61 protein-coding genes are annotated in these 48,857 nt (G+C 62.8%); 20 read left to right on the top strand and 41 right to left on the bottom strand.

Annotated elements, in window-relative coordinates; translation table 11 throughout:
- The coding region (locus AC1DOM_RS16540; protein ID WP_498965281.1) for a methyl-accepting chemotaxis protein at positions 1–478 on the top strand (478 nt) is incomplete at its 5' end.
- A 76-nt stretch (positions 479–554) separates the two neighbouring features.
- On the opposite strand, the gene AC1DOM_RS16535 is transcribed toward AC1DOM_RS16540, so the two are convergent.
- Entirely contained in the window at positions 555–1,034 is a 480-nt protein-coding gene (locus tag AC1DOM_RS16535; protein ID WP_498965279.1) for a YbbD-related protein, read from the bottom strand.
- Between the two features lie 291 nt (positions 1,035–1,325).
- Here AC1DOM_RS16535 and AC1DOM_RS16530 point away from each other — a divergent pair, with 291 nt between their 5' ends.
- The 3 genes from AC1DOM_RS16530 (at position 1,326) to AC1DOM_RS16520 (ending at position 3,809) form a co-directional block, all read left to right on the top strand.
- Positions 1,326–1,814, top strand: a complete 489-nt coding sequence (locus AC1DOM_RS16530; RefSeq protein ID WP_498965277.1) for a hypothetical protein — start codon at positions 1,326–1,328, stop codon at positions 1,812–1,814.
- A 40-nt stretch (positions 1,815–1,854) separates the two neighbouring features.
- Positions 1,855–2,490, top strand: a complete 636-nt coding sequence (locus AC1DOM_RS16525) for a hypothetical protein (protein ID WP_498965275.1) — start codon at positions 1,855–1,857, stop codon at positions 2,488–2,490.
- A 194-nt stretch (positions 2,491–2,684) separates the two neighbouring features.
- Positions 2,685–3,809: a ScyD/ScyE family protein gene (locus AC1DOM_RS16520; protein ID WP_498965273.1), complete on the top strand. Its 1,125-nt coding sequence runs from the start codon at positions 2,685–2,687 to the stop codon at positions 3,807–3,809.
- A 44-nt stretch (positions 3,810–3,853) separates the two neighbouring features.
- Here the strand turns inward: AC1DOM_RS16520 and AC1DOM_RS16515 are convergent, their stop codons facing one another.
- Positions 3,854–4,450 carry a hypothetical protein gene (locus AC1DOM_RS16515; RefSeq protein WP_498965271.1) on the bottom strand — a complete coding sequence of 199 codons (597 nt, stop codon included), beginning with the start codon at positions 4,448–4,450 and terminating at the stop codon, positions 3,854–3,856.
- Between AC1DOM_RS16515 and AC1DOM_RS16510 the strand changes: the two genes are divergently transcribed.
- Positions 4,425–5,165 (top strand): hypothetical protein, encoded by a 741-nt coding sequence (locus tag AC1DOM_RS16510; RefSeq protein ID WP_498965269.1) that lies wholly within the window; start codon positions 4,425–4,427, stop codon positions 5,163–5,165. The two genes, AC1DOM_RS16515 and AC1DOM_RS16510, sit on opposite strands and share 26 nt — an antisense overlap.
- 128 nt (positions 5,166–5,293) lie before the next feature.
- Here AC1DOM_RS16510 and AC1DOM_RS16505 read toward each other — a convergent pair whose 3' ends face one another.
- From AC1DOM_RS16505 to AC1DOM_RS16485, 5 genes are all read right to left on the bottom strand, one after another.
- Positions 5,294–5,707 carry a hypothetical protein gene (locus AC1DOM_RS16505; RefSeq protein ID WP_498965267.1) on the bottom strand — a complete coding sequence of 138 codons (414 nt, stop codon included), beginning with the start codon at positions 5,705–5,707 and terminating at the stop codon, positions 5,294–5,296.
- 16 nt (positions 5,708–5,723) lie between these two features.
- Positions 5,724–6,077, bottom strand: coding sequence for a hypothetical protein (locus AC1DOM_RS16500; protein ID WP_498965265.1), 354 nt, complete (start codon positions 6,075–6,077; stop codon positions 5,724–5,726).
- Entirely contained in the window at positions 6,071–6,805 is a 735-nt protein-coding gene (locus tag AC1DOM_RS16495) for a hypothetical protein (RefSeq protein WP_498965263.1), read from the bottom strand. Before AC1DOM_RS16495 ends, AC1DOM_RS16500 begins: the two co-directional genes overlap by 7 nt.
- 32 nt (positions 6,806–6,837) lie before the next feature.
- Positions 6,838–8,910 carry an alkaline phosphatase D family protein gene (locus AC1DOM_RS16490; protein WP_498965261.1) on the bottom strand — a complete coding sequence of 691 codons (2,073 nt, stop codon included), beginning with the start codon at positions 8,908–8,910 and terminating at the stop codon, positions 6,838–6,840.
- 317 nt (positions 8,911–9,227) lie between these two features.
- On the bottom strand, positions 9,228–9,779 hold the full coding sequence (locus AC1DOM_RS16485; protein ID WP_498965259.1) for a DUF2058 domain-containing protein: 552 nt from the start codon (positions 9,777–9,779) through the stop codon (positions 9,228–9,230).
- 73 nt (positions 9,780–9,852) lie between these two features.
- Here AC1DOM_RS16485 and AC1DOM_RS16480 point away from each other — a divergent pair, with 73 nt between their 5' ends.
- Both AC1DOM_RS16480 and AC1DOM_RS16475 read left to right on the top strand, forming a co-directional pair.
- On the top strand, positions 9,853–10,350 hold the full coding sequence (locus AC1DOM_RS16480) for a M48 metallopeptidase family protein (protein ID WP_498965287.1): 498 nt from the start codon (positions 9,853–9,855) through the stop codon (positions 10,348–10,350).
- Entirely contained in the window at positions 10,347–10,712 is a 366-nt protein-coding gene (locus AC1DOM_RS16475) for a cupin domain-containing protein (RefSeq protein ID WP_498965258.1), read from the top strand. The genes AC1DOM_RS16480 and AC1DOM_RS16475 overlap by 4 nt, the downstream gene beginning before the upstream one ends.
- A 31-nt stretch (positions 10,713–10,743) precedes the next feature.
- Here the strand turns inward: AC1DOM_RS16475 and AC1DOM_RS16470 are convergent, their stop codons facing one another.
- From AC1DOM_RS16470 to AC1DOM_RS16450, 5 genes are all read right to left on the bottom strand, one after another.
- Positions 10,744–12,525 (bottom strand): S9 family peptidase, encoded by a 1,782-nt coding sequence (locus tag AC1DOM_RS16470; protein ID WP_498965256.1) that lies wholly within the window; start codon positions 12,523–12,525, stop codon positions 10,744–10,746.
- 236 nt (positions 12,526–12,761) lie between these two features.
- The gene (locus AC1DOM_RS16465) at positions 12,762–13,364 is read right to left on the bottom strand and encodes a hypothetical protein (protein ID WP_498965254.1); all 603 of its coding nucleotides are present in this window, start codon (positions 13,362–13,364) and stop codon (positions 12,762–12,764) included.
- Between the two features lie 78 nt (positions 13,365–13,442).
- Positions 13,443–14,453: an aldo/keto reductase gene (locus tag AC1DOM_RS16460; RefSeq protein WP_498965252.1), complete on the bottom strand. Its 1,011-nt coding sequence runs from the start codon at positions 14,451–14,453 to the stop codon at positions 13,443–13,445.
- Positions 14,454–14,542: 89 nt separating this feature from the next.
- The gene (locus AC1DOM_RS16455) at positions 14,543–14,842 is read right to left on the bottom strand and encodes a hypothetical protein (RefSeq protein ID WP_498965250.1); all 300 of its coding nucleotides are present in this window, start codon (positions 14,840–14,842) and stop codon (positions 14,543–14,545) included.
- The gene (locus AC1DOM_RS16450; RefSeq protein WP_498965248.1) at positions 14,839–15,108 is read right to left on the bottom strand and encodes a hypothetical protein; all 270 of its coding nucleotides are present in this window, start codon (positions 15,106–15,108) and stop codon (positions 14,839–14,841) included. Before AC1DOM_RS16450 ends, AC1DOM_RS16455 begins: the two co-directional genes overlap by 4 nt.
- A 135-nt stretch (positions 15,109–15,243) precedes the next feature.
- Here AC1DOM_RS16450 and AC1DOM_RS16445 point away from each other — a divergent pair, with 135 nt between their 5' ends.
- On the top strand, positions 15,244–15,492 hold the full coding sequence (locus AC1DOM_RS16445; protein ID WP_498965246.1) for a hypothetical protein: 249 nt from the start codon (positions 15,244–15,246) through the stop codon (positions 15,490–15,492).
- 171 nt (positions 15,493–15,663) lie between these two features.
- On the top strand, positions 15,664–16,056 hold the full coding sequence (locus AC1DOM_RS16440; protein ID WP_498965244.1) for a hypothetical protein: 393 nt from the start codon (positions 15,664–15,666) through the stop codon (positions 16,054–16,056).
- A gap of 6 nt (positions 16,057–16,062) precedes the next feature.
- On the opposite strand, the gene AC1DOM_RS16435 is transcribed toward AC1DOM_RS16440, so the two are convergent.
- From AC1DOM_RS16435 to AC1DOM_RS16425, 3 genes are read right to left on the bottom strand one after another with little or no spacing between them, the layout of a single operon-like run.
- Positions 16,063–16,608 (bottom strand): hypothetical protein, encoded by a 546-nt coding sequence (locus tag AC1DOM_RS16435; RefSeq protein ID WP_498965242.1) that lies wholly within the window; start codon positions 16,606–16,608, stop codon positions 16,063–16,065.
- On the bottom strand, positions 16,605–18,191 hold the full coding sequence (locus tag AC1DOM_RS16430; protein WP_498965240.1) for a beta propeller repeat protein: 1,587 nt from the start codon (positions 18,189–18,191) through the stop codon (positions 16,605–16,607). The genes AC1DOM_RS16435 and AC1DOM_RS16430 overlap by 4 nt, the downstream gene beginning before the upstream one ends.
- Before the next feature lie 58 nt (positions 18,192–18,249).
- Positions 18,250–18,771 carry a hypothetical protein gene (locus AC1DOM_RS16425; RefSeq protein WP_498965238.1) on the bottom strand — a complete coding sequence of 174 codons (522 nt, stop codon included), beginning with the start codon at positions 18,769–18,771 and terminating at the stop codon, positions 18,250–18,252.
- Positions 18,772–18,997: 226 nt separating this feature from the next.
- On the opposite strand from AC1DOM_RS16425, the gene AC1DOM_RS16420 reads away from it, so the two are divergent.
- Positions 18,998–19,246, top strand: coding sequence for a hypothetical protein (locus AC1DOM_RS16420; RefSeq protein WP_498965235.1), 249 nt, complete (start codon positions 18,998–19,000; stop codon positions 19,244–19,246).
- 127 nt (positions 19,247–19,373) lie between these two features.
- On the opposite strand, the gene AC1DOM_RS16415 is transcribed toward AC1DOM_RS16420, so the two are convergent.
- On the bottom strand, positions 19,374–19,691 hold the full coding sequence (locus tag AC1DOM_RS16415) for a hypothetical protein (RefSeq protein WP_498965233.1): 318 nt from the start codon (positions 19,689–19,691) through the stop codon (positions 19,374–19,376).
- A gap of 120 nt (positions 19,692–19,811) precedes the next feature.
- On the opposite strand from AC1DOM_RS16415, the gene AC1DOM_RS16410 reads away from it, so the two are divergent.
- Both AC1DOM_RS16410 and AC1DOM_RS16405 read left to right on the top strand, forming a co-directional pair.
- On the top strand, positions 19,812–20,147 hold the full coding sequence (locus AC1DOM_RS16410) for a high-potential iron-sulfur protein (RefSeq protein WP_498965231.1): 336 nt from the start codon (positions 19,812–19,814) through the stop codon (positions 20,145–20,147).
- Between the two features lie 329 nt (positions 20,148–20,476).
- On the top strand, positions 20,477–23,341 hold the full coding sequence (locus AC1DOM_RS16405) for an NHL domain-containing protein (RefSeq protein ID WP_498965229.1): 2,865 nt from the start codon (positions 20,477–20,479) through the stop codon (positions 23,339–23,341).
- 82 nt (positions 23,342–23,423) lie between these two features.
- On the opposite strand, the gene AC1DOM_RS16400 is transcribed toward AC1DOM_RS16405, so the two are convergent.
- Positions 23,424–23,789: a hypothetical protein gene (locus AC1DOM_RS16400; RefSeq protein ID WP_498965227.1), complete on the bottom strand. Its 366-nt coding sequence runs from the start codon at positions 23,787–23,789 to the stop codon at positions 23,424–23,426.
- 359 nt (positions 23,790–24,148) lie between these two features.
- Here AC1DOM_RS16400 and AC1DOM_RS16395 point away from each other — a divergent pair, with 359 nt between their 5' ends.
- Positions 24,149–24,379, top strand: a complete 231-nt coding sequence (locus tag AC1DOM_RS16395; RefSeq protein WP_498965226.1) for a hypothetical protein — start codon at positions 24,149–24,151, stop codon at positions 24,377–24,379.
- Positions 24,380–24,491: 112 nt separating this feature from the next.
- The gene (locus AC1DOM_RS16390) at positions 24,492–25,586 is read left to right on the top strand and encodes an extracellular catalytic domain type 1 short-chain-length polyhydroxyalkanoate depolymerase (protein ID WP_498965224.1); all 1,095 of its coding nucleotides are present in this window, start codon (positions 24,492–24,494) and stop codon (positions 25,584–25,586) included.
- Here the strand turns inward: AC1DOM_RS16390 and AC1DOM_RS16385 are convergent.
- Positions 25,579–25,944 carry a VOC family protein gene (locus AC1DOM_RS16385; RefSeq protein WP_498965222.1) on the bottom strand — a complete coding sequence of 122 codons (366 nt, stop codon included), beginning with the start codon at positions 25,942–25,944 and terminating at the stop codon, positions 25,579–25,581. The two genes, AC1DOM_RS16390 and AC1DOM_RS16385, sit on opposite strands and share 8 nt — an antisense overlap.
- Before the next feature lie 171 nt (positions 25,945–26,115).
- On the opposite strand from AC1DOM_RS16385, the gene AC1DOM_RS16380 reads away from it, so the two are divergent.
- Positions 26,116–26,406: a hypothetical protein gene (locus AC1DOM_RS16380; RefSeq protein ID WP_498965220.1), complete on the top strand. Its 291-nt coding sequence runs from the start codon at positions 26,116–26,118 to the stop codon at positions 26,404–26,406.
- Positions 26,407–26,442: 36 nt separating this feature from the next.
- Here AC1DOM_RS16380 and AC1DOM_RS16375 read toward each other — a convergent pair whose 3' ends face one another.
- The 10 genes from AC1DOM_RS16375 to AC1DOM_RS16330 all read right to left on the bottom strand — a co-directional run bounded on the left by AC1DOM_RS16375 (position 26,443) and on the right by AC1DOM_RS16330 (position 32,745).
- Positions 26,443–27,108 (bottom strand): hypothetical protein, encoded by a 666-nt coding sequence (locus AC1DOM_RS16375; RefSeq protein ID WP_498965218.1) that lies wholly within the window; start codon positions 27,106–27,108, stop codon positions 26,443–26,445.
- 150 nt (positions 27,109–27,258) lie between these two features.
- The gene (locus AC1DOM_RS16370; RefSeq protein WP_498965216.1) at positions 27,259–27,528 is read right to left on the bottom strand and encodes a hypothetical protein; all 270 of its coding nucleotides are present in this window, start codon (positions 27,526–27,528) and stop codon (positions 27,259–27,261) included.
- Between the two features lie 147 nt (positions 27,529–27,675).
- The gene (locus AC1DOM_RS16365) at positions 27,676–27,891 is read right to left on the bottom strand and encodes a hypothetical protein (RefSeq protein WP_498965214.1); all 216 of its coding nucleotides are present in this window, start codon (positions 27,889–27,891) and stop codon (positions 27,676–27,678) included.
- Positions 27,892–28,379: 488 nt separating this feature from the next.
- On the bottom strand, positions 28,380–28,832 hold the full coding sequence (locus tag AC1DOM_RS16360) for a hypothetical protein (RefSeq protein ID WP_498965212.1): 453 nt from the start codon (positions 28,830–28,832) through the stop codon (positions 28,380–28,382).
- 889 nt (positions 28,833–29,721) lie between these two features.
- On the bottom strand, positions 29,722–30,228 hold the full coding sequence (locus AC1DOM_RS16355; protein ID WP_498965285.1) for a Cif family virulence factor: 507 nt from the start codon (positions 30,226–30,228) through the stop codon (positions 29,722–29,724).
- A 184-nt stretch (positions 30,229–30,412) separates the two neighbouring features.
- Positions 30,413–31,108 carry an alpha/beta fold hydrolase gene (locus AC1DOM_RS16350; RefSeq protein WP_498965210.1) on the bottom strand — a complete coding sequence of 232 codons (696 nt, stop codon included), beginning with the start codon at positions 31,106–31,108 and terminating at the stop codon, positions 30,413–30,415.
- Entirely contained in the window at positions 31,105–31,410 is a 306-nt protein-coding gene (locus tag AC1DOM_RS16345; protein WP_498965208.1) for a hypothetical protein, read from the bottom strand. Before AC1DOM_RS16345 ends, AC1DOM_RS16350 begins: the two co-directional genes overlap by 4 nt.
- A gap of 16 nt (positions 31,411–31,426) precedes the next feature.
- Positions 31,427–31,615: a hypothetical protein gene (locus tag AC1DOM_RS16340; RefSeq protein ID WP_498965207.1), complete on the bottom strand. Its 189-nt coding sequence runs from the start codon at positions 31,613–31,615 to the stop codon at positions 31,427–31,429.
- A 56-nt stretch (positions 31,616–31,671) separates the two neighbouring features.
- Complete coding sequence (locus tag AC1DOM_RS16335) at positions 31,672–32,052, bottom strand: hypothetical protein (protein ID WP_498965205.1); 381 nt, start codon at positions 32,050–32,052, stop codon at positions 31,672–31,674.
- 255 nt (positions 32,053–32,307) lie between these two features.
- A complete protein-coding gene (locus AC1DOM_RS16330) occupies positions 32,308–32,745 on the bottom strand; it encodes a hypothetical protein (protein ID WP_498965203.1) in 438 nt (145 codons plus the stop codon).
- A 159-nt stretch (positions 32,746–32,904) separates the two neighbouring features.
- On the opposite strand from AC1DOM_RS16330, the gene AC1DOM_RS16325 reads away from it, so the two are divergent.
- Positions 32,905–33,330, top strand: coding sequence for a hypothetical protein (locus AC1DOM_RS16325; protein WP_498965201.1), 426 nt, complete (start codon positions 32,905–32,907; stop codon positions 33,328–33,330).
- Here the strand turns inward: AC1DOM_RS16325 and AC1DOM_RS16320 are convergent.
- On the bottom strand, positions 33,320–33,901 hold the full coding sequence (locus AC1DOM_RS16320; RefSeq protein ID WP_498965199.1) for a hypothetical protein: 582 nt from the start codon (positions 33,899–33,901) through the stop codon (positions 33,320–33,322). The two genes, AC1DOM_RS16325 and AC1DOM_RS16320, sit on opposite strands and share 11 nt — an antisense overlap.
- 68 nt (positions 33,902–33,969) lie before the next feature.
- Between AC1DOM_RS16320 and AC1DOM_RS16315 the strand changes: the two genes are divergently transcribed.
- A complete protein-coding gene (locus AC1DOM_RS16315; RefSeq protein ID WP_498965198.1) occupies positions 33,970–36,978 on the top strand; it encodes an NEW3 domain-containing protein in 3,009 nt (1,002 codons plus the stop codon).
- 49 nt (positions 36,979–37,027) lie between these two features.
- Positions 37,028–37,702, top strand: a complete 675-nt coding sequence (locus AC1DOM_RS16310) for a hypothetical protein (RefSeq protein ID WP_498965197.1) — start codon at positions 37,028–37,030, stop codon at positions 37,700–37,702.
- A gap of 9 nt (positions 37,703–37,711) precedes the next feature.
- Here AC1DOM_RS16310 and AC1DOM_RS16305 read toward each other — a convergent pair whose 3' ends face one another.
- The 7 genes from AC1DOM_RS16305 to AC1DOM_RS16275 form a co-directional block, all read right to left on the bottom strand.
- Complete coding sequence (locus tag AC1DOM_RS16305; protein WP_498965283.1) at positions 37,712–37,987, bottom strand: DUF2628 domain-containing protein; 276 nt, start codon at positions 37,985–37,987, stop codon at positions 37,712–37,714.
- Between the two features lie 297 nt (positions 37,988–38,284).
- Positions 38,285–38,707: a hypothetical protein gene (locus AC1DOM_RS16300; protein ID WP_498965195.1), complete on the bottom strand. Its 423-nt coding sequence runs from the start codon at positions 38,705–38,707 to the stop codon at positions 38,285–38,287.
- A gap of 247 nt (positions 38,708–38,954) precedes the next feature.
- Positions 38,955–39,347: a hypothetical protein gene (locus AC1DOM_RS16295; RefSeq protein WP_498965193.1), complete on the bottom strand. Its 393-nt coding sequence runs from the start codon at positions 39,345–39,347 to the stop codon at positions 38,955–38,957.
- 633 nt (positions 39,348–39,980) lie between these two features.
- Positions 39,981–40,760, bottom strand: a complete 780-nt coding sequence (locus tag AC1DOM_RS16290; protein ID WP_498965191.1) for a hypothetical protein — start codon at positions 40,758–40,760, stop codon at positions 39,981–39,983.
- A 112-nt stretch (positions 40,761–40,872) separates the two neighbouring features.
- Positions 40,873–41,226, bottom strand: a complete 354-nt coding sequence (locus AC1DOM_RS16285) for a hypothetical protein (RefSeq protein ID WP_498965189.1) — start codon at positions 41,224–41,226, stop codon at positions 40,873–40,875.
- Positions 41,227–41,368: 142 nt separating this feature from the next.
- The gene (locus AC1DOM_RS16280) at positions 41,369–42,835 is read right to left on the bottom strand and encodes an amidohydrolase family protein (RefSeq protein ID WP_498965187.1); all 1,467 of its coding nucleotides are present in this window, start codon (positions 42,833–42,835) and stop codon (positions 41,369–41,371) included.
- A gap of 103 nt (positions 42,836–42,938) precedes the next feature.
- Positions 42,939–43,379, bottom strand: a complete 441-nt coding sequence (locus AC1DOM_RS16275; protein ID WP_498965186.1) for a hypothetical protein — start codon at positions 43,377–43,379, stop codon at positions 42,939–42,941.
- Between the two features lie 182 nt (positions 43,380–43,561).
- On the opposite strand from AC1DOM_RS16275, the gene AC1DOM_RS16270 reads away from it, so the two are divergent.
- Positions 43,562–44,047, top strand: coding sequence for a hypothetical protein (locus AC1DOM_RS16270; protein ID WP_498965184.1), 486 nt, complete (start codon positions 43,562–43,564; stop codon positions 44,045–44,047).
- 152 nt (positions 44,048–44,199) lie between these two features.
- Positions 44,200–44,796 (top strand): hypothetical protein, encoded by a 597-nt coding sequence (locus AC1DOM_RS16265; protein ID WP_498965182.1) that lies wholly within the window; start codon positions 44,200–44,202, stop codon positions 44,794–44,796.
- Between the two features lie 88 nt (positions 44,797–44,884).
- Here AC1DOM_RS16265 and AC1DOM_RS16260 read toward each other — a convergent pair whose 3' ends face one another.
- The 5 genes from AC1DOM_RS16260 to AC1DOM_RS16240 all read right to left on the bottom strand — a co-directional run.
- The gene (locus tag AC1DOM_RS16260) at positions 44,885–45,154 is read right to left on the bottom strand and encodes a hypothetical protein (RefSeq protein ID WP_498965180.1); all 270 of its coding nucleotides are present in this window, start codon (positions 45,152–45,154) and stop codon (positions 44,885–44,887) included.
- 72 nt (positions 45,155–45,226) lie between these two features.
- Complete coding sequence (locus AC1DOM_RS16255; protein ID WP_498965178.1) at positions 45,227–45,700, bottom strand: hypothetical protein; 474 nt, start codon at positions 45,698–45,700, stop codon at positions 45,227–45,229.
- Between the two features lie 257 nt (positions 45,701–45,957).
- Complete coding sequence (locus AC1DOM_RS16250; RefSeq protein WP_498965176.1) at positions 45,958–46,398, bottom strand: hypothetical protein; 441 nt, start codon at positions 46,396–46,398, stop codon at positions 45,958–45,960.
- A gap of 1,691 nt (positions 46,399–48,089) precedes the next feature.
- A complete protein-coding gene (locus AC1DOM_RS16245; protein WP_498965174.1) occupies positions 48,090–48,509 on the bottom strand; it encodes a hypothetical protein in 420 nt (139 codons plus the stop codon).
- 49 nt (positions 48,510–48,558) lie between these two features.
- On the bottom strand, positions 48,559–48,857 hold a 299-nt coding region (locus AC1DOM_RS16240), incomplete at its 5' end, for a hypothetical protein (RefSeq protein ID WP_498965173.1).

The raw sequence follows: 48,857 nt of genomic DNA, 5'->3' as shown, positions 1-48,857 counted from the left end.
CGCGGTCGAAGCGGCGCGTGCAGGCGAACAGGGCCGCGGCTTCGCGGTCGTCGCCTCCGAAGTGCGCTCGTTGGCGCAGCGCTCGGCCGGCGCGGCCAAGGAGATCAAGCAGCTCATCGCCGAATCGGTGGGCCAGGTGGGCGAGGGCTCGGCACTGGTCGACCGCGCCGGCCAGACGATGCAGGAAATCGTGACCAGCGTACAGCGCATGACCGACTTCATCGCCGACATCTCGGCCGCCTCGCAGGAGCAGAGCGCCGGCATCGAGCAGGTCAACCAGGCCATCACGCAGATGGACGAAGGCACGCAGCAGAACGCGGCGCTCGTCGAGGAAGCCTCGGCCGCCGCGCGCAGCCTGGAACAGCAGGCCTCGGAGTTGGTGGATACGGTTGCTGCGTTTCGCCTGCAACGGGAAGCCATCGCCGGTCGGGCGGGGAGTTCGGCGCCGGTGAGCCTTCGCAGGGCGGCGAATGACTGACGGGATTACGGCGTAGGCGAACAGCGATCGCGCCCGAAAGGTGCGCGATCCCTGCATCGCAAGACAACTGCTTTGGTTATCGATTCAACCAAGAGTAGTAGTCGCAGTTTCCCTTGCGATCCTGGCAGAAGAATGCCCATCGGCTGTCGCCTTCAGCGTATGACCACGCACTGTAGCCATCGTCTTTGTAGTCGGTGACGGTTTGCGCCCAAGAATTGAATGGTGAGTTCACCGGCACCCCAGCGCTAAGATGCGCAAACAACCTGTGAGAGTCCGTGGGAGAGAACGAGAAATCTCCAACCGAGAAGTTGAGGTCGAGATTGTTTGAAGTGTGGATGTCGACCGCGGATTCGGGAAGGACGTCGGGGAGCCAGCCACGATCGAACAGTCCATCTGCCCTTGCATCGGCCAAGGTGGCGTAGCTGTTGGTGACCGTGTCGGACAGGGCTGCGCATCCGGAAAGCAGCACCGCAACCAGAAATAAGGCAGACGCTCGCCAGCGCGGTCTGTGTGTTTTTGTCAGATCGGCCATTGCGGACGTGTCGCCCAAGGTCATGTGGGGGAAGTCTAAGCGGGACGCGTGGTCGGCCAATGGCGTTCTTGTGAAGTGAGCGCGAAGTCCGAAGCCCTGAGATAACATCGAACGCATCGACATCCACCAGGATGAACCATGGCCCGGGGACGCTGGATCGCAGGGGCGTTGTTGGTCGTTGCAGTTGCAGCCGGCGTGTTCACGCTTTGGCGGGCTCCCAAATCGACGACGTCGATCGTTGCGAGCGGGGTTTCACCTGACGCAGCGCAGGTCGGGACTCCCCAGGGGTCATCCTTTCCGACATCCTCAGCTGCCGTGGCATTGCGATCGCAACAGGCGTCGCCCGATCCGTCGCGCGACGCGAACTCACCTGCGCAGATCGGCCTCAAACCCCTGACGATCGAGCAAGAGCGCCGCCTGGACGACTTCCTTGAATCGGAAGGAAAGGACAATGCCGATGTGCGCGACTACGAAGTCCTCGTGGCCAATGAGGCGCCCGATGACGAGTGGTCGGACACCACCAAAGTCCGGCTTGAAGAGGCGATCGGCCGTCATGGTGCACGCTTTACGGCGCTGCACGCTTCCGCACCCTATTGCACGCGCACGGTGTGCCGGGTGCTCGCGACCGGCGGCTTCGACAGCGACGCCCCTGACGCGGATTGGCAACGGTTGATTGGCGAGGTCCTGCGCGATCCGGCGCTTCGTGGCGCCTTCACGAATGACCAGCACACCATGGTGGGCGGCGACGGGAAGGGCGTGATGTTCGTGACCTACCTGTTTCGACGCAGCGACGACGCGCGCTGACCGCTCCGCTAGACTCGCGCTTTCAACATCGAGCGCGACCGTGAAGCATCTGCTCTGTTTGGTTTTGCTGGTCATCGCACCGCTGGCTTCCGCGCGCGGCATCGACCCGAAGCGCCTGGCGCCCATCGAACATCCGGCCACCTACACCCTTGATGCGCCATATGCCTACGACAAGCGGGTCTGGGGCAACGTTGCGACCTGGTCGGTGCAACCGGGCACCTTTACCGAAGCCTATCGGGCGGGCAACGGGGTCTATCTCGTGTGTCCCGGCCGTTGCGTCCTGATGACGATGGCCAAGCCGAAAACCAAGGACAAGCCGTTCGATAGCCTCACCTTCGAAGGCGGGATCTTCCTTCCCGACGACCCGAACCTCGGCGCGAAGGTGTTCTACCACTACAGCGGCGGGGCACCGCGCATCGAACCCGGCTCTGCGCAAGCCACCACATTGTTGGCGGTCGCGCCCGGGCAAGGAACCACCGCCGGCGCCGTCGGCGGCGCGCTGGGGATTTCCATCGTCAATGCGCTGACGGCGATTGCGGACGGCACCATTCTGTTTCCGAGCGGCGCACCGTTCGAGTTGGAGCTACGCAAGCACCTCGTGAAAGCGACGCCCGATGCGTCGAAGGATTCGTCCACGCAGGACGCGTCCGTGGCACCGCTAGCGTCCTCGAACTAGCGCTGCGAATCGCTGTTGAACGAAAGCGGTCACCACGTGACTGTTTGTCACCCGGTCGTGCGTTCGCCGCACGCGCAAACGGGTTCATTTGCACTGTGAGGTGTGTTGCCTCCATCGGGTGACCACGGGCCGAATTGGATCGCACGGGTCGTTTTCTCCAACGACGGTATTCCGATCCGCCGAGGAGGTCGTCAATGAATGGTCGCAACCTGATCCGTGCGTTCGCCTGCGCGTTCGCACTCGCGTTTGCGTCGGCGCTGCCTGCGCAAACCATCACCACGGCGCCGGGCGTCGTCGTCCGATCGGCCCGTATCCCCGGACTCCTCAATCCGCGCGGCCTGCTCCCCTGGCCGAACACCGAGTACTCGCAACTGCTCATTGCCGAAGGCGGGCCAGGCGGCACGTCTTCCACCGCAGGGCGCTGCCGGCAGGTGATGCCGCCGATCGGCCCCTACACGGGGAGCCCGACCGGGGGCCGCATCTCGATCGGCCGCTTCGGGATGGATTACCCGCGCCCCTTCCGCACCACGCTCACATCGAACCTGCCGTCGAGCCAGACGAGCGCCGAATCCGGATCGCTCGTCAGCGGCGCGGCCGCCGTTGCGTTCGCGGGCGACCAACTGTATGCGTTGGTCAGCGGTGGCGGCTGTTCGCACGGCGTGGCGGCGCGCGACAACGCGATCGTCCGCGTCGCGCTTTTCTCCGGCACGGTTTCGATCGTGGCCAACCTCAGCCAGTGGCTGCGCAATAACCCCGGCCAGGTGCTTGGACCGGACTTCGAACCCGATGGCACGTGGTACAGCATGGTCGCCTACAACGGTGCGCTGTACGTCATCGAACCCAACCACGGTTTGTTCGTGCGGGTGAATCCGACCACGGGTGCAATCACGCGCATCCTGGACGTGTCGGCTGCCCTGCGCACGCACGCGGTTCCCACGGCGCTGGCGCGCCACAAGGGTTACTTCTACATCGCCAACCTCGGCCCCTTCCCGATCGTCGACGGGACCCAGCGCGTATGGCGCGTGCTGCCGAATCCGACGCGATTGCAGGAGGTCGCTCGCGGCACGGCGATCGTGGGGCTCGCATTCGATCCGGTGAACGATGCGATGTACATCCTGCAATTGACGACGGGTGCACCGGGGCCGACCGCGGGGAGGGGAAGCATCGTGCGCGTGCGGCCCGGCGGCGCGCGGCAGACCATCGTCGCCGGTCTGAGCTTTCCGACTGCACTGGCGATCACGCCTGCGGGGTCGCTTTACGTGTCGCACAAGGGCATTGGCGGAACTGGCGAAATTTTGATCGTCAGCGGCTTGCGTTAATCGCCACCGATGCGATCGGGAAGCCCGTTGCTTCCTGATCGCTTTCAGTCAGTCCGGACAGTCGCGAGGACTGCGTTCACCGCGGCGATGTCTTTCGCGCCCGTCTGCGCGGACGTCACGATCACCAGGCTCCGCCATGCACCGGCATCCGAGTGAACGCACTGGAAAATCGCATTGGCGTCCGCAACAGTCGCCGCCGGGATCAGATATTGGCGACACAACCACCCTGCAGGGGCGACGAGGGCATCCACTGGCCGCCCCTTCGGCGCGATTGTCAGCGAACCATAGTGCGCTCGCATGCCATCTTCGAGTTGGGACATCAGGACCCGTTCCATGCGAGCAGGGTTGTAGTCCTCGAACTCGGTCATGCCGATACCGACGCGGCGATTCGCGTCGCGAATTCCGACTCGAAGCGAATCGCCGGGGCCGGGCCCCTGGAATTCAATGGTCCAGGTGGGCGCGTCGAATCGCAGGAAGGTATGGCGCAGCGGCGGCAACGGCTCGAACTTAGCCTGGGAACATCCGGCCAGCGCAAGCGCCACGACAAGAATCCAGCGCGCACTCGGGAGCGCGCTGATTGCATCCCTGGTCGCGGCCTCAACCTTGTGATTTCCATTGGATTCGATCGTCGACGTATTCAAGACAGTCCCCTTTACTGTCCTCCCCAGCCTTGAGTCTACCGATGTCCGCTTTGCCGATGTAACTTGCCTTCTGGATCAGCCGACCACTCCATTCGCCATGCGCCGAGTCACTCTGTTTTCCTTGCTGTTCCTGTCGACCATCGCACTCGCGCAATCCGCACCTCCGCCCCCGGCGCCCCCGCAGCCAGATCCGCCTTACCCGACCGATCCGGACAAGCGACTGGCGGTCGATCTCATGGCGTGCCAATTGCGCTTGTATGGAATCACGAAGGGAAACCCGTGGATCAACCCTTATTTCATCCAGGGTTTCGCGAAGTCCGGGGGGAAGCTGGATGTCGCGGTGATGGTGCATGCCGACAGGGAGGCCAAGTCGTCCGCAATGGTCGACGAGGCTGCAACCACCACGCGTTGCAAACAGTGGCTCGCAGAATCGGGGCCGCTGCCACCGGTGCCCGCTCCGCCGACCGATCCGATCGAAATCGTGTCCCTGGACCTGCTCGCGTGCCATGCACGTCTCGACGGCTGGACGATGCGCGGCCCCTACGTCGATCGCGTCGAGCGGCTCACCGACAACCGGGTCGCCAGCAAGTACAGCCGGATTGCCGATGCCCGCGCGCGGAGCAAAGCGATGAAGGACGATCAGGCCGTGCGTGCGCGATGCGATGCGATGCTCGCGAAATCGTCGACATACCTGCAGACGCCGGATCGCCCGTAGTTCTCAGATCGCATGAATCGAGCAGGCGCCGCGCATGGGCTGACGATCCGTTGGGCGCATTCAGCCTGTTCGCGGGGAGCTACCTCGCGCTGAGCGCCATCAAGCGCCTTCGCGAGTAGCGCGCGCGATTACGATCGCCCGACGTCCGCTCCGCTACGCGCCTTTGCGAATTGCGTGGCATGAAACCGCCTCCGCAGCAGCTCGCAAACCAACGACGCAACGAACCCACACAACGCAAACACTTTCTCGTCCCATTGACCCAGGACATAGGCGGTCACCGCGGAGAGCACCGCGCCCAGCACGCAAACAGCGACTAAGTGGCCTGTCGCTTGCGCGCGCGAGGGATGTAGCGCCCCTGCAATCGCGCCCGTCACTGCCGCCGGGATCAGGCCGACGAAATAAGCGGCGACCGGAAACAGGAACAGTAGAGACCAGTTCCACCCAGGGTCCGTCAGGAATGCTTTAAGCCCGATCACGAATCCACCGGCTGCGGGCCCAACCAGAGCGAATATCAATAGCCCGATCAACGTCCGCTCAAGCATGTTCCCGATCTCCCTTTCACCGACTCCTGTTCGCTGCGGCCACGGTCAAACCCGCGACGAAGGCCATCAGCGAACAAGCGACGAACAGAAAGAAGAGTGCAACTTCGAAGCTGGCCCACTCTCCGGTATCGATCGCACCCGGGGTGTTCGGTTCCAGTCCACCGAATACGGGGAACAAAAGCATGATCGCCATCAGCGAACAAAACAGAAAGGATGCCTTCCAGAAGACCTCCTTGAACCGGAACCAGAATCCGGCGGCGTAGATCAGGGCGAAGATTGCGGCCGAAACGAGATTCTGGTCGAGCACGAGTTTTGTCAGAAGGACCGCGAACGCAACGGTCATCAAGGACTTGGCGAGGGCGATCAGCATGTCCAGTACACCCGCTTCTCGAGGTCGACGACTTCAGGTCCGTCGGAACACCCACCCACTTCGGTCGCCTTCTGGTCGGCCGGCGTGCGGGCGATGATCCATTTGCCGACATAGCCGTTCCACAGCAACTGGCCTTCGGCGACGACACCGAGCGGGAAGGGCGTGCCCGGTGTCGTGTTGGTCACGACGATGCGGCCGGCGCCAAATCGCACGCGCATGTCGGCGCTGGGCATCGACGGGTGTTCGGCGAAGCGATGATGGAACGTGTACTCGCCGTCGGGGATCGGGGGTGGTGCGCCCTTTCGATTGAGCGCAGTTCCCTCCCAGCTCGCCGCATCGCAGGACATGGGTGACAAGGGGGCCTTCCAGAGGATGCCGCCGTTGGGAATGTGCAACGCGACGCGATGCCAACCGCGCTCGACGATCAGGCGCTCTGGCACAGGAGGCTGGCCGTCCACATGGTCGGGCGAGAACACGACCGTGTTGTCTTCCACGCGCCATTGGCCCGTGCCGGACCCCCATAACGTGATGTCGCCCTGGTGTTCGGCGTAGTACGTGTGATCGGGCTTCAGTTGCACTTGCTTTGCGTTGTAGTGCAATCCGTCGCTGGCTCTGTAGCAGCCGGGCAGCACATCCACCAGCGGGCGCACGGGTGTCGCCGCACAAGCGGACAATGCGGCCACGCAGGTCAACGACGCTGCCAACAACAGCGCTTTCGGATTCGGCATCTACCGCGATCTCCCCATCGCAACATCCAGCGTCACACCGCCAATCCGGGATCCCCTTCCAGCACAGTCTGCCGCATCTGCGGGCGTTCGCCCGCCTGCCAGAGCTTCACCTCGTGTCGAACACGATAACGCAACGGTCCGCCGTCGACGCCGGGGCTGCGCTCGATGGGGCGCGGGATGCAGACGAAGTCGGTCGCCATCGTGGTGCCGTCGACGCGGACCGTGCCGTAACCATGCCCACCCATGTCGACGAACGACAGATGCGGCGCCATCTCCGGATTGCTGACGGAATGCGCCTTCGAAAGATCGCCGCTACGTGCGTATTCCAGCGCCGAACGCACGCCATGGTGCAGCAGCAGGTTCACGGTGGGCTGCGGCGGCCCGTCGCCGGGATTGGCGACGAACAGCGGGCGCAATGGATCGTCGTTCTTGAGGTTGTGCTCGTTGGCCTCCGCCATGCCGGGCGCCGAGATCGAGCCGGTGACGAAGGTGACGCCCACCGGTTCGAATTGCGCGGGCGGCAAGGCCTTGGCGGCCAGGCCCGCCCAGAAGCTGTGGCGATCACCCGACAGGATCGCGAAGCCGGTGATGCCGGCATCGCGCACCGCATCGAAGATCTGCGCGCGTTCGTGATACATGCCGCCCCAGTCGCCGTTGGCCAGCACGGCATACCCGTCGGTCCATTTTCCCATCGCGGCCGGCAGCTGTTGCGGATCGATGCGCCAATCGGGCGTGCCCAGCGAATTGCCCCAGATCTTCCATGTGGCTTGCGCGGTCCGGAGGCGCTCGAGGAACCAGGCTTTCTGCTTCGCGCCCAGCATCGATTGCGGCGGCTCTTTGGCGCGGAAATTGGCGATGGACTTGTCGCCGAACACCAGCTTCGCCGGCGGGTGGCCATCGGCGAAGTCGCGGCCACTGTCGATATGCATCGCCAGTGCCTCGGGAAAAAAGCTGAAGGGCGCGTTCTCGAACAGCGGCCCGAGCTCATCGCGATTCGACGGATCAGGCGAGCGGAAGCTGCGCTGGTCGGTGATGATCAGGTCGATGTGCCGGCCCCATCGCAGCGCGCGATACGCGATCAGGCTTTGTATCGCAGCGAGGTTGTTGGGTTCGTGCCCCAGGCCGTCTTCGTCGAAATCGGTCACCGGTGTATCGACCACGTGCGGCGCCTCGAAGCTCGCGAGGGAGCGGCCCGGTTGCACGACACGCGCCGGCTGGTTTTCGAACCAGGCCTGGTTCGCCGCGACCTTGAGTGTCTGCGCCGGCACCGGCCCTTCGCCATGTCCCGCATTCGACTGCCAGCCCTGCCATGAAAATTCGTGGTTGTCCCACATCGCCACGAACGGAAAGCGCGCGCGCGCGTCCTGGATGTCGGGGTCGAGCAGGTAGGCGTGGTAGAGCGCGCGATAGTCGTCCAGCGACCCGGGCACGGTGAAACGGTTGTTGGCGACTTTCTTGCCGTGTTCGAACTTGACCGGGAACTTGATGATGCGGTCGTAGCGTTTGCCATCCCTGACCTGGTCGGGGTATTGCACGACTTCGTAAATGAAGTCGCCCAGGTGCAGCACGAAGCCGAGGCGTTCGTCAGGCGCCGCGCGTTCGTCTTCGAAGATCATCTTGCGCCAGGCGTTCTGCGCACCTTCGCAGATGGTCTGGCAGCTGACGAAGGCGAACTTCGCCGGGCGCGCATCGTCGGGCGTCGGCGCCGTCAACGTGCGGCCGATGCGGCTGCCGTTGCCGTCCTCGTCGATGAAGCGATACCAGTATTCGCCGGCCGGCGGCAGGTTGCCGACAAGTACGCGGCAGGTCCAGTCGGCTGCGGCCAGTATGGGCGCCGAGGTGGTGGCGATGACGCGCGTGAATGCCGGATCTTCCGCGACTTCGACGATCAGCGTGGCGCGTTCGCGGGCGTCGGCATAGGGGCGTCGTGTCCACAGCAGCACGCTGTTGTCGTCGGGGTCGCCCGAGGCGACGCCCTGGGGAAACAGGTCGCGTCGTTCGCGCCAGGCATTCGAGGAGGGGCGCACGGGTGCGCAGCCGAAGGCGACGGTCGCGCCCAGGGCGGCGGCGAGTTTCAGGAACTGTCGACGGTCGAGGGTCGGCATGTGGATCCCGGGTGCTGGTGATCAGCGCAACGCTGATCCGAATATACGGATGGGGAGCGTGCCGGAAGTACTGCGGTGGGGCCGCTTGTCGGCGGTCGGTGTCCGATGAGTTCAAGAGCGCCACTTCATCATTGGCGCGCCGCCCGAACGTGTGAAGTTCCAAATTTTTTTGGGAAAAAAATTTGAAACTCCCCACGCTGGGGCATCACCTTGCGGGTCGCTTCGATCAGGGGGCTTTCGCTGGGGCAGTGGTTGGGGGCTGCAAAGCAAAGCTTTGCAGGAAGCCGATCGTTTTCAGACGAGCCGGTAGCGGCCACTTACCAAATCAAATCGTCGGGCACCTGGAACTGCGCGTAGTACGCATCGTCTTCAGAGGATTCGGCGGAGGGCTCGGCGCCTGCGTCGCCATGATCGAGCACGATCATGCTGGCGTCGCGTTCGCGGACCTTGTCGGCGGCCGCACGCGGCAACAGTTCGTAGCGGTCGCCCAGGCGGGCGATCACCAGCGCGCCGGTGGACAGTTTCTTGCGCAGGTCGTCGTTGACGAGCAGGGTGCGGATGGCGCCGTCGGCGGTGAAGCGGTACTCGCTCTCGCCGGAGCGGGGCACCTTCCTGTCCTCGATGATTTGCCGTGCCTGGGCGCGGAGTTCAGCGATGCGCGCCTGTGCCTTGCGCTCGGCGGCAAGTGCGCGGTCTGCCTCGGCCTTTTGCGCCCGCGCGCGCTCGGCTTCGCGCTGGACCTCGTTGGGCTCGGGCTGGGCCTTGGCATGCCGGGCTTTGTTCTGTTCGCGCGCCACCTCGGCCAGCTTGGACTTCTTGACCAGGCCGGCCTTGAGCAGCTGTTCCTGGAGCGGATTGCCTTTCGCCATATCGCAGTGTCTTGCCGGGGGTTTTCGGACCATGATACTTGCCGTCCCCGTTGCTCGCCGTCGTCGCCTCCTGATGGATCCGCTGAAGTACCTCGCAGGCTATCCGTCGCACGTGCACGAGCGGGTGCGCGCGCTGATCGAGCAAGGCCGGCTGGGCCCGATGCTGGCCGAAAAGTACGGCCAGGCCCACGCCGTGCGTAGCGACAGCCAGCTGTACGACTACGTCCAGGCCCTCAAGGACGAGCACCTGCGTCGGGCGGTGCCGCTGGGCAAAGTGCTCTACGACAGCAAGCTGCAGGTGATGAAGCAGGCGCTCGGCACGCACACCGCCATCTCCCGGGTGCAGGGCGATCGGCTCAAGGCCAGCCGCGAGATTCGCATCGCTACGGTATTCCGCGATGCGCCCGCTGAATTCCTGAAGATGATCGCCGTGCATGAGCTGGCGCACTTGAAGGAAGCCGAGCACAACAAGGCGTTCTACCAGTTGTGCACGCACATGGAACCGGACTACCACCAACTGGAATTCGACTTGCGCCTGTACCTGACGCACCTTGCAGGAATCCCGTCATGAACCGCCAATACGACATCGACACCGACACGATCCTCCACGGCGTCGGCACCGACTTCGACATCACTGCCATCGGTGCCGCGCAGTCACCCTGGTGGAACCGCACGCTCTGCGCGGTCAACGATGCCTGGGTGCGCCTGGGGGTGCTGGACGGCGATTTCCACTGGCACAAGCACGACGACACCGACGAGTTCTTCCTCGTCATGGAAGGCCAGCTCGACATCGAACTCGAAGATCGCATGGTCACGCTGCAACCCGGCCAGGCCTTCACCGTGCCCAAGGGCGTGATGCACTTCCCCCATGCGCGCGGCCGAACCGTGGTGTTGATGATCGAGCGGGCCGGGGTGGCGCCGACGGGGGATTAGGGTCTACCGACTCACCCCAGCAGACGCGCGATCATGGTTTCGGTTTGCTGCCGGCGTCCACCAAGTGTTCCCGGAAAAACGCGATGCGCGCCTGGTCGGCTTCCGGTTGTTCCCACATCGCGTGGGTCGCGCCGTCCAACGCGACGAAGGTATGGGGCTTGCCGGCGCGTTCGAGTGCGCGGACCAGTTGCCTGGATTCTTCGATCGGTACGTCGTCGTCGGCGGTGCCGTGGAGGATCAATAGCGGCGCCTGCAATCGCCCCACCAACGCCAGGTTCGATCCGGCGGCATACGCGTCCGCGCACGTGTCCGGCGCGCAGCCCATGTACGGTTCGGCGGCGACGCGCATCGTCGACAGTTCGAACGCGCCGGCTGCAAACACGCCCGCTTTGTACAGCTCCGGTGCTTGCAGCATGGTGCGCAATCCGAAGTAGCCGCCCCAACTTCCGCCCATGACGCCGACGCGCGACAAGTCCATGTACGGGCGGTCTTTGGCCAGGTTGCGCAACCCCGCCACCTGATCCGCCGGCTCGACTTGTCCGAAACGCCCATACCCGAAATTCTGGAAGTCGCGCCCCCGGCCGGGCGTGCCGCGGCCATCGAGCATCACCACGACGAAGCCCTGTTGTGCGATCCGGCGCATCTGCGCGAGGTTCTGGTTGGTCGGGCTGGGCGGCACGACGCTGGCGTTCGGGCCGCCGTAGATGTTCTGGATGACCGGGTAGCGTTTGCCGGGCTCGCGCGGATAAGGCGCAACCACCATCGCGCGAAGCAGCGTCTTGCCGTCCGCCGCGGGCACCAGCGCGGTTTCCGGCGCCGCGTATCCGTTCGCGAGGGCCTGTGTCCAGTCGGCTTCCCACACCGTCTTGACCGCAGTGCCCGTGCTGGTCATCTCCTCGATGCGACGGGTTTGCGGAAACCCTGCGCGGATCAGCCAGAGCCTGGTCTTGTCCGCCGAAAATTTGATCGCCGGGATGTGATCGGCTTCGGCGATCGTGGTGAGCTTGCCGGTGTCCAACTCGATCCGGATCAGTCGGTCGAAGTAGGGATTGGCGGCGTGTCCATTGGCCTTGGCGTAGACGATCCGGTTCGGCACGTCCACTTCGATGACGCGGTCCACCCAACCTTCCATGCGTCGCTCGGTCAGCGCACTGCGCAGCGTGCCGTCTGCCTTGTAGTGATACAGATGCCGGAATCCGCTGCGGTCGCTGGTCCAGACGAAAGAGTCGTCGGGAAGGAAGGTCACGATCTTCTGGGCGAGCAATTGCTGGGTGTAGCCATCGAGCATGTTCAAACCGATCAGCGAAATCGGTTTGCGTTCCGTCAGCAACACCCGGACCTTTCCGTTGCGGGGATCGGCGACCAGCAGGTCCAGGTGCGTCTGGTAGCGATCCGCCCGCAACAGACGCAACTGGCGCGAATCGCGTCGCCATTCCAGGAGTTGGAGATACGGTTGGGCGGGATCATGCAGGATGGGCGTCGCCCGGCCCGTGCGCACGTCGACCACGTACAGTTGCGTCGTCGGCAACGGCTGGCCAACACGCGAATAGCGCACCTGCCGCGTTTTCGTGGGGCCGAATTGTTCGCCCCTCAGCGTCGTCATCGGAACCTTGGCGTCGTCGATCTTCTTGACGGCCAGCAACGCGCCATCGGGAGACCAGAGCGCGCCCTCGATGTCCCAGTGTCCGGCGGCGTCGGCATGTGCCAGTACCTGGATGTCGTCGGTCGTTTCCGGACGCACGTAGAGATTGCCGTCCTTCGTGCCCGCCACTAGCCGGCGATCGGGAGACGCGACCTCCGTGACTGGCGGCATGTACGAAAACTGGCCGGGGCGTACGACCTTGAGTGGAGTGGATGGAGGCGTCGGTTGCGACCCGGTCGGCAGCGCGTCCCAGATCGCGCGGGTTTGAGCCGCAATCGGCGTAGTCGGGTTTTCGCTCTCCACGTACGTGGGCCTGGCAGGTGGCTCGGCCGCGCGCGACGTCATTGCCAAGGCGAGCAACATCGCCGCCAGGGCGACGGTTCGAGTTCTCATTGCGAGCATCCTCGTCAATCCTGATGCGCGACTGGATGTCGGAACATCACGTGCGACCAATAGGTTCCGCTCGACATGACGTAGGGCGTACCGCGCTGCTGGGCCTCGGGCACGTCGGCTTCGTCGGGGAAGCCGACTTCGGCGGCGGTGCGATAAGGGAAATGGAGCGATTGCCAACATTCGATCCGCGCGTCGGTGGCGTTGCGCGCGGCGTCGTAGCCCGCGATCGGGCCGGAGCAGCGGTATCCCGCGGTGGGTTCCCTTGAAAGCGCCAGCTTTCCCGACTGGAGTTCGACGTTGATTTTCTCGTCGTCGCCCAACTGGAAGCCGCGGTAGACGACTGGAATGAAGCTGTCCCGATAGCACCGCACGTCGAATTCGTCGTCCTTCGGATAATCGGCGATGCAGGTCATGCCGTTGGTTCCGGCACGCAGCATCTCGGGCTCGAAGTCGGCGTTCAGGCGAACGACGGTGGCACCGGCGCGCAACTGCGTCGGCAGCGGAAACACCGCGGCGTCGATGGTCTTGTCCTGGGCACATGCCAGCCCGGGCAAAAGCAGCGTGGCGAGGACGACAGGGCGCCAACCGGCGCGGCGAAGACGGCTGACGACAGGCATGGCGACTTCCTCCCCGGGATTGTCCGGTCCAACGCAAACCGGCGTCTCTCCCGGCCCCGTGGCACCGACTGGCGCTTATCAAGCGATCGGGAGTGGCGCCGCGGGATCCACGAGTTTCGCCTCGCGCAGTTCGCGCCAAAAGTCCTTCGGCACATTCTCCTGCAATGCAGCGCGATCCTCTGCGATGCGGTCCGGTCTGCTGGCGCCGGGAATCACGGCGGCGACCGCCGGATGCGCGAGCGCGAACTGCAACCCGGCGGCCTTCATGCCGATGCCGTAACCATCCGCGATGGATTTGATCCTGGCGACCTTGGCGAGGATCTCCGGCTTGGCCGGTGCGTACTCGAAGTTGGGCCCGCCAACCAGCGCGCCCGAACTGTAGGGTCCGCCCACGACGATGCCCAGGCCGCCCGCGGCAACCTGCGGCATCACGCGTTGCAGCGCGTGCGCGTGGTCGAGCAGCGTGTAGCGCCCGGCGAGCAGGAAGCCGTCGGGACGCGGCCCTTCGAGCGCCATCAGCAATTCGATTGGTTCCACCCGGTTGACACCAAGTCCCCAAGCCTTGATGACGCCTTCGTCGCGCAATCGATCGAGGGCCCAGAACGCGCCCTTGCGCGCAGCCTCGAAAACGCCCAGCCACTCGTCGCCGTAAAAATCCTGCGCAACGTCGTGGACCCAGATGATCTCGATCCTGTCCGTCTTCAGGCGCTTGAGGCTGTCATCGATGGAGCGCAGCGTCGCGTCTTCGGAATAGTCGTTGACGATCTTGTTCGGACGCCCGTACTTGAAGACGTCTCCTTTCTCGCCGAGGTCGCGTGCGCCGACGTCTTCCACCTCGTCGAGGATGAGACGCCCTACCTTGGTGCTGATGACGTAGTCCTGTCGGGGGCGCGCGGCGAGTGCATCGCCCATGCGGATCTCGGCCAGGCCCGCGCCATAGAACGGCGCATTGTCGAAATAGCGGATCCCGTCATTCCACGCGGCCTCGACCGTCGCGCGCGCCTCCGCTTCGGGGATGTCGCGGAACATGTTGCCGAGCGGAGCCGTGCCGAAACCGAGCTTGCCGGGAAGGAGGTCTTTCAGTGCCATGGCAGTGTCCAATTCACGCCGAACGGTTCCCGCAACCTACTGCCTCGTTTCTTCCAAAAAAGTGAAGACCCTGACCGCTCGTGACGATCTCAGCGTCGTGGCCGCCTTGTTCGCATGCCTGCTGCCAGGCAAACGATCGCACCGGCGAGGACGAAACCCAAGGAAACGCCAAGCGAACCGAATCGCACGATGTTTGCCGTAGGGCTAAATCGAAGCACTTCCACGATGCTCTCGTTCGACAGCTTGACTGCGATGAACAAAGCCAGCAGCGAAGCCAATCCGATGAGCACGTAGATCGCGCCCAACTTGAAACGAAATTCTGCTGCGCGAAGCAAGAAGGCCAGCACAACGACGCATGAAGTGATGGTTGAGAAGGTCTGGATGTTCACGGGCTTCGCTTCGTCGATGCCAGGAGCCTGGTCACCACGGCGATGCCGATTTTCTCGAAATCACTCGAGCTCAAGGTCATTGCGCGCAAACCGGCGTTCTCGAACTCGGGAGTGAACGTATGGAACGCATCATGTGACCAGGTGATCGGGTTCGCGTCACGATCCGTAATCACGTCATCGAAGAACAGCCGGCTTGTCCCGTTGCCCATATCGCGGAGGCAGACGACAACGCCCTTCTTGTCCCTGACCTTATCGTCGTATTCCATACTCCTGGATCCTCCGCAAATGGCGAACGGTGCCGGACATTCCCTTCTGATCCGTGAGTACGAAGGTTGGGAAGCACCATAACAGGGCCGATCGCGTCGCCGCGTACGGCACCCCGAGTAGTGCACACTTCGCGCATGCGCAACCCCAGAGAAGCAATGGCTTGGCTGGTCACCGGGGCCGGACTGTTGGTCCTGGCGTTCTCGGGCAGCGTTTTCCTGTTCTCGATCTTCGCGACCGGCGGAGATTCTCCCGATGCCGCTGGCATGCTTGGCGGTATCGCCTTGATCGCCTTCTTGTTGCTTGCGTTGCCGCTCCTGTTCCTCGGCGGTCTGTTGTTCATGTTTTGCGAAACAGACGAGGGTGGGGTCGAACCACCCCCTTGATCCCTTGCGGCGTCGCCCGAACTGCCAGGCTGGCCGACGCAACCAGTGTCCGCTCTCGGCCACGAGTTGCGTGATCGTCCTGCGGGCCGGCTTCCAAACACTGGGCGCGTCTGGTGCATGATTGCCGGGGCCGCCCAACGCCACCGAACTATCCAGACAAAGGAGACCTGCATGCGACGACTGCTTGAATGCCTCGTGCTGGCGGCGATGCTCGCCGCGCCAGCCGCCCGCGCGAACGACCTCGCGGTCCTGAAGCAGGAGGGCGCTCAATACGCACTCACCGACGAACAGGGCTTCTGCGCGAAAGGCGAAAGCGCGATCCGGCAGGTCGCCCAGGGGGTCGAACAGCGCGCGGGCTGCTACACGCTGGACCCGACCACCGTCCACGTGCGCTGGTCCGACAACACGGTCGAGACGATCAACATCAAGCGCTTCAAGCCCACCGAGTATGCGCGGCGCCAGGCCGAGAAGCAGCGCAGGCTCAAGCAGGGCGGCGACCGCTACGACTCTCCATTGATCGACCGCTCGATCCCGATGATGCCGGACCTGCCGCCGCAGGGCTGAAACGCGCTACTTCCGTTTACTGAGCATGCTGTCCGGAAAGGGATCGGAATAGAAGGTCTCTCCCTCGACCGTCGCGACGGCGATTCTCGCGGCAGTTTCATTGGCGAGCACAGGCAATCTGGCTCCCGGGAAGTAGATATAGACGTCCACCGCCTCGCCCGGGGCCACGCGCGTGTATTCAAGAATTGAAACTCCGGTGGAATCCAGTTCGTCCTTCCACTCGCTTCCCGACCCGGTTCTCATGTACTGGAACCAATAGCCGTCAAGAAGCTTTTTCGGCGGAGACGACAGCGGATCGGTGACAAGCGTGAATGCGTTCGAAGTCTTGTTTGTCACCCGCAACGCAAGGCACCAGTATTTCCGAGGCGGGCGCCGCGGGTTGTCTGGGCCGCACGCTCGCTCTGGTGACGCGTACTCAATGCGCACCTCGCCGTCCCCTGGTCCATCTTTGGCGTTCGCCGTCGTCGAGCAGGCAATGCACGCAATCGACAGCACGAGCAACCCAAATGCGGCGAAATCGCGGCTTCGGCGCATTGCCGACAACGCGCTCACGAGCCCGAATCCACCGCACCCGACGTGTCGAACTCGACGACCCACTTGTCTGCGTCCAGGCGCCAGATGCTGGCGTCATTCCGCATGCACAGGACGGGCAGGCTCTTCGACACGCGCAGCGGCTTGCACATGTGCGGCGCACGGCCGGCCAGCTTCCAGTCCTTGATGGACGGCTCGAAGCGATAGACATCCCATGCGGTGGTGTTGCTCGCGTTTTCGAAGTTCAGGCGCAGCGCCCAGCCCGAGTCGGGTGTATCCATCTGCACGTCGGCGATCGCATACGGCGGGCGACCGATCTCGCGCCAGGTCGCCCCGAGATCGGCGGACATCCAGACCTTCGAGAACACGCCCTGCGCGCGGACCGCCGTCATCAGGCCGGTTGCCTCGTCGATGCGGTACTGGTCGACGCGCGTGGGCGGCGAGATCTCCCGCCATTCCATCGTTTTCGTATCCAGGCGATGCAGGCCGTTGGCGGCCAGCGTGTATTCGCCGTCGCGCAGGGAAGGGCGCGCACCGGCCCAGGCGAGGCGTTGTTCCAGTGCCAGGGGGAACTCGCGCACCAGGGCCAGATCCGACAGGTCGGCCTTCGTCGCGCGATAGACGGCGACGATCAGCGGCGCCTTGGCGGGGTTCTTGTGCTCGCCCATGCGGTTGGTTTGCACGAGCCATTGCGTGGCGTCATGGTCGATGTCCACGACATTCTGTTCGGCCAGCACCTTCAGTTCCTTCCACGTCGCGCCGCCATCGTCGCTGCGGCGGAGGATGCCGCGATCGGTGCCGGTCACGAGCGCGCCGTCGTCGTACTCCACGGCCACCACCGCCTGGTAGGTGTCCATGCCGACGCCGGACCAGGTGCCGTCGGGCTTGCGGATGCGCACCTGGCCGAGGTCGGCGCCGAAGTACAGCGTGCCATCGGGCGAGATCGCCGGCTCTTCGGAAAGCGGGGACGTGAGCGTGCGCACCAGCGCCATGAACGCTTCGGTGCCCGGCGTTTGTTCGAGCTGCTTCAGCAGCGAGCCCATGGCCTTCTTGCGCGCGTCCTTCGCCATCAAGTCGGGCAGCAGCCCCATGCCGGTGGAGTCGGCGCCGACGAAGAACGGCGTGGGATGCGTCGCCGGCGACCACGACAGCGGCGCCTGGTTCGTGAGCACACCCGCGAACTCCTGCACCGCCAACGCGACGTCGTTCTTGTTCTCCGGATGATGCGTGGGGACGAACACGAGCCGGTCTCCGCCGATGCCGACGCCTACCAGGCCGCCGAGATCGGTGATGCGCCCGGCCTGCACCTCGATCGGCGGCGAGTCGAAACGACGTCCGCGCCAGTCGACCAATCGATACTGCCCCGCGGGCAGCCACGCACCCTGCGCATCGAACTTTTCGTCGCTGCGCGCGACCAGCTCGATCGGCTTGCCGCCGGATATCGGCGCCACGGACAAGGTCCCGCCGTTGCCCTTGGTGAAGTTGGCATACACGTAGCCGTGCGTCGTCGCGAGTTGGGCGGACGGCGCCACCGGCTTTGCGGCGAAGGCGGGCGCGGAATGGAACGCAAGCACGGCAAGGCCGGCGACGAGCAACGAGCGCATGGAATCCCCTGTGAGCGCGCATCCCCCGATGCGCAGGGCGCATCTTACAAAATTGGCCTCAGAACGAATCGTTCACGATCCATCCGTGCCGCCACTCCAGCTCGATTCGCTTGTCGGGATGGCGTTTGCGCAATTCCGCGGTGCGCCGGTCGATATACGCCCGCTCATCTGGATACGCGTCCTTCGCGGCCGTATAGCGATTGCGAATGCTGTGGATCGCGGCATGTGCCTCCGGCTCCTGGAACGTTTCGAGCGCATCGAACAGGATCGCCAGCGACTTCATGCCCCGCGCCTCCTGCAGTGCGGTCAGGGCCGAGGGCCGATACCCGCCATCGGTCCTGCGCAGGTGTGCGAGCACGAATTGCTCGTACTCCCGGTAGTGCGCGGGGTCGGGGTCCCACGCCATCAGCTCGCCGGCGACGACCAATTGCTCGCGGGTGGCGCGCTCACCCGGGCGCACCGTCAATGTCGGCCGATACTTCTGGATCGCGGCGATCCGATCGGTGTTGAACTCCTCGTGGATTGCGTTGTCGTTCCGGCCGCCCTGGACGACGCACCCCGCCAGCGTGCAAGCAATCACGACGCTCCATAGTGCCCGCATCCCATCCCCCCGGCTCCGTGTCGGCCCAGCATACGCGCTGACGCATTTGCTCAACGACGCACAAGGAACTCGCCCAACAATATCCGGATGATGGGTTCCGGCCATCAACGAAGGCTTGCCCATGGGCGCACGCAGGCAAGTGATTGGCCTGTTTGCGTCGGCCGCGCCGTGCCCTCGGATAGGACTCTCGCTGGATGGCGAACCCATGAGACGCGAACTCGCACCCTCCAGTGCCGTTCCCGCAAAGGCGGTCGGTGCGCAGTCCATGGGCGCTTTGGCGGTGGGTGGGATGACGCTGGGCGCGATCGCACTTGGCGCGGTAGCCATCGGTGCCTTGGTCATCGGCCGCCTGGTCATCGGCCGGGCACGCATCAAGCGACTGGAGATCGACCACCTTGTCGTCCGTCGGCTACAGGTCACGGAACAGCTCGCGAGTCCGCGACGAAATCGGTGATCGCAACCGATGCCGCGTCGAGCACGCGCGTGCCGTGGTCATCGCCGCTGCGCTGATTACTCACGCAGCCTGGCCTGAATGCTGGCGCGATCAAAATGTGGCATCAGCGATGGCTACGCTCTTCGTGTCAGCCATCGGGGATCAGCTCAACCGAAGCAGAGGTGACCGCAATGAGGCCGCGCGTCAATTGGATGTGGGTAACGCCAGGCCGCTCGCCCGAAACCCAACTGCCCACGTTCCCGAACATGGCGTGCTGTTCCAGCAGCTCCAGATCGGCCAACTGATTGAACTGGCTGACCCCGGTGAAGCGCAGCTTGCCGACGACCCGCTCTTTCGACTTTGGACTCGGGTAGTAGGCCAGCCGCACTTCGGCCGTGCGGGAGACGGGATCAACTTCAACTCTGAGCAGATTGGCGTCATGTAGTTCGAGCTGCGAAAGATCCATTGTTGGTGTCTGTGCTTGAAGTAGTAATTCTCAGAGTAATAGGGACTCGGCGCCCCCCGTGTGGGCGACAGCACCCACGGGCCGACGCGGGCGCATAATTCGGCATTCGGAGGTGGAGCCATGCACACGCACGATCCTTCCCGTCGCCGCTTCCTCGCCCAGGCCGTCACGGCAACCGCCTTCGCGACACTGGCGCTGGACGCCACGTCCGGCCAAACGGCGCCCGCTGCTGCCAAGCTACCGAAGCTTCCCCTGGACAATGCCCAGGCCAAAGCCTTGGCCTACACCGAAGATGCCACGAAGGTAAAACACCCCTCGTTCAAGGCAGGCAGCCATTGCGCCAACTGCAACTTCTACAAGGGCGCCAAGGCAGACGCCTACGGTCCTTGCCAGATCTTCCCGCAGAACTCGGTGGCGGCCAAAGGCTGGTGCTCGGCATGGGCGAAAAAGGCATGATCGGGGCGACTCTGCCGGATTCGCCATCAGGGTCCAGAGCCGTCATCCGCTAGCGACGACGCTTGGTCCGGGTTGCCCAGGACAAATGTGTCGCCGTTCGTGGCCGTGATCGTCGCAGTGCCCAGGTTGCGAATCTCCCAGCGCCAAGTGTCGTAGCGTGACTTCAAGGTGCCTTGCGCAGCGCATGGACCATGCACGCTGACGCGATGTCTTCTTGCGTTGTCCTGGTGACGATCGGTGGCGCGCGCGAGTTTGCGTGAAGTCCCGCTCCGACTCCCGTGGCGGCTATAGTCGTCGCCGGGGATGTACTTTCGAACAGGGGATCACAAGTGACGAAGTCTCAAGGCAAGCGCCTGCGCAACCGCGGGCGCCTGGTGGCGTGCGCTGCATTGGTTTTGTTGGGGATCGGAAGCGCGGCCGCGCAGACGTTCAATTTCCAGTTGCTCGCGGGCGGTTGGACCGGTGATGGCGGGCAGGCCAGCGCAGCGGACATGAGCAGTGCCGCCGACCTGGTCTTCGACAAGAACGGCAACCTCTACGTCTCGCAGTACCAGGGCAACCGCATTCGCAAGATCACGCCCGCTGGTGTGATCACCACGGTCGTCGGCGGCAATACGGGCTTCGCCGGCGATGGCGGTCCTGCCTCGCAGGCACTGATCAATCATCCGGCGGGGCTGCGGTTCGACAACGCCGGCAATCTGTATTTCGGCGACACCGGCAATCGCCGCGTGCGCCGCATCGCGACCAACGGAACGATCACCACGATCGCCGGCAACGGCAGCTACATCAACAGCGGCGACGGTGGACCGGCGACGAACGCGGGCATCCCGTTCCCGGAAGCCATCGACGTGGATGCCGCGGGCAATGTGTTCGTGGCCGATTCCACGGCGCACGTCGTCCGCAGGATCACGCCGGCCGGCATCATCAGCACCTATGCGGGCTCGGGCGTCGCCGGCTACACGGGCGACGGTGGTGCGGCGACCGCTGCGCAACTCGACCATCCCACGAGCATCGCGCTGGATGCGACCGGCAATCTTTACATCGTCGATTCATACAACCGGGCGGTGCGCCGGGTCTCGACGACCGGCACGATCACCACGTATGCCGGTGATTTCCTCTACCCCGATTCCATCGAAGTGGACACGGCCGGGACCGTCTACGTCGGCGACGACTGCACGATCAAGGTGTTCACCGGCACGTCGGCCACGACGTTCGGCATGGATTACTGCCAGAGCTCGCCGGAAGGGACGCCCGCGGTTAGCGCCGACTTCGGCTTCGTCGACGGCATCACCGTCAGCGCGGCGGGGGAGATCTATTTCTCCGATCTCGACAACGGCCGCATCAAGAAGATCGCGGGCGTCAGCGCTCTGCTCACGACGTACGCGGGCGCACCGCTGTTGCAGCCCGATGGCACGCCGGCCTTGTCGGGCAGGATGAGCTACGTGACCGGACTGGCGGTCGACGCCGCCGGCAGCGTGTACATCGCCGACCGCTACCCTGCGCATCGCGTGCGCAGGCTCACCGGCGGCAAGCTGTACAACTTCGCCGGCGATGGCGGCGTCGGCTCGTGGTGTGGCACGCCGTGCAATCCGTTGTTCCAATCCTTCCCGGTCCTCGGCGGGATCGCGACGTCGTCCACGGGATATGTGTACATCGCCGACCGCTCGAACCGATTCGTCGCCAGGGTCAAGAACGGGGATCTCGTGATCATCGCGGGCGGCGGCGGGTACGAGGGCGAATACGTGACCGCGACTTCCCTGTTCCTCAACCCGCGCGGCATCGCCACCGACGGTTCGGACAACCTTTACATCGCCGATTACACCGCATCGCGCATCCGCATGGTCGACACCGCGACCAATATCGCGCACACCATCGCCGGCAACGGCACGCTCGGCGGCGCGGGCGACGGCGGCGCGGCGACTAGCGCGAGCGTTCCGAATCCCACGTATCTCGCGGTCGACAGCGACGGCGTCGTGTTCTTCCTCGATTCGCGCAACGTGATCCGCAAGGTCGGCAAAGACGGCATCGTCCGCCGTGTCGCCGGCATCGCTAACGACGAAGGTGCGCCGTGGCCCGGTGGCTTCTCCGGCGAAGGCGGGAACGCACTCGGCGCGCACCTGGGCAACGTCATCGCCCTGGCGGCGCATTCCAGCGGCGTCTACTTCGCATCCGCGGGTTCGGTGCGCCGCGTCACGCCGACGGGGAAGATCGAAACGATCGGCGGCTTCCCGTGCTATGCCTACGGCCTCGCAATCCGTGCCCGCTTCCTCTACGTCTCGTGCGACAACGGCCGCATCCTGCGCGCGCAGCTTCCGCGCATCACGCCCAACGATTTCAACGGCGATGCGAAGTCGGACCTGGTGTGGCGTGACAGCGCAAGCACCAACGCAATGTGGCTGGGCGCGGTGAACACGACGACGCAGGCCATCGCGACCAACCCGAGCGAATGGAAACTCGTGGGGCAGGGCGACTTCGACGCCGATGGCAAGTCGGACCTGGTGTGGCGCAACACGAGCACGGGTGCCAACACCATCTGGCGCGCGGGCAACACGAACACGCGCATCGCGGTGCCGACCTTGACCGACCAGGCCTGGAAGGTCGCGGGCGTGGGCGACTTCGATGGCGACGGCAAGTCCGACCTGTTCTGGCGCAACGCGAGTACCGGTGCGCAGCAGGTGTGGTATTCGGCCAGCGCCGGCACGCGYTTGATCGTCACCACGCAGGCCGACATGCAGTGGGTGTTGGGCGGCGTGGGCGACTTCGATGGCGACGGCAAGTCCGATCTGTTGTGGCGCAACACCGTCACCGGCGCCAATGCGATCTGGCGYRGTGCCAACTCGCAGACGCCGCGCGCSATCGCCGCGACCAATCCGGCCTGGAAGATCGCCGCGGTCGCCGACTTCAACGGCGATGGSGCYTCCGACATCCTGTGGCGCAACTCGGGCACGGGCGCGAACACGATCTGGAAGTCGGCGAACAACACCCGGGTGCAAGCGGTCGTCGGCGTGACCAACCCCAACTGGAAGGTCGTCGCCGCCGGCGATTACGACAACGACGGCATCGCCGACCTGGTCTGGCGCGAAAGCAACACCGGTGCGAATACGTTGTGGCGCAACGCCAACAACGCCACGCAGCGGACGATGCCGGCGGTCGGCATCGGCTGGAGCGTGCAGCCCTACGAAGGGCAGCCGTAATCGACACACGGTCCGCGTCTCTCCTTCGGGAGGGGCGCGGATACGCGGACTCACGCGTCCGCGTTGCCATCTTGGCGAATTGTCAGCCGCCGCCTTGATCCACCGGTTCCGCGCGCTTCGGATGCGCCCCCCACGGCGGGGGCAATTGGAGGCCGCGACCGGTTAGTCCTGTGAAGATCAGGAACGCCACCCCGATGTCGAACAGCACCTCGTTGGTCCAGTAGCCTGCTGGATTGGATTGCTTGGTACCGCGCCACTCGCAGATGTACGTTCCGTGATTTACGGAGAACGCCGGACACCGCGCCGGCAGTGCCTGTCGAGCCTCAGGCGGCGCTTTCGAGATTGGCTCGGTCCCCTCCCACGGTGCCAGGCTGAAGAACGTCAGCATGGTGAATACGAACACGACCACCTGCGCGGCGATCCAGAGAGCGAGTGCTTTTCGCGTCATCGGCAGCCAACACCTGAGTTGCGCCGCGCCGCGAGGTGGCGTCGGCTTGGACGAATTGTCAGGCGTTGGGGCGGGGGGCACAAGCCAAATGGCTGCGACAGGTAAAAGCGTTTGGCGCTGTCTTGAACTCCTTCTCCCAGCGTGAACGTACCTCCGCTCGCGCGTGCGTTTCCGTCAACTGCGCATGGTCATCCTCCGAGTTGCACTCAGGACAGGCGTCGGACTGGCGAAAGTTTCGCCATTACGGTCTGGCGAACCCGTAGTTTTACGGAGGAGCCTTTCCGACGTTTTACCGGTGCACGCCTCGATGCCCCTGTCGACCATACGTCGAGGGGGTGATCCCTGTGGCAAGCGTTCCCGTGCGGCTCAAGCTTGAAGAACTGACGGCCGACCTTCTTGTTCGCGCCAGGACGGTTCGTGTGACCGACGGCGTCATCTCCAGCGTCGTTTGGACGAATAGTGGGGTGGAAACGGGGGAAGTCTTCGTTGTCGTCAAGGAAGTCACCTTCCCCTTCGTCAATCCCGTTCGCGAGCGAATGGCGGACTTGCTGATCCGCTCGGGCGTCGGACTCGATACCCAAGCGCCCTGACCGGACTCCGATGTTGAATCGATAAACATGAAACCGTCATGTGCGGCTCACGCTGTAGACGCCATCGTGGAATTGGTGCAGCGCACCATCCCCCACGGATTGGAATACCGCCTTGCCGTTTCTGACCAAGCTTTTCTCCCGCAGATCGATCACGCTCCCTCGGCCCGACGCCTCCGCCGATGTCGATGCGTTGCAAGCGCAAATCGGGAAGACGATCAACGATGCGTTGGCTGCCGCCGGCCTTTCGGGATTGCCTGCGCCGGGGCCTCTGAAACAGGCGGGGCGCTCTCGTCGACACGCGCCCTCTGCACCGCTGCCCGGCACATTCGTGGAGCGTGCATTCGTCCACCGTGCGGGTAAGCGCGTCTACAAGCTCTACGTGCCGTCGCAACACCGCGTGGATGCGCACATGCCATTGTTGGTGATGCTTCACGGCTGCACGCAGTCGCCTGATGATTTTGCAGCCGGCACGCGAATGAACGTGCTTGCCGAGCAGCATGGATTCCTGGTGGCATACCCAGCGCAACCCGCGAAAGCCAATGGTTCCAGATGCTGGAATTGGTTCCGACCGGGCGATCAGACGCGTGGTGGCGGTGAGCCTGCGCTGCTCGCCGCTCTGGCCGAGGAGATCGCGCGCGAGTACGCCGCCGATTCCAAGCGCGTTTACGTGGCCGGTCTCTCAGCGGGCGCTGCCATGGCGGTGATCCTCGGCGCCACCTATCCGGATGTGTTTGCGGCTGTCGGTTCCCATTCCGGGCTGCCTTATCGCGCGGCGCATGACGTCCCTTCAGCCTTCGCGGCAATGGGCGGCCAGGATGTCGCCTCCGCCCCCATCCACGATGTGCCCGCGCGAAGATCGGCCACGCACACACCATTGATCGTGTTCCAGGGCGACCGCGACACGACCGTGGTCCCGAGCAATGCCGACACACTCGTCAGGCAGGCGATCGGGAACGCCGCGACGCTTGCACCGGAAAAACACGTGAGCGGCGGCGAAGGCACTGGCCGGGCCTATACCCGGTCCACTTACACCACGACACGGGGTGATGTGCTGGTCGAGTTCTGGCGGATCCATGGCGCGGGTCACGCGTGGTCCGGCGGAAGCGTCGATGGCACCTACACCGATCCGCAGGGGCCCGATGCGTCCGCTGAAATGGTGCGGTTCTTCCTGCAGGTCGACCATGAATTGTCAGGCCGCCTCACCTGACACTGGCCGTATCGAAATGTGGGTTCTCGATGATGCCGAACCTATTGCCGAACGGGTCGGTGACAGCGCCAACCTTGATGCCACCACCGACATCGGCGACGGCGTCCAACGATCTTGCACCAAGCGCAATGAGCCTTGCGAAAGCCTGCGATGCGTCCGCCACTCCCCACAGCGGTTGCGGCCCCATCACACCAGGCTCGCCATCCGGTATCAGGCCAAGCTCGAATCCGCCGACGTTGAAGCCGACGTAGAACGGCTCGTCGAAGTAGGGCGGTAACTCGAGGATTTGTGCGTACCACTGCTTTGCAGCTGCCAAATCGTTGACCGGGTAAATGGCAGTTCGTAACCCAAGAATCAATTGCCTTCTCCTGTTCCGTCGATGCACAACCGACTATGGCGGGGATTTTTGGGAGGGTAAAGCACGCGTCCACCGCTACGGCTGCCGACTTCGAACACGGCGACGCTGGCCGCGTTGAATCGGCCAAACCGTTACGTTGGTTTTACGTCCACGCTCGAAAGGAGGTGCGACATGTATGCGACGACTCGGCGGTATGAAGGCGTGACCGATCCTGGCGAGGCGGGGCGGCGGGTCAACGAAAGCTTCGTGCCACTCATCAGCAAGGTGCCGGGGTTCGTTGCCTACTACTGGGCGGACGCCGGGGGCGGCGTGATGATTTCGACGAGCGTCTTCCAGGACCGGGCCGGTGTTGAAGAATCCACCAGGCAGGCTGCGGCCTGGGTGCACGAGAACATGGCGCCATTGCTTCCGAACCCGCCGCAGATCACTGCCGGGGAAGTTGTCGCGCACGCAGCGAAGTAGACGCAGCCGGGACCGAACCTGAGCAACACCGCGCTTTCAGTTCACGGGCAGATCGTTGCCTTGCGCAGTCTCCCGACTGTGCGCGAACTCCGGGAATGTCTCCGCCAGCGGCGCCGTGTCCGGCAAGATGTAGAACACCCCACCGCGCTCGAACATCGGTTGGATGATCTGCTCGTAAAACTCGGGCGAGACGTTGATGCAGCCATGCGTAACGCGGTTGTCGTCCGGCGAAGGCGATGCAAGACGTTCGGCGCGTTTCTCGGCGGGGATGCCAGTCGCCGTGGGGTGCATGGAGATCGCGGAATCGTAGTCCACCCATAGCACGCGCCCGGCGTCGATCGATGGCCCGAAACCGCCCACGAAGCGACCCGCGGGCGTCGTGCGATCCTTGCCAGGAATTTCGCGAAGCGCGAGACCGGCGATGCCGGGCGCCGAATGATCGCCGACCGCCGAGCCAAAGAGCCCCGGTGCCGCACCGCGAAGCCGGCCGTCGCCGCCGAACACCAGGATCTGTGCGGCGGCCTTGTCGATGACCGCGAACGGATAGCCCTGGCTGTCCTTCGTTGCGACAACCCAGCCCGCGAGCGCAATCACGGTGTCGGACACTTTTTGGCCTTCCGGAAGCTGGTCGACGGCGGCCACGGGTTCGGCGGCGGCATCCTGGGCGCGGGCCACGCCGAAGCTTGCGAACGCCAACGTCAATACCAGCGCGCCACAAGCGGCGCGAATCGCAGGGTGTCTGCACATGCGGATGGGACGGTTCCTTGGAACGAAGATCGGGTCAAGAAAACGGACCCGTGGCCAGCAAAGGCCACCGGGTCCTGGGTTCACACCTCGTTACCGCGAGCGTGATTAACCGCGCGGCTTGCGGGGCGGTGCCGTTTCGAGCTTCTGGACGCGGCCTTCCAACGAATCCAGTCGCTGGTTGGCCTGCTGCGCGGCCTGATTGGCGGATTCGGCGCTCTGGGCCGCACCTTGCACCTTCGTGTCGAGTTGATCCAGGCGCGAGTTGATCGTCGCGAACTCGGTGTCGTAGGTTTTGCAGGCGCCAAGACTCAGGGCGGCGACAAGCGCCACGCCGAGCGCACGCGCCGTTGTCAGGGATTGCTTGGTCATCAACATTTCCACACTCCTCGTCGGGGGGGATCCCGAATATAGCGGCCTTTTCGCCGGAGTCATTGCCCGCATTCAGATGACGTTGGAATACGTCGATGGATTGTGAAGATGTGGCAACTCTTCCGCGTTCGGCCAGGAGCGAACACGGAACAGCTAGCACCAGATTCCGATGAAGTAACTCCGGAGCCGCGCCGGACCGAACAGTGCGACGACAAACAGCAGCGCCGATAGCGCCGCGAGAAGCCAGAAGATTGCGTCGGTATGCGGTGAGTAGGCCAAGGCTGCGGCGAAAGCGACGAATGCCGCATTGATCAGCAGCAGGAATCTGGCGAGCCACTGGGCTCGACGCGGCATGTCCTCTTTCCCCATCGCTGAATTCTAACAAGGTCAGTCTGGTGTCAAATGTCCGCTTTCGACCCATAGCGGACACCGCGATACGCGCCGCGGTACCTTTGGCGCGCCGCTGGCCTCGGACGGCGAACTCGACGTCAAAGGAGACAATGTCATGTTGGCGATTGCGAAGTCGATCTGGATTGACGTGGCAGTTCTAGTGGCGATCGCCTGCATCCTGTTCGCTGGAATGCGGGGATTTGCGTGGTACTTCCCTTGCTTCTTCGGACTTGCATGTCTCTATCTTGTTTTTTTCTACGTCCGGGCGTTCCGAAGACGCAAGCGCGGTTAGCACAGTCGAAAGCCAGCCCACAGGCAAGGCGACTCACGCGTGAAAATGTCCGCTTCTGGCCGAAAGCTGCCACTCACCAAGCAGTAATCGGCCAAGGGCCCAGGTTCTCCTTTCCGACTTCAGCTGGCCGAGGACGCCAGTCGCTAAAGGGGTTCTGTGCGTGAGAGCACGGCGACTACCAAAACCTCCACCACGGCTTCGAGCGGATTTCCTTGCCATCGCGGGTGTAGCGCAGGGTCGTTCCGCCGGCCGGCTCGTAACTCACCTCTTCCAAGGTGACGTGCTTCGACTCAGGCGTTGCCGTGACGACCAGCTCGATAAGCACATTGCCGCTACCCCCGTCGACGGGTAGCTTGCATTCAATAACCGCCAACAGGCCGGTATCGTTCGGTTCGAGCCAACTGATTGAAGTCTTCGGCGTTGCGTTCGAAGCCAACTCCCCGCCCGCGGCGCGCAGACTCTCAGCCACGTCTTGCCGAATTGCGTCGGCCGTCGGACGGCCCCGCGCAAGGGCGTAGCGGAACTTATCAGCGAGCGCGTCGTATTCGCGCCCATGCAGCAAGCGCACCGCCTGCTCGCCAACGCTCGTCAGGAACTCTTCGTTGAATTGACCATCGGCAAACTTCATGCGATCGGGTCCTTCAGCTCAGGGACGATGATCAGCGAACATGGACTTTATCAGCGCGCGTCCGCTATCAAGCCGATGCGCCAACGGGGGAAAAAACTCCGGAAGCGCCCAGGGATCGCGTGTTCGCTTTGGGTCGAAAGCGGTCATGGTCGAATGTCTGCTATCGGCCAGAAGCGGACATTTAGAAATGGCTTTAGCCTCGCCGCGAAAGCGGCGTCGGATGGATTGTCAGGGCTCAGGTCCAGGATATGCGCCGCCCGTTGCTTGGCCATTCGAGAGATTGACCCGAAAGGGATGCCAAGAGTCATCATGGTGCCTGGCCTCGCCGAGGATCTCGTGGAGTGTTACTTGGAGGACGCGCAATCCATCCCATGCAAGCCGACGACTCCGCCACACCCGACCGGAACCGTTAACGAGCTGAACGTCCGTCAAGGCTGAAAGAACGAAGCCACTTGCGTCCGGAGTTGGCGTGCAGGATTCAATCTGCCCTCCAAACGACTCGATGATTGACTTCGTCGTAGCGTCCACGACATAAGCTGTGCCACCAGCTATTACGAGAACATGCCTCCTGTCGGAAAGAGCGACTGCCTGCTCAAAAGAACACAAGCCGCAGCTGGAAGTTGCCAACCCACTGTTCCGGCGTACCCGTAAAAAAGCGGATTACGTAGCCCTCCCTGTAAACGGTCGAGCCCGTGACACTAATTAGCTTGGGCAGGTCTCCGTAAGGGGGAAGCCCTGGTAGCACTTCAAACACGAGCAGCTTGCTCCTCTGAGAATCACGGGGGTCACAGCATCAATTCCCGAGTGACCGCTTTCGGCCAGAAGCGGTCATTCGCCGACGCATTTGCCAGGCCGACCCTGAAAGGATCTGCAACTCATGAAGGACTCTTCAGCCTTCCTTGGGTGCTGGTGGTAGCGTGACTGAGTAAGCGACCGTTGTGATCTTCCAGCCCTGCTCGGTTCTGACCATTAGCCAGCATTCCTTACCCCAGTTGGTCGGCCGACCATTCGACAGGAACGCGTAGTCGAACGAAACCGCAGCCACTTCTCCATCCGAATCGATCTTGATGTTGGAGAACGTTTCTTCGCTTGCGTTGCTGCTCTTGACGACCCCATCGATGAATGCAACGGGGTTGTTCTCTTGCTTGAACCTGGCTTTGATGGCTTCGGGGCGCTTGCGCTTTATCTGGGCGAGCGATTCGTCATCGACCACGCTTTGCCATGGAACGTCAGCCTGCACGAAGAGGCCGAGGAAACGCTCCCGATCCTTTTGAATGATCGAAGTGCGGAATGACTCGATCACAGCCTGAATTTCCGAATTGTCCGATGCGGCGTGTACCGGGGCCACAGGCAGGGCGAGCGCCACGGAGATCATGGAGAGCGATCGGATCTTCATCTTGGACACGACTTCCTTTTGCGATTCTGGGGCGTGAGCGAAGGGAGATATGTTACCCGCGCGGCGACGGCGAGCTGGCCCCTGGCGCCAACGCGCCGCATGACGAAGCGCAGTTGGCCGGGCTGACCATAGCCTGCTCGATGACCGCTATGGGTCGAAAGCAGACACGCCAGCTTTATTCAACTTAGCGTGCCTGCCCAACCCAATGATCAGCGATCACTTTTGCGCTGCGCTCCGGTGCGGCCTGGAGCAGCAGATGCGGGCCGGGGATCTCGACCACCGCGAGGTGGGGAATGGCTGCAGTGATCGGGTCGACTGCCGTGGATGGAAGCAGCCGATCCTGGGTGGCTCGAAGGTACAGGACCGGAACGGAGATCGCGCCCAAGCTGGCGGAAACATCCGCTCGCAGTGCGGCGGCGGCTCTGGACCGCAACACGGAAGGTGAAACCGACGCCAATGCAGACGCAAGCAAGGACCGCAATTCGGGCGTCGACCATCGCCCCAACAGGAACCACGAAAGGAGCGCGGTCGGTAAGCGTCGGACCGGAGCGATGGCCGCAAACGATGCGAGCGGGGTGAGGAGCGGAATCGGCGCTTTCGAGAACGTTGTTGAAAGCACCAAACCGACAAGCCCGGCTGGAGGATTGCCGGCGATGGACATTGCGATCGGTCCTGAGAACGACTCGCCGAGAAGGACAAACGCGCCCTCGGTGGGTAGCTGCGCTCGCACGAGTTCTTCAAGGGCGCGATAACCAAGCGGTCTGTGGCGCGGGTAAGCAATCACCTGCACGCTTGAAAAATGCGGCCGCGCCGCATCGGCAAAGACGGGCAGCATCCTGGCGGTGCCGTCCAGGCCGGGCAGCACGACAAGCGCGGTCATCGAATCACTGTCCTTGAGCCAGTCGCCCAGCGACGGGGCCGAAGCCAAACGAAAGCCGTCAACGCAACACCTACGGCCATGACAAACAGCCAGAAAGAAAACAGGTCGTAAACCGGCACGTGGATGTACGGGTGATCGTCCGTGTAGCTACAGCGCCAGGCCTGATAGTCAAAGCTGCCACCGAAATCGAGACAGGCGTCTGGCGCAAACCAATCCCCCAGGAAATTCCAGCCCGCCACAATCGCGAGGACGAGCCCGGTCGCCTTGACCAGCTTTCGAACATGGTTTTTCCAACATCGCATCTCCCGCGCCTCTGAACTACTGCAAACGTGACCAGGCAAAGGCCACGAGGGCGCCGCCAAAACACATACCTGTGCCGATGAGATGCACGAAATCCACCGCCCGAATGTTGGCGAGGCTCGGGCGGGCGAGCATGCTGAAAAGGCTCAGGAGACCAAAGGTGGCGAGAACGAAGACGACTCGAAGAGATTCGCGGCGCGAGCTCATGACTATCACCTCTCAAGCGTTGTGGACGAGGAGTCGGGACGTGGCCTGACCAAGACCTAGCGACCAGATTTGTCGCGACGGTGCTTGCCAAAAATTGCCCCTAGCGCAGCTATGAGCGCATAGACCGCTACGAGCATTGGAAATTGTTGGCTCGGGTACGGAAAGAGATAAACCGTGACGCAAAGGTACACGGCGGTACCAAGCGCCCCCGCAAACGTGCCGTGGAGGATCGGCCTGCTTGAGGCGCGACGGGCCGACACATATCCCGCAACTGCCGGGATGAGGCTAACGCCTGCTTGCATGACCCCCAACGCCACGCGAGCAACCGAAGGGGCCGAATTCGCCGCGACAGTTCCCGCGATCATCAAAGCCAGGACGCCCAGCAGGAACGTTGCGACGCCGTACCCAAGCGCTTTCAAATCGAAATATCGCGTCATCACCCACGTCCTGCGAATGGGATGCGAATCGCCCCTTGACCGCGAGCTTATGCAACGTGGCCTCGGCCAACAAGAGCGGGCGGAATGTCCGCTTTGGCGGACCTGGAACGACCGGCCAGTCGCGGCGAAATGCAAAGCTGTGAACAACGCCAGGGAGAAACTCGCGACAATCGCCCATGCCGAGATCGACGCGACGATCCGCCACGTTAGTAATGGTATTCACCGCCTGTGCCAGGTCAGTTTTACAGCGGCTGGCTACCCGAAAGTGGCGCTATCGGCGGCGAGTGACTTGCCGCGCAACCTCCCGCCGAGCATGGCCCCGATGACACAGCCGAGTACGGGCATGACATGGTCCCCGGCGATACTCACGTACACGGACGTACTCGGTACGAAGATGATGTCTGCGAAGGCGATCCACCGGTAAAGCGAGTATGCGAGCCCGAAGCAGGCGGCCCAAACCACTGGCCGATTTGTCCGCAGGAGCGCCGGAAGGCCAATGCCCACTGCGAAAAAGTAGATGAAGTAATAGGCCCACGACAGCAGCGTGTTGCCCGCGATGAAACCGAGATATTCGGTGAAGGTGCGGTTGGCTACGAAAGCGTCGGACCAGGCGAACCGCATCAGCGATGCGACCGCAGACACGATCGGAAAGGCGAGGGCGCAGACAATCAGGTTGACGATGATCTTCCCCATAGCTCCCCCATGGAGGCTTGCGTGATACGTCATGAAAGCCCTCAGATGCTGTCGCGCGCGCTGCCGGCTTCATGCCGGTGTCGTCGGCGGTGGTCATGTGATCAGGATAGCGGCCGCGAGTAAGATCCTCCATCGCCCAACACAGGTGCACGCCCACCCATGGTCCGCATTTTCCGCAGCGCGATCCTGCTTGCGCTCGCATCCGCCGCCGCCCTCCTGTTCCTGCCGGTGACAGTCAGGATGACGCTGCCGCTCACGCAACTCGGCGAACCAGTCACCGGCGAACAGCTCGCGATGATGGTGGGTTTTTTGGTCGTGCCCCTCGGTGTCCTGGCGCTGCTGCTGATGTCGGTCGCTGCGGTCGGGCTGTACGGCTTTCGCGTGTGGGCGCGTCCGATGGCGTTGTGGACGACGGTCCTCGCCGTTGCTTGCCTGGTGGCTTCGCTCTTTCTCTCGCCTGTCCCCATCGTGCGGGCGATGTCCGACCTGCATGCGGCGCTGCTGGTGGCCTTGGCGGTGGCGTGGGCGTCGGTCTTCGCCTTGCTGCGTTCGGCGCCGATTCGCGCGCGGTTCGTTAGCCGATGAAGTCGCCGACGGCGCTGAACAACGCAGCCTCTTGCTCGAGCACCTGCGACTGATCGCCCGCCTTGAAGCGCATGTACGCCTCATGGAACCGAAACACCCGCGAGCGCCGAAAGGGCCTGAAGACGATCACCGACGGCGTATGCGAAAAATTCCCCAGGAAGTTCTCGAAGGCGAGCCTTCGCAATGAAAGCCTTGGCCAAGTCTTCCGGTCAGACCAGTTGACGACGATCGCCGTCGACGGCAATCGCGGAATCAGGACGTCCTCGAACCTGGCCTGCCAATGCGGGCTGCGCGAATACGAAACGAACACGCGTGGGCCCTTGCGGCACCACGTCGCCCAAACGGCGAGGGAGAGGAGCGCCGACCAGAGGGCATGCACCAACAGGCCAGCGAGGATCAGCGGTGAAAGGATCACCGCGACGATCAGGAGGGTGATCTTCGCGAGGGGGTTTTTGGAGGCCTTCGACATCGCGGCGCATTGACGCATCGAGGTTGCCGCTCGGTCAAGCCGTGGCTGTGCGTGGGGGGGCACGAGCCCCCCCCCCATCGAAGTGCTGGATTCGGCAGCCATCCGCACGCCACCATCCTGCGGCGCTCTTCCCCCGGGGGTGCACCTTCTCCTGCTCCCGGAAGACCTTCATGTTCCCGATCCGCCACACCTGCGTCCGCATCGCCGCGGTCGCCCTCCTGCTCGCCGCCGGCGCCGCCGGTGCCCAGACCAAAACCTTCGCGCCTTCGGTCATCGGCAAGCCTGTCGTGCTCGAAGGGCAGCTCGAAGTCGTCTTCGAGGATTACGCCGACGGCCACAGCACGCTGCGTCATTTCCTGAAAACGCCGCAGGAGCGCATCGAACTCAAGTTCGCAGGGAAGCCGCCGCAACTCCAGAGTGGCGCGCGCGTGCGTGTGCGCGGCCAGGCGCAGGCCGACGTGCTCGCGCTCGACGGCAGCGCCGGCAGCATCGAGCCGCTCACGACCGTCCTGCCCAACACGATGGGCGAGCAGTCGATCGCCGTGTTGCTCGTCAACTTCCAGGACGACGCCTCGCAGCCCAAGACCGTTGCCGAAGCGCAGAACCTCGTGTTCGGCGACACCAGCAACCACTACCTGCAAAGCTCGTTCGGCCAGACCTGGTTCAAGGGACAGACCTTCGGCTGGTTCACGATCGCGATGAGCAAGACCGCGTGCGATCCGTACCAGCTTGCGAACCTCGCCGACGCGAAGGCGGCGCAGGCGGGTGTGAAGCTCGGCGACTACCAGCGCCGGGTGTACATGTTCCCGGCGAACGCGTGCCAATGGTTGGGGCTGGGTGTCGTCGGCGGCAACAACACGCAGGCGTGGGCCAACGGCGCGATGACGCTGCAGGTGGTGGGCCACGAGCTTGGCCACAACTACGGCCTGTACCACGCGCATTCGCTGGACTGCGACACCGGCGTGTATGGCCAGGATTGCATCCGATACAACTACGGCGATGCCGCCGACCTGATGGGCAACAACCGCCCCGGCCAGTTCAATCCGTTCGAAAAGGAACGCCTGGGCTGGCTCAACGACGGCATCTCCCCGCCGATCACCACGGTCACCACCGGTGGGCGTTATTCGATCGAGCCGTATTCGGCGAGTACGGTCGGCCCCAAGGCAATCAAGATTCGGCGCGGCACCGATCCGCTGGGCAACAAGCTGTGGTTCTACGTCGAATACCGCCAGCCCATCGGTGGCGACAGCGTGCTCGCCAACACCGGCAACGTGACCCAGGGCGTGATGGTGCGCACCGCGACCGAAGGCGATCCGGATTCGAGCTACCAGCTCGACATGAGCCCGGGTTCGTCGACGCAATACTTCTACGAGGCGGCCGACGGCGCACTGGCGGTCGGACAAAGCCATTACGACCCGGATTCGGGCGTCACCCTGACGCTGGTGTCGACCGACGCCAACGGTGCCGACATCGACGTGCAATTCGGCGCACCGACTTGCACCCGCGCAGCGCCCGAGGTTTGGGTCGGCCCCAATCGGTCGGCCGTCGCCGGCACTGCCGTCGAATACGAGTTGCAGGTCGCCAACCACGACAGCATCGCTTGTCCCGCGACCACCTTCGCCCTGAACGGTATCGTGCCCACCGGCTGGACCGGCACGCCCGGAATGGCCGCACTGACGGTGAAGCCGGGCATGACCGGTTACACGACGCTCAACGTCACATCGCCCACGAGCGCCGCGCTCGGCCAGTACAAGATCTGGGCGGCGACGACCAGTCCGGACAGCGCCTTGCACACTGCGCAAAGCGTTTTGCAGGCCTATTACGGGGTCATCCCGCCTTGCACGCGCGCCGCGCCCTCGGTTTCGTTGACAGGGGGTGGCACCGGGGTCCTCGCCGGCGCCCGCGTGCCCTACGTTTTGACTGTCACCAATCGTGACGGCAGCTCGTGCGAATCGACGTCCTTCTCCCTCGCGAGCAGCGTGCCCGCCGGCTGGACCGGCACGCTCCACGCGACGAGCGTTGCACTGGGCCCGGGACAGACCGCCAGCGTGGGGCTCGACGTCGTGTCGAACACGGCCGCCCCCGTCGGCAGCTACGGCATCGGCGTCGCGGCGAGCAGCGCGGTCGGCGTACAGCACACGGCGAACGCGTCGGCAATCTACGACGTCGCATCGACGTGCACGCGCGTCGCACCGATGGTGTCGCTGACCGGTGGTGGCGCTGTCGTCGCCCCGGGTACGACCGTCACCTACACGCTCAGCATCAGCAACCGCGACAGCAGCGGTTGCCCCGCGACGGGCTTCGTCCTGGCGCGCAGCGCGCCCGCCGGTTGGGCCAGCACGCTCAGCAGGACGAGCATCGCATTGGCCCCGGGCGCGAGCGACAGCGCAGTGCTGAACGTCACCTCGCCCACGACCGCCGTCGGCGGCAGCTACGGCATCGGCACCGCGGTGAGCAGCCCGCTGGGCGCGCTGCACACGGCGAGCGTCTCGACGACTTACGTCGTCACCCCGAAGCTTGCCATCGCCGACGCATCCATCGTCGAGGGCAACACCGGCACGAAAACGGCGAACTTCACGGTCTCGCTGGCCAAGCCCACGGTCGTGCCGGTCACCTTCAACATCGCGACGACCAACGGCACTGCGGCAGCAGGGAGCRATTACACGGCCACCAGCCGCGTCGGCGTCACCATTCCGCAAGGAAGCACCAGTGCGATCGTCTCGGTGCCGGTCAACGGCGACGCTGCGGTGGAAGGAAACGAGACGTTCTACGTCAACGTGTCGGGCGTGAAGGGCGCCATCCTCGCCGATGCGCAGGCAGTGGGGACGATCCGCAACGACGACACCGTCCTGAGCATCGCCGACGCCAGCGTCGCGGAAGGCAACAGTGGTACGAAGACGCTGACCTTCACCGTGAAGCTCTCGGTGGCTTCGGCGAGCCCCGTGACCTTCAATCTTGCTACCGCCAACAAGACGGCCGCCGCGGGAACGGACTACGCCGCGCTCGCCCTGGCCGGACGATCGATCCCCGCGGGCACCACGAGCAAAGTGTTCAACGTGACCATCAAGGGCGACATCGCGAAGGAAGCGAACGAGACGTTCGTCGTCAACCTCGCAAGCGTCACCGGTGCGACCGTTGGAGATGCGCAGGCGCTCGGCACGATCGTCAACGACGACTGAAGAATTCGCGATGTCCGATTTGGGTAGACTCTCCCGCAAGGGGGAGTCCATGTCCAATCGCATCCTTGCGCGCGCGAGTGCCTGCGTCGCCGTCGTCCTGTTGGCCGGCTGCCATTCCAGTTACGACCGCATCAATGCCGCCATTCCACTCTCGCCCGCGGCAGCGGAAGGGAAGCAGATCTTCGAGGCGGCCATCGAAGTGAACGCGCTGGATCGCAGTGTCGCGAGGGAGCTCGAAAAGGAGATGGATGCACGCGCCCAGCGGTGCGCCGCCGGTTACGTGCCGGGGCTGACCGACAGCGACGCGGACATCCGAGCGGCATTGCGCGACAAGCGCGAATGCTTCGCGGGCGCCGACATCGAATTGCGCGATTGGATGGTCCATCGCACCGCCACGGCCATGGTGGACCACATGGTGCCGCCCGAGTTGCGCGCGTTCGTGGAACGCACCAAGGCGAACCAGCCTGCCGCGGTGTATTCGACGCCCGCCCCCGAGGCGGCGCCCGAGACGCCCGGGGAACCGGAATCGCCGCCGATGGCCGACCCCGCACCGGCACCGATGGCGACCGTCGAGCCGATGGCATCCGTACCCGCGGCCGGCCTCGAAGCGACCAACGCCGCGCGCCGCGAAAGCATCGAGCGTTCGATCCGCGAAAACAACCTTCCGCCCGAAGAGGCCGAGCGCCTGCGCGAGTGGGCCAGGAACATCGAAGCGTCGCAGTAACGCCCTGTCTCAGAACCAGGGCGCGTCGTCCAGCACGACCTTCCTGTAGTAACTCAAATTCGCACGCATCGACCCGATGCCGGCGACAAAAAGCATCGCGAAACGAACGCCCTTGCCGAACCCCATCGCGTGCAACACGACGCCGAGTGCAACGGCGAGGACGTAGTAGACGATCGCTTGCCGCCAAAGCCCCTTCGCGAGGAAGTAGATCGGGCCGAGAAAGAAGGCGCGCCAATTGGTGCCGTATGCGGCGGCGCCACGTTCGATGGCGCCCGAGCGTTCGATCTCGCGGAAGCGCTTTTTCCAGTAGTCCCCACGTCCAGGTGGGCGATGTGGTCGTAGGCCAGGCGCGTCGCCGAAGCCGGCGAGGGCGGTGTGGGTTGCACCGGTGGTGTGTATGCGGGCGCTGAGTTGTACGGATCGGTCACGGCATCCCCCCTTGGATGCATCTGCCGACGTCGATTGTAGAGGCGGTCCTTCAAACGCCTTCAGGAAAAATGGCGCGCGTTGTCACAATCCGCCATTCGCCGCATTGGGCCCGACGCGTCGTCCATGTCCGCTTTCGGCCAGAAGCGGACGATTTCAGGGCGAGCGGCGAAGCGGATTGCTCGCGCCCTTTCGGCTCGCAAGGTAAAAGCCAGCGGCTGCGGCCACGGCACCAAAGACGCCGCTATGAAGGGCGGCTTCAAGCGCTTGGACGACCAGCGGCGGATCCCCGACCCGCACGATGGGATGCCATGAGAACGGGTACATGACAAGGTGGGCAACGACCACTGCAGTGAAGCCGATCGCAAGTGGCCTGTTCTTGCATAGGAAACCCACCGCCAGCCCTGGTAACAACATCTGCAACAGATTGAGCCAAGGCATCGATATGGTCACGAATCCGTCGTCTACCTCGATGCGCGAAATTTCGACGGAATAGAGCCAGCCGACACCGGCCCACATTCCGGCGTGCAGCAATGCACCGATGAGGAAAGGAAGAAGAACATCCTTGTGGTTTGACATGAGTTGGTTCCCATACGGACGGACGTGTAATCCGGCACTGCGATCCAACGTTGGCGAGTTGGACCAACGCCACTGGCTTATGTTGGCCCGAAAAGGCTAACAAGTTGCGCGCCACGCTGCCGAGGAGGTAGTAGGAACGATGGGGCGAGCGTCCGCTTTGGGTCGAAAGCGGTCACTCCGTGACCAGTCGTCACCCGACGCCTCACGGTTCGCCCGAATGTCTATCGGCCAGAAGCCGACGCGATGGCTAAATCCTTAGGCCCTTGGCGCGATTGCGAGCAAGCGCATGCGCAACCAATGCGATTGGTAGTCCGTACAGCGCAAARAACAAGGAAAAACTGCCTCCAGCAAAAGGCAGCAACATGACGGCAGGCAAGAGACCGAGCAGACCCACGGTCCCCCAATTGGCCCAACCCCACTTCAATAACGCAGCGTATCCGGGGACGCCGAAGAGCAACACCGGCACCAGCCCGACTACAAAGGCCATGACAGGTAGGAAGATTGTGGCTAGCGGATTGACTCCCTCCTGGAAAAATAAAGCATTTCCGAGAATCAGCACCAGGCTGACCCAGAGACAGCCCGCCACAAACGAGTGGAAGCAGCTGAGCGCCGAGGTCTCAAGAGCTTCGCGAAAATTCATGTGCGAAAGGATTCCGCTTCCAGGTTCGCTGGAATGCTACAGGGCGAAACCAAAGGTCGCGACTGGGTGCCGTATCGGGCATATGGCTCCGCCCCAACTGTCCGGCCAGAAGCGGACATTCATTCGCCGCATCGACGGTGGCGCGCCAAGTTAGTAGAGCATCGGGGCGAACTTAAGAATCACTACGTCATTTCGCATCAAGGCAAAAAAGTCTGTGGCCGTCGTTTCCTTGGCTCTGGAGCAATTTACATACCGCAATTGATCTCCTTCCTGAAATCCGGCCCTCATGTTTATCCACTCGCCGTGCGTTTCTGGAGAGGGGTTGCCCATCAGCCTGGRGCCTTCGATAACTTGGTCCGAGGTTAAAGGGACCGATATCGCACAGCCATGCATCCCCATTCGGTCAGCAATCGACGAGGGCTCATAATTCCAGGTGAATCCGTAGACCGACGCGCAACTCGTTAAAGCCAAGATCACGCCAAAAGGGAGTACGCGCGAAATGGAAACGTCCGCCACCCCCTGGCTTCTTTTTTCAAATGTCATTAGCCGCATCATTGAACGAAACGTTCTGCTTTGGGTCGAAAGCGGACATTCGCAAATCCGCTGAATCAGGCCGAGCAAAAAAGCACGCCGTCATACCCCTTTGCAGGCCTCGCGAACTTGCTCGTCCAGCTTCTGGAGAAGATCGTAGGTTCGCGAGAGCCCGACCGCCCGCAGCGTTGACTCCCTGGCGGATTTGGCGGCGCTGCACTTGGCTCGTCGGCGGTCGCCATCCTCCATGCCCCCGGAGGACGAGCCATAGGAAACTTGATCGGTGCCCGCCATCCGCGACAAGGTTCGCGCGGCATCCGCCATACGCGCCTGCTGCGCCCGTCCCCTCGATACCACGCCCGGATCGTCCGGCACCGCAACGATGGTCTTGCGAATTGCCTGCGCGCCCTCGCACGGATCACTTTGGTAGGCAATGACTCCGTCAGGTCCGGCGCACTTGTAGATCACCGGCGCATCAACGCCTCTCGCATCCGTCACGAAGGTATCCGAGACGGCCAGGTCGGTATCGGGCTGCAGTTCTTCTTGCGCCGCTTGAGCTCCCGTCTTGAGCGTCCGCGGCGACAACTCGGAGTGCCCGGCTGTTTCCCCTGATCGTTCAAGCATCGCGTTCAAAACCAACGCGAAGCCCGTCAGCGCAATCGCGGCAAACACCAACCATGCCCATGGCGCGGTGGACGCGGACCGAATGCGGCGCACATTGGTGCGAAGCGAGAACTGCAATTCGTCTGGATTCAGTGCGTCACGCATCCCGCCGTTGGGCGGTGCGTCGGCCCAACCGTTCCTCGCATACGTGTGCGCCCGACCCGGCGCCCGCACATTCCCCGACATCGCGCTCCCCCATGCAATGAGCTTGTTGATCATATCGGTTGGTCGGAAAGATGTGTTCCGATCCGGCCGCGGCCCGTGACAGGCAGTCACCTGGTGACTGCTTTCGGCCAGAAGCGGACATCCGCAAGCGCAGCGCTTTCCAGCGTCAGGCGAGATCGGGCGACGCCCGAACCTTCCGAATCAATGAGCGGGCTCCCAAGACCACCGCCACTGCCGCAGCGGGATACACCCAACCACCCAAGATGGCCACTGCGATGGTGTTGTTGTCGAATTGCATTTCGGGGAAATGGGCCCCCGCGGCGAGKGAGGCAGCGATGCCCGCAGGGTTGTACACATAAATGGTGAAAGCCGTGGCGACGACCCAGCCAGCGAGGATTGCGCTCATGACCTTGAGTGGCAAGCGCTTGGGCCAGGGAAAGAGAACAGCCGAGCCCGCCACGATGCACGGCAGTGCATCGCGGCCGATAGCGACGATGTCGAACAGGTTCTGAGGGGTCATCGGCAAGAAGCTAGCGCGAACGCCGAATGTCCGCTTTGGGTCGAAAGCGGACAGTCGCCGCCTACACGAGTTGCCTGGCAAAGCAGGTTCAATCGGATAGCAGACCGGAGATCAACGACGCAAGCGCAGCGCCACATGGTCATCAATGCCCGTCGGCAGCCGTCTCCACGTCGGACAACAATTTGACGCGCATCTCTCGCGAGACGTAATGCCCATCATGGAAGACGCCTGCGATGCGCCGCGTATTGCCGATGTCTTCCAGCGGATTGCCATCCAGGAGAACCAAGTCGGCCAACTTGCCTGGCTCGACTGTGCCGAGCGCGTGGTCGAGGCCCAGGTACCTGGCGGGATTGACGGTGGCCGCCTGCAGTGCTTCGAACGGCGTAAGACCGGCCTCCACCAGCAGCGCGAGTTCGTCGTGCACGCTGAAACCCGGAAAACAGAAGGGGTTGGGCTCGTCCGTCCCGGCCAGCAACTGCACGCCTGAGCGATGCATCGCACCGACGATCTTCAACTGCTTGCGGTACCTCGCCTTCATGAACGAGAAATCCTCCGGCGTCAGTTTGGCTGCAGGCGTGGCCGTCGGCTTCCAGTCGGCGCGCATCGACGCCGGCAAATACTTCAACCGGTCGTCGGCCACGAACTTCGCGTCGTCCAGGGACGCGTAGGCGCGCAGCACGGTCAGCGTGGGCGTCACCCACGTGCCGTTGCGGGCGAAGTGCTGGAACAGCGCGGCTGCCTTCACCGGGTCGTAGGACGCGAGCACCTTTCGACCAACGCCGACGTCGAACATTTCCGATCCGTTCTTCGCAGTCAGTTCCGCCCGCAGCGCAGCCTCGTCGGCGGACGCTGCGAGGAGGATGCCGGTCAAGTGTTCGACGCTTTTCTGGCCGGAATCCGACGCTTCGATTGCGTCGATTGAAACCGGGATGTGCCCGGCAAAGACCAATCCCTGCTTCCTGGCCTCGTCGGCGATGGCGAAATACGATTCTCTCGAGAGGTAGGAATAGACTTTGATGAAGTCGTTGCCGCGCTTCTTGATGTAACGCACCGCATCGCGCGCCTGCACGGCATTCCGTACCACGAGCTCGCCATTCCACGGTGCTTCCGGTCCGTCCACCAGCGGGCTCGATGCAATGATGCGCGGCGCCGCCAGCGTCCCGGAGGCAATCCGCTCGCGCCAGGCGTTGACCTGTTCCAGGCTGACCCCGTCGTAGGTGCTGCCATTGTTGAACGAGCAATCCGGATAGCAATCGGAGAACATGTCGCGCACACCGGTCACGCCGTTGGCGATTTCCAGTGGAAAGAACACGTCGCGCGTTGCCTGTTCCGACACGAAGTGGGCATGCATGTCCCATAGCCCGGGCATCAACACCATGCCGCGACCGTCGATCTGTTTTGCGTGCTTTGGCGAACTGACACGTTTGCCAACAGCGGCGATGCGATTGCCGGAAATGACCACCGTCATGCCGGGCCGCGCTCGCGGGCTGCGCATGTCCACCACTGTGACGTTTCGAATGACGAAGCCGCCGTCTTTCTGCGCGGACAGGGCAAGACCGGGAAGAGCCAGAAACAAGCACAAAAAGACGGCTCTCTTGAAACGGCTCATGGGCGCCCCGGAGGATAGACCGTAACTCGTTGATCACGTCGAACCGAGACCAAGCCGGCCAACGGTGCGATGTCCGCTATCGGCCAGAAGCGGACACTCGCGCCTACGTTTGGCACCTCGGAAGTGCGCCTCGATTCGAAGGCACTTCGTAAACCGTCCACTTGGAACTCAAACGTCGAATCACGTCCTCGGCGAAGGCATGTCCAGCGGCGGGGTTCGTTCCTTCGATGAAACCGATGCTCATTTCGTACGCGGACAGACCGAGGTTGCCGGCGCCCCAGCCGACGCCCGCCGCGTCATGCGCGCCGATGTTGAGCACCGAATAATCCGGGGCTTGTTGCAGCGTCACTAACTCCTTCTGCGTATCGACGCTTCGGTCGCGGTACTGCATGTGATGGGACTCGGAAACCGATTGCATTACTTCGATGAAGCGCGCCGTGTCCGCTGCATCGGCGAGGCACAGTTGCACCTGGCGAAACGGCTGCTGCCCGCCTGCGCAGCCGGTAAGCAATCCCGTGAGCAGGAGCAACGTGAGCGCCTTCATGTACCGCCCTCGGTATTGAGTGATGTGAGACAAGCATACGAATGTCCGCTTTGGGTCGAAAGCGGTCACTCGTGGCAGCCAAGTCAAATGTCCGCTTTCGGCCTTTGCGGACATTCGGACAACCACGGGGTGACGGGCACCTTGTCGTAGTATCCGCCACCACATTCGCGAACTGACCCGCCTTGATCAAGCTCTCCAACGACCAGCGCTTTCACTGGTTCGAGCCGTTAGCGTTTGCGCGTGCTCGTGCCGCGGTGACGCCCAGTGGCAGCAAGTTGCCATTCGTTCTGCTTCTCTCCGTGCTTCTCGCCGTGCCGCTTCTGTTCGCTGGATTGCCGGAAGGTGCAAGAGAGATCGGCTTCGTGGTGCTGTTCGCCGTGGGCGGCGCGATGCTGATCACTTACGTGCTCGTCCCGCTGGTGTCCCGCCTGCCCAACCACGTACTTGTAGCGAGCGACCGGATCGTCATTGGCCGAGAGGTGATTCCGTTCATCCAGATCCAGCACGCCGTCGTGGGGACGATGAAGTTGGGCGACAGAACGTTCCGGGTGCTGACCTTCAGGACAAGGACCGGCCAGGACTACCTCTTCGGGCTGGGTCGCAACGTGGACTCCCGCGAGCTTGCAGGATTTCTGGAGCGCGTCGGTGTGCGCGAGCCGTCCGCCTGAAATTGCCGGGGGAGCGTTCTGTGTTCATTGGTGCGCCAACACTGCCCCTAAGCCCATTGATGCGCCAATCCGCAACCCGCTGTCCGACGAGTGGTTGTCCGAGACGCTCCGCGCCGGCCGTTGCCGGATACGCAACGCAGGAGGAAAATGTCATGACGTCGGGAACGTGGGCGGACTGGGTGTCGTGCGCTGTGTCGCTGCTCAGCGCCATCGCCGTCCTCATCCTGGGCTACCAGGCCAACAAGATGGGCAAGGCGTCGCACAAGCTCGCCGAAACATCGCAGCAAATCGCGGCGGCATCGGATGCGCGGGAAGGTCGGACGTTGTTGATGTACGTCTTCTCTGATGTTCGAAGCTCGTGGGACGCGGCGGTGCGCCTCCATGCAAGGCTGCAAGACCCTCTCTCCCGACCAGCCTTCTGCAATGACCAGGGCTATCGCGATAGCGTTGCCCGCGATCTCGAACTGATCGCCATGCCGACCGTCGAAAGCCACCTCCTTCGGCTTCACACCGCCGACGCAACTGGCGATGCGCTAGCGAATGCACTCAGCATGTACCGGATGGCGACGCTCAACATGAAGCAGGCCAATACCGTCCAGACGTCAGCGGAGCGGGAGTTCCCATTCCAGCAAGTCCAAAACATCGTTGCCTGGATCAACATTGAGCTGGAGCGTGTGCAGGACAGGATGATCGAACTCGGTGGAGGTGTCTTGAGGCACGAGTCGCAGAAGCCTGTCGCTGGCGAATGACGTTCTACACCGGACCTTTGCCGAGGCGTCTGCTATCGGCCAGAAGCGGACATTTGCTAAGCAGCCTTCGGCCAGAAGCGGACGTGCTTTAGTTGCCTAGCAAGCGACGTACCTCAGCATCAATTGCCGCCTCTATGACAGTCTTTGGATTGATGCCGAGTTCCACAAGCTTCTCACGATAGATCCTGATCTCCGACCACGGGCAACCGGTATCGGCACAGGCCGCATCTGGGTCTCCTGCATGCTCAAACTCAAGGTGGAAGCAGAGCCAATGCATGCCCTCGAAAGTGTCGTAGTGATCTGCGTAAACCTCAACGGGCCGTCCGCAGCGGCGACAGATTTTGGGTTGCGTGGTCATGGGAACCCTTGCGTGACGGCTAACGGCCAGAAGCGGACATTGGTCGAGATGGATCAACGTAACGACGGAGCGTTACTTCTTGGAGGGGCACATCAGAAAAGCTTGGACCTTTTCCCAAGAACGCGCGAACGCTTGAGCCTCATCGGAGCGATTCGTGCCTTCCGGGGAATACCAAGATGACGTACGAAAGCTATCTCCTTGCCGAACAGTCAGTTGCTTGGATGGGCCATCAAAGGCGATCGGCCGATCCTGGTCGATCGTCATGGGCAGCGTGCTCAATAGTTGACGCGAAGCTTCAAGCGCTCGCTCTGACTCGACCTTCGTGAGCTGGCACCGCGTCTCCTTCCGGAGATAAGGCTTCTTGGAGACGTCATAGCGCTCCTCGACGATCTTGCCGTTTGCTTCGAGTCGCAAAGACCAAGTCTTCAAAGCTGGGCCGACGATCTGATGATTTAGTTCGACCAGAGCATCCTGGTCACGTGCGCTAACACCGAGCGAGCATGCGAGTCCTGCCAAGGAAAGCACGAGAACACCAAATGGCTTCATTTTTGGCTTGTCGATTTGGGAGCGAGACCAATGATATCGGCCCAAGCCCCGACGAGCGCCTAACTCGCTGCACGCTTACGTCGCCAGCAGTCACCCAGCGACCAAATGTCCGCTTTGGGTCTAAAGCGGTCACTCCGTGACCAGTCGTCACCCGACGCCCCACGGTTCGCCCGAATGTCCGCTTTCGGCCAAAAGCTGACATCCCGACCCCGCCTAAAACCTGAAAGCCGCGCCGCGAAGCGGTGTGGGACTAATTGTTAGGCGCCGGAGCGGAATTCTTGCATGACGTCCTTAACGAGCTTCTCCTTAGCCATGAGGGAACCCAAATCATTGCCAAAGCGCACCGGCGGATCAACGCATGACACGACGACCCCTTCTTTGGCTTTTTGGATAACCGCGATCGTTTCACCCTTTCCGACATTGACATAGCCAATGAAGGACAAGACAGGGCTCATAAACGTTTCATGCTTCTTTTCCGTGACTCCGTACTTCGAGTAAAACATTCGAACGGCGGCGTTGTTTACAAACGTAGTCGCGACTGGCTCTCCGATCTGAGCACTGCGGGCTGCATGTGCAATTTTCGGAACAGCCTGAATATCGATGAGGAACTTGATTACGAAAAAAGCCAGAAGTGAGAGGCCGAACGTAGGAATGGCAAGAAGCAAAGCGATTAAGAAACCGACAGCGTTTAGCAGCATTCGTTTCCCCTAGCGAAAGTGAGAACGCATTACGTTTCTCCGAATTTAAACTGCGAATCTACGCTTCTTTGCAGCCAGCAAAAGACACGAACCGATCAAAGAAGATAAGAAACTTGTTCTTGGTCTGAATTAGCGTGRCCACGCTATCGTTATTCGGACACTGCATCATGAATCGAGCGTTGGTGCCATGCGCACCGTACAGCTGATACTTTCCATGCTGATAGAACGTGTGTGTCGTACCGCAAGCGCATGCATACGGCGCGCCGTCGTACAGCGAAAAGTCGCGGACTTGGTGCAAGGGCAGACCCGCTACGGCTAAGAAATCAAATTTGCTCAGAAGCTTCATTATTCCCCCTGTGTTGTCTGCGTCATCGGTGATCCGCGCTAAGGCATAAGCTATGCGACATGGCGCTTGCTGGTGACGATGCCATTGCCGATGGCGTTCCGCAAAGGTTTTTCGGTGCGGGATCCACGCCGAATCCAGCGGCGCCTAACACCTGAATTTAGCCGAGCCGCGAAGCGGCTAAGCCGTGTCGCGACCCTGGAGCAGCCTACCCACTTTGCCTTAGGTTCCGCGATAGAAATATGACATTCGCGACCAACTCCCTCAAGCTTCCGCGATGCAGCCACACGAGTCCGCACGCGGCGTATAGCGCCGAGGACGCTAGGGCGTTTGCCGGTCGAAAAATCAATGCAGCAGGGTCAACGAGGTACCAGTAGATGGCGTACGTCCCGTCGATAGTTAACCACGTCCAGAACAGAGCCAGGGGGAACTGCTTCCACCTGCGCTCGAGGACAACCCGCAAACTGCAGGGCGCTGTGAAGTAAGCTGGCACCGCCATGATGAGGCTGACGGAGACGTCCCAGTCGGGCAAGCCCGAATATCGTGCTCCGAGCAACAGAATAACGATTCCGCCGAGCAAGCTGAGGAGCTTCCACGGACGCACGTACTCGGCTGGAGGGTTCAAGTAAGGTGTCAAGTCGGCCTGTCTAGTCTTTCGATGACCGCATGCGCGGTAACTCGGTAACTTCAATCAACAAGGGGAAATTATGTTTCGAAGTCTGTTCGGTAGATCCAAGCAGGATCAAAAGTTTCGCGACACTATCGACATATTAAATCAACTTTATCTCTTGACGTTCGCCACTCCAAAGTACCCGGCTGAGATCGAAAGGTTTGTCAAACAAATGGGCGACAAATTCAACGAGCACGAGATCGCGATTGTTTTCCTAGCCAGTTACTCGTCTCACATCAAGCGCGATCACCCGCGGGCTGAAATAGAGGTCAACAAGTACATTAGTAGAGCAAAAGGAGCTTACGACCGCGGATTAGCGCGTGATCCGATGCCGAGGGAATATCTGTTTTCGGTAGCTAGCGAGAGATTTGGCATTGATCCGAACGCCGTCCCGGCAAAGTAAAGCCGGTGACCGCCTTCTAGATCTTTGCGCTCAGTGGAGCAAGCTTGCACGCCGCAACCATCCGAGGCTTCGCCTGGTACGCGCGACGCCAAGCGCGAGCCGCGAACGCATCCCACGCACTTTGGGAAGCCGCTTGGCGTCCGCCGGGCGGCATGCTCGGACCGGATGTCCGCTTTGGGTCGAAAGCGGACATTCGCCCGGGTCGGCCGCCGGCCCCCCTGCAAGTGTCCGCTATCGTCCATCGATGTAAACGATGTAACCCACGCGGTGCATTATTAGCTGTGCGCTTCAATCCAGCCGACCATCTCGACGGCGTTGAACGGCTCCCTCGCGAGCAACGCGCGTCTCAACTGCGCGCTATTGCCACCCACGTGCAGGTGCGCCTCATTGCAGAAGAAAATCCTGAGGTCGCCGTTCTCGAGCGCGATGAAGAGATCGGAGTCGCCGGGAGCGAAAATCTGTTGCTCTATCGTTTGCTGCACGAACCGATCCAGCCAAGCGGTACCGACACGCATCGGATTTCCCCAAAGATCGCCGTGAAGCCTGCTGCCGAAGCCGTAACGCGCGATGAGTTTCGCGTCGCCCACCAGTGCCTCGAACACTGCGGGCAGTGCGCGTAGCAGCGAAAGGATGTGGTCGGGCGCGAGTTTCGCTGAAACGTCTTCCCTGGAAGGATCATGTGCCATGTCGGTCATAGCCGGAGATTAAGCGATGACCGCCTTGGGAGCGCAGCGCTTTCCAGCGTCAGGCGAGATCCGGCGACGCCCGAACCTTCCGAATCAATGAGCGGGCTCCCAAGACCACCGCCACTGCCGCAGCGGGATACACCCAACCACCCAAGATGGCCACTGCGATGGTGTTGTTGTCGAATTGCATTTCGGGGAAATGGGCCCCCGCGGCGAGTGAGGCAGCGATGCCCGCAGGGTTGTACACATAAATGGTGAAAGCCGTGGCGACGACCCAGCCAGCGAGGATTGCGCTCATGTCCTTGTGTGGCAAGCGCTTGGGCCAGGGAAAGAGAACAGCCGAGCCCGCCACGATGC

It is taken from the genome of Lysobacter sp. P5_B12 (assembly GCF_056400425.1).
Note: the sequence above shows the minus strand (reverse complement) of the source record. Positions and strands in the feature narration are given on the sequence as shown.

Coding starts and splice junctions, on each gene's coding strand:
- AC1DOM_RS16535 (WP_498965279.1), bottom strand. CDS start 1,034: ATGACCTTGGGCGACACGTCCGCAATGGCCGATCTGACAAAAACACAC.
- AC1DOM_RS16520 (WP_498965273.1), top strand. CDS start 2,685: ATGAATGGTCGCAACCTGATCCGTGCGTTCGCCTGCGCGTTCGCACTC.
- AC1DOM_RS16505 (WP_498965267.1), bottom strand. CDS start 5,707: ATGCTTGAGCGGACGTTGATCGGGCTATTGATATTCGCTCTGGTTGGG.
- AC1DOM_RS16500 (WP_498965265.1), bottom strand. CDS start 6,077: ATGCTGATCGCCCTCGCCAAGTCCTTGATGACCGTTGCGTTCGCGGTC.
- AC1DOM_RS16495 (WP_498965263.1), bottom strand. CDS start 6,805: ATGCCGAATCCGAAAGCGCTGTTGTTGGCAGCGTCGTTGACCTGCGTG.
- AC1DOM_RS16490 (WP_498965261.1), bottom strand. CDS start 8,910: ATGCCGACCCTCGACCGTCGACAGTTCCTGAAACTCGCCGCCGCCCTG.
- AC1DOM_RS16485 (WP_498965259.1), bottom strand. CDS start 9,779: ATGGCGAAAGGCAATCCGCTCCAGGAACAGCTGCTCAAGGCCGGCCTG.
- AC1DOM_RS16480 (WP_498965287.1), top strand. CDS start 9,853: ATGGATCCGCTGAAGTACCTCGCAGGCTATCCGTCGCACGTGCACGAG.
- AC1DOM_RS16475 (WP_498965258.1), top strand. CDS start 10,347: ATGAACCGCCAATACGACATCGACACCGACACGATCCTCCACGGCGTC.
- AC1DOM_RS16470 (WP_498965256.1), bottom strand. CDS start 12,525: ATGCCGCCAGTCACGGAGGTCGCGTCTCCCGATCGCCGGCTAGTGGCG.
- AC1DOM_RS16465 (WP_498965254.1), bottom strand. CDS start 13,364: ATGCCTGTCGTCAGCCGTCTTCGCCGCGCCGGTTGGCGCCCTGTCGTC.
- AC1DOM_RS16460 (WP_498965252.1), bottom strand. CDS start 14,453: ATGGCACTGAAAGACCTCCTTCCCGGCAAGCTCGGTTTCGGCACGGCT.
- AC1DOM_RS16450 (WP_498965248.1), bottom strand. CDS start 15,108: ATGGAATACGACGATAAGGTCAGGGACAAGAAGGGCGTTGTCGTCTGC.
- AC1DOM_RS16445 (WP_498965246.1), top strand. CDS start 15,244: ATGCGCAACCCCAGAGAAGCAATGGCTTGGCTGGTCACCGGGGCCGGA.
- AC1DOM_RS16440 (WP_498965244.1), top strand. CDS start 15,664: ATGCGACGACTGCTTGAATGCCTCGTGCTGGCGGCGATGCTCGCCGCG.
- AC1DOM_RS16430 (WP_498965240.1), bottom strand. CDS start 18,191: ATGCGCTCGTTGCTCGTCGCCGGCCTTGCCGTGCTTGCGTTCCATTCC.
- AC1DOM_RS16420 (WP_498965235.1), top strand. CDS start 18,998: ATGAGACGCGAACTCGCACCCTCCAGTGCCGTTCCCGCAAAGGCGGTC.
- AC1DOM_RS16415 (WP_498965233.1), bottom strand. CDS start 19,691: ATGGATCTTTCGCAGCTCGAACTACATGACGCCAATCTGCTCAGAGTT.
- AC1DOM_RS16410 (WP_498965231.1), top strand. CDS start 19,812: ATGCACACGCACGATCCTTCCCGTCGCCGCTTCCTCGCCCAGGCCGTC.
- AC1DOM_RS16400 (WP_498965227.1), bottom strand. CDS start 23,789: ATGACGCGAAAAGCACTCGCTCTCTGGATCGCCGCGCAGGTGGTCGTG.
- AC1DOM_RS16380 (WP_498965220.1), top strand. CDS start 26,116: ATGTATGCGACGACTCGGCGGTATGAAGGCGTGACCGATCCTGGCGAG.
- AC1DOM_RS16370 (WP_498965216.1), bottom strand. CDS start 27,528: ATGTTGATGACCAAGCAATCCCTGACAACGGCGCGTGCGCTCGGCGTG.
- AC1DOM_RS16365 (WP_498965214.1), bottom strand. CDS start 27,891: ATGGGGAAAGAGGACATGCCGCGTCGAGCCCAGTGGCTCGCCAGATTC.
- AC1DOM_RS16360 (WP_498965212.1), bottom strand. CDS start 28,832: ATGAAGTTTGCCGATGGTCAATTCAACGAAGAGTTCCTGACGAGCGTT.
- AC1DOM_RS16355 (WP_498965285.1), bottom strand. CDS start 30,228: ATGAAGATCCGATCGCTCTCCATGATCTCCGTGGCGCTCGCCCTGCCT.
- AC1DOM_RS16350 (WP_498965210.1), bottom strand. CDS start 31,108: ATGACCGCGCTTGTCGTGCTGCCCGGCCTGGACGGCACCGCCAGGATG.
- AC1DOM_RS16345 (WP_498965208.1), bottom strand. CDS start 31,410: ATGCGATGTTGGAAAAACCATGTTCGAAAGCTGGTCAAGGCGACCGGG.
- AC1DOM_RS16340 (WP_498965207.1), bottom strand. CDS start 31,615: ATGAGCTCGCGCCGCGAATCTCTTCGAGTCGTCTTCGTTCTCGCCACC.
- AC1DOM_RS16335 (WP_498965205.1), bottom strand. CDS start 32,052: ATGACGCGATATTTCGATTTGAAAGCGCTTGGGTACGGCGTCGCAACG.
- AC1DOM_RS16330 (WP_498965203.1), bottom strand. CDS start 32,745: ATGGGGAAGATCATCGTCAACCTGATTGTCTGCGCCCTCGCCTTTCCG.
- AC1DOM_RS16325 (WP_498965201.1), top strand. CDS start 32,905: ATGGTCCGCATTTTCCGCAGCGCGATCCTGCTTGCGCTCGCATCCGCC.
- AC1DOM_RS16320 (WP_498965199.1), bottom strand. CDS start 33,901: ATGGCTGCCGAATCCAGCACTTCGATGGGGGGGGGGCTCGTGCCCCCC.
- AC1DOM_RS16310 (WP_498965197.1), top strand. CDS start 37,028: ATGTCCAATCGCATCCTTGCGCGCGCGAGTGCCTGCGTCGCCGTCGTC.
- AC1DOM_RS16300 (WP_498965195.1), bottom strand. CDS start 38,707: ATGTCAAACCACAAGGATGTTCTTCTTCCTTTCCTCATCGGTGCATTG.
- AC1DOM_RS16290 (WP_498965191.1), bottom strand. CDS start 40,760: ATGATCAACAAGCTCATTGCATGGGGGAGCGCGATGTCGGGGAATGTG.
- AC1DOM_RS16280 (WP_498965187.1), bottom strand. CDS start 42,835: ATGAGCCGTTTCAAGAGAGCCGTCTTTTTGTGCTTGTTTCTGGCTCTT.
- AC1DOM_RS16275 (WP_498965186.1), bottom strand. CDS start 43,379: ATGAAGGCGCTCACGTTGCTCCTGCTCACGGGATTGCTTACCGGCTGC.
- AC1DOM_RS16265 (WP_498965182.1), top strand. CDS start 44,200: ATGACGTCGGGAACGTGGGCGGACTGGGTGTCGTGCGCTGTGTCGCTG.
- AC1DOM_RS16260 (WP_498965180.1), bottom strand. CDS start 45,154: ATGACCACGCAACCCAAAATCTGTCGCCGCTGCGGACGGCCCGTTGAG.
- AC1DOM_RS16255 (WP_498965178.1), bottom strand. CDS start 45,700: ATGAAGCCATTTGGTGTTCTCGTGCTTTCCTTGGCAGGACTCGCATGC.
- AC1DOM_RS16250 (WP_498965176.1), bottom strand. CDS start 46,398: ATGCTGCTAAACGCTGTCGGTTTCTTAATCGCTTTGCTTCTTGCCATT.
- AC1DOM_RS16245 (WP_498965174.1), bottom strand. CDS start 48,509: ATGACCGACATGGCACATGATCCTTCCAGGGAAGACGTTTCAGCGAAA.